Here is a 57,671-nt window from a genome sequence, read left to right on the forward strand (position 1 = left end):
AAGTAGGCGAGACAATATGGGTATTGCCTTTAAATTGAGTAACTTGGTACTCACCATCAATTAATTGATAAATGGATATAGTAGGCAGCTTAGGATTGCCAATAAACTTCCTAGCACCTATAGCCGCATAATCTATAATCCAATATTCGGGAATACCTATAGCTTCATAATCAGCTAATTTTTTGTAGTAATCATCTCGCCAATTAGTACTAACAACTTCAATTACTAAGGGAATAGATGCAGCTTGAGATACAGTTGATTCTTTTTTCCATAAAAGCTCATTCACTAAATTTGGTCGATTGATTATTAAGATGTCTGGTGAATAAGCTGATTCCCCTTCAGATGGCTTGACTAATACAGTTTTTGGAATGAAGTAAGGAAGTTTTTGTCGACCAATTTCGATAGATATATTTAGCGCCAAAAAACCAACAACATCCTCATGATCTCCCACTGGTTGTGCCATTTCAACAATCACGCCATCATGTAATTCGTATCTCCCACCCTCAGGCCGCCAAGCTGCAAAATCTTCAAAAGTTACTAATTTGTGTATGGCTTGAATCATAGAACCTCACTTGTTTTAAGATAACCCAACTTTGTCAAGCGTTCTTTAAGTAGTTTCGTTGACTCCCGTCTTCTATTATTCTGAATTTTCCTTTTTAAATTTCATACTTGCCCAAGTTACCTCTTCATCACTTTCAATTTTACCTTCATCTATTTCATTGATTGCTGCAACATCGCCCAAAGTCATCTGCTTGACTTTTGCAACATCACCTTGACTAACTGCTTCGCTTAATTCGCGTTTCAAACGAGCATTTTTAATCGCATCTTCTGGAGAACGGGAACTCGTATTAAAACATTTTTCTAGGGTGTCGTATATCCCTACGCGGCGAGTTTTTTTGCGATACTGGCGTTCTGTGTCTAACAATTTCGCCATGAGTTCCAAGTGCATCGCGTCACCTTCACAGATTTCTTCTAATACTATCCATTCATCACGACCTAGTAGGCTATAGTCTGCACCAGGACGGGGGTCTTGAAATTCTTCGCCAGTCACTTCTTGATAAATCCGGGGTAAGCTATCATCAAATTCGTGTTTGTCTTCTAGCCAAATGCGGCGAATTTCGCTCATTTCTTCTAGAGTAATTAGGGTGATTTTACCCATATTTTTTGGTGCTGTACAACGAGTTTTTGTTTGCGCTTCTAGCACTTGTCTTAGCCAATGTTCTCGCCAATATTTTGTATATGGGCCATGAATTGGTTCAATAGATATTTCACCATCTAAATTACGTTCAAAAAGTTGGACTTCTCCCCAGATACGACGGAAATCTCTTTTATCACGGTCATCTCTAATATCTAATTCATTACGGATATCTAATAGAGGCTGCATCCATTCTTTTTCTTCATCATTTTGAATCATTGCCTCCATTGATTTATCTTTATTAACAATTGTGCAAACCCAGCATCCAAATCGAGAATCACCACAGCTAGGAGTAGAAGTATCAACAACTAGAGGACATTCATTATCTGCTGTAGCACCTCTATACATGGTGAATAAGTCTTTGTTGCTATATCCCCAAGGATTTTGCCATTGATTTAGGTAAATCCAAACTTCATCAGTACGCCAGTCTTCAATGGGAAGGTAAATTAATGAGTTAGGTCGGTTAGGATTAGTATTTATGTGATCGCGTATCCGCGATTCTCGATGTTTAGCCATCGTAATAGCACGTTTAACACTTTCAGCTTTGCGAGTACCTAAAACAAGAATTACTTCACCATTGGCTTGAATTACTTCACGAATGAAGCTATCAGTCGGTTTAATCTTCAAACGTTCAGTACACCACCGCATACGATTACGTGGTGCTGGGTAGCCTTTGCCAATTAAATTTACCCAAAAGGTGTCTTTGACTGCCGGATAAAGCAAATGGGCTTGAATTGGCATTCCTTGTTCTTTAGCAGCAACTCTCATCTGTTCTAAAGAGTTGCGTACCCAAACAGAGACTACAGGATTTTCTACTAGCGTATCAGTTGTAATAACATGAACTGGCTTAATACGTTTTTCTGGTGGTAGGGCTGCGATCGCATTCCAGATAAGCTGTAAGGTAGCAGTACTATCTTTGCCGCCCGAATAGCCCACCACCCAAGGTATCTCATCTAAACAATACAATTCTTGAATTTCAATAGTGAGAGCTTGGATATAGTCCACTAACTCTGCTACAGTACGTGCTTGTTGAACTATCTTTTCTGGTTGTTGTGCTGTAGTCATTTCTCCTTCTCTCTGGAAACACTGGCGTAATATCCGGGCGAATAGAATTCGCGGCTACACAGACGAAACCCAGCAAGGTGGGTTGAAAAAAAGTTTTTAAAAACTTTACTACTAATATCCAAATTTTTGGATAATTAAACGACATAATCCTATTCTGTTTTTAAAATTTAACATGAAAGATACTGCATCTGACCCAACGGCTGACATCGCTAAAGAGTACCTGGAACGAGAAAACAAGGAAAAACAGGTACTAGCTTTACTTCTGGAGAAGTTTTTAGGAAGAAAAGATCAGATTCTCGTTCAAAAAACCGAGATGGGTGGTACTGAGGCTTATGTTAGCTCTGTTACATTAGAATGGTTTGCCGGTCGGGTTCACTTCGCCTCTGGCTTACCTCTGTTTCAAAAAAAGTATAATCCTGAAACTGATAATGTCGAGATTGACGCGGATAGTATTGATGAAATTCAACAGCGTCCCCTTGATTGGTCACGTCAAGCGCCACTAGTGCAGTATTTGGCGGCTAGGCACAACCATAAGTTTCCGCCAGTGCTGGTAGTAATTAATCAACCGTGGGTGGATAATCCCAAAGCTGCTGAGTGGGATAGTGAAGGACGCGCCACCAAGTCTACTACTGATTTCGTCCCCTTAGATAAAGACGCTAAAGTAGGTCTGCTAAATATTTCTGAGGATGATGTAACCATTTATGCACTAGATGGTCAACACCGATTAATGGGTGTACAGGGGTTGATGGAGTTAATTAAAACTCGCAAACTCCAGCGCTATAAAAAAGATAAAGGTGCTGATGACAGTTTTATTACAGTCAATGATTTGATAGAAAAGTACCAAGTAGACCTTGCTTACTTGCAAAATTTACCCAAAGAGAAAATTGGTATTGAGTTCATCTGTGCGGTAGCGGCTGGGGAAACTCGCACCGAGGCGAGGCGGAGGGTGAGATCGATTTTTGTTCATGTCAACCTGATGGCTGCACCCTTGACTAAAGGTCAGCTAACACAGTTGAATGAAGATGATGGTTTTGCGATCGTTGCTAGAAAAATTGCAGTTACACATCCACTATTAGAACAACGACAAGAGCGAAATCCTCGTGTTAATTGGAATAGTGCAACAGTGGCTTCCAATTCTACAGTTTTGACCACTTTGCAAGCTCTCCAAGATATGTCTGAGCGATATTTAGTTCATAAGTTCCCGCACTGGAAACCCTTGGAGAAAGGTTTAATTCCTATGCGTCCAGAAGATGAAGAAATTGAACAGGGAATTGAGGAATTTAAAAAGCTATTTGATTCTTTGGCTAGTCTTTCTAGTTATAAAATTTTAGAACACGAGGATACACCAGCTTTACGGCGCTTCAGTTTTGAGAAGGATGGAGGTGAAGGAAATATGCTTTTCCGTCCAGTTGCTCAAGTTGCATTAGCCCAAGCTTTGGGAATTTTGGTATTTAAAAAAGGTTTTTCCCTAGCAGATATTTTTAAGAAGCTGCGGAAGTTTGACCAGCAAGGTGGTTTTAGTGGTATGGAATATCCCCAATCTCTCTGGTATGGGGTTTTATATGACCCAAATAAAAAGCGAGTGCAGGTTGCTGGACGAGATTTGGCGGCGAAGTTATTGGTTTATATTTTGGGTGGAATTCAGGAACAGATGGAACGTGCTGAACTTCGTAAGGCTTTGGCGGATGCTAGGACTGTTGAAAATAAAACAATAGGTTTTGATGGGGAGTTTGTTGAACCGAAAGCGGTAGGACTTCCACCTGTTTTGTAATTATGCTTGAAATATATTTTGGCGATGCCATTGCAGCGCTTCCAGTTCTGGAAAGTGTTGCTCTGTATTTGGTAGAAGTATTGTTTCACCATGAAAATTTTTCATAGGTTTAGCATGGGGAGATGCTTCTTCCAAATGATTACTAACTATAATTTTGTATTGCTCATCTACAGCAAACCAACCGCGATCAAATGCCCAATGATGGTTTTTACACAGTGCTATTCCATTATGAATTCTACTATCATAGAATTGTGAGAATGGCTTTATATGTGCGCCATCAACGATGTTTTGAGTTACAGATTTAGTTACTTTAAGTCCACAAAAAGCACATTTATAATCATAAATACTTATGATAGCTTTCCTGAAAAAAGCATTTCTAATTAATGCTTTTTTTAATCTCCATCTAGGATTAGGATCTAAATTACTAGACTCAATAGTTTTGTCTATTTGTAAAGGTACATCTTCAAAATTTTGGTTAATGTTTAAAAAACTTTCTATCGTATTATCTTCAGATGGTAGCCAAGCTGAAATAAGTGCATCAATTAATATTTGCTTAGAAATTTCATCTTGAATGAAATTAAATAGTTCATCATCCAAATATGCATAGTCAACATCTTCCTTGAGTTTGGGAATTGTTTGCGGGCGACCCCCATCATATTCCGAACTATACTTAAGATGCCAAAATTTCCCTTGATCATTTTTTAGATGAAAAAAAGGAAGGGCAAAATCACTTCCCTTAAAAGTACTAGAAGCAAGTATTTCCCAATACTTCTTGAATGTATCAATTAATTCATCTGATATTGTAATACGATTATCTGTTATTAAATCTTGTGTAATTAGGTCAATTATAGATAAAAGTAATATTGGTTTATTAAGAGCATCACCCTTATTTTTACTTTTATACACCTTAATATTAGAAAAACATTCACAGTAATAAATTAAACTTAGCTGATGTACTGGCTGTTGTGCTTTACTCATTATTTTATTTTTATATAAATCGTAAGTATTTGCTCAATCTGTTGGTAATTGTTAAGCAATAAATTGATGTTGTCTTATGAAAGAAATTTGCTTAAATCAAACTCTTCTTCTTGGGAGTTATCTTGAAACCTTTCATGACTGAGAATCAATAAAATTCTTTCAGAATAATCTACTGCGCCCCGGATTTCTGATTGTAATATTTCAAGTCCACCATTGGCATATTCTTCAAAAATATAATTACGTTTTTCGTTATTGTTTCCTTCTTCGAGAGATAAAAGTTTAATCTCTTGAGTTTCAGCAATTGCTATTAAATTTATTACTGTATTATATCCCCTGACTATAAACTGTTCTTGGGGTATTGGCGACGGTTCCCTTTTAGAAATCTCTCCCAAAGGCACACGTTTTTTATGCTTTGCACCCAAAGCTGCTGCAAACACAATCACATCAGCAAAAGTATTAAAAGGGCCTGTTCCACCATTTGAAGATGTTAAATCTTTCACTAACTCAGCCTTATCTTTAGCAACCCTGATTCTGCCAGTTTCCGCCATTGTTTTAATATCTACATTGTTGCTATTTTAACCGAAAGTTGGAAGCGACAGTAATTATTAGCGCATTATTTTATACTAGTATATTGGCGATCGCTAAACAAACAAATTATCCACCAACATAGTCCATCCTGCCACTGCACCTCCGTGTGAAATTTAAATTGATAGTTGAACATCCTCATAAAGCAAAGAAATAGGAAAGCGGAAATCAACGCTAGTTAAATGAACTTCATCCTCTTGTTCATAAGGATGTAACTCCCAGAGTCCTCTATCATTTAACCGGAAGCAATCTAAACCAATTTTTTCAGCATCGATAAGGACGTATTCTTGCAAAGTCTGAATGTGACGATACCGCGTAAATTTTGTACCTCTATCGTAAGCTTCCGTACTTGGGGACAGAACTTCAACAATTAAACAAGGATATTGGAGAAATTGAATAGCTTGTTTATCCCGTTCATCGCAACTCACCACAACATTGGGATAATCAAAAGGCCCGTTTTCAGATACACCTACTTTCCCATCCGCCATATTCACCCGACACCCACTCCCTCGCAGGTGACTTTTTAAGGCTGAAGCTAGGTTTAAAGCAATATCATTATGGGGAAGAGTACCCCCAGTCATGGCAAATACTTCACCATCAATATATTCATATTTAATTTCTTGGCGTTCTTCCCATTCCAAATATTCACGAGGCGACATATAGTTTTTGTTTGGACTGGCAACCATAACCTCATTCCTTCCTTTTTCTCAACTTTAACTAAAAACTTCTGCGCCTCTGCATGAAAAAATTACCCCTCCGTTCTCACCGTCAAAACCTGCGGCGGCGTAGAATCTGGAGGATACAAAAAGTCCACCTGTACTTCTCGCTTCCCACCCGCTAACATTTTCAGCGTCACCAACGGTTCACCCCTTTGTCCTCGACGCTGTACCAAATGGACATAGCGCGTTTTTTCCACACCATTATCATCGATGTAACGCACCCGCACCGTTCCCCGAAAGAATATTTGTTCTACACCTGGCTTTAAAAACAAAAGTCTATCTGTTCCCCCTTCATCCTTCACAGGAGTCTGGATTGATACAGTTACCGTCTGAGTTTGGTTAGTAATATTTTTAAGGGGTAAAGTCAAATTGTATTCAACACCATAGTTACTGTGAGCAAAGTACGCTGTATCAGGATAGCGTTTTAACATTGGTGCGCTTTGAATTTGTCCAGTGCTGAGAGTAATTAAATGTACAGTTCCCAAAGGATAAGAAAACGCCTTTCCTGGTTGGGGTATCGTTAATTCAGACACATTGGAATTATCCGTAAGCTGTGTTTGCCATTGCGTTCCTTGGGAGACACCAGCGACGCGACTAAATACTGTTGGTTCTCTAGGAGGGTCGAGAGGTGTGGGGATGGGGTCACGCTTTCCTGCTAAACTGGCTGTATCCAGAAGCTTTTGCCACTCGGCTAAGGTGGGTGGAATATTACTATTTTTGACTAAATTTGCGAGATAAACTGGGCTACTACTTGCCAAGCGCATCATCGTAGTGCGACCGTTAGAAGCAGGAGCCTGTACAGGAATGGCTAAATTCGCTAGGATTTGCGTTTCTTTTGGTTCTATCACCAGCTTTTCGGGAAAAATCCCTTGGCGAACTCCCCGCAATACATCATTCATTGTGCGATCGCCTGGCCCAGAGTAAACTGTACCTTGGGGATTTTCCACCAAATCAGGTAAAGCGATAAATGGCGCTTCTCTGGTGAGGTAACTAGCTGCTTGTAAAACTTGCAGTGTGACAGGTTCATTCCCTGGATTATGTACAATTATCCCTTGGTAAACAGTGCGGCTTTGGGCTGATGTTTCCGCCCTGACGATATGATGAGCAAATATATCAAATCTGCCTTCAAAGGGATAATTTAAATGTGCTGACTGTACTTGTTTCCCATCAGGGGGGAAAGTTGATAGCAAAATTCCTTCAGTTGTTACCAATTCGGGACTATTGCTGTTAAAGGTGGGAATAATATCGAGTTTTCCTGGTAAGGGGCGTACTTCTTGCGGATGTACTTCAACTCCGGCAATATATTGTGGCGGAACCGTGTAAATATTTAACGCCCGACATATCAAAGCTGCAACTTCGCCTCTAGTAGCGCTTTGCAGTGGTTTTAGCTGTTTGACATTGGGATAATTGACAACAATACTATTAATAGTCGCAGATGCGATCGCATTTTGGGCATAGTTAGGAATTTGTCCCGCATCGTTAAAATATTGTTGTAATATCTGCGTTGGGTTGGATATAGGGCTGTAATTTTTTCCACCAGCTACGACACCAATGATTTGGGCGCGAGGAATTGGCTGGTTGGGTTGGAAAATTCCACCGGGATAACCAGAAAAAAATCCTTTTTGGTAAGCGGTAGAGATTGCTTTATTAGCCCAATAATTACTGGGTACATCTTTAAATAACGTAGCAGTGCGTTTCACTGGTGAATCAGGAAAAGCATTTAGCATCAACACTGCTGCTTCAGCGCGTGTCACTGTTGCTTCTGGGCGAAAACTACCATCAGGATAGCCTGTAATCAGTTTACGCTCCCCTAGTTGCTGGACACAATTTTTTGCCCAATAGCTTTGGGTGTCAGAAAAGGCTAGGGCGTTGGGGGTTGATAGAGTTAAGAGTGAGACAACAACTGCTGTAGTTTTTCGGAGAAGCATTAGTAAACTTTAGTATAAACTAAAGCCATTAAAGCATTTCACGGGGACTTGAGAAGTTAAAAGGACGGTTTGTAATCACCCTGGTTCTAAGTTGACAAGCTGTAATTACCTATCTCGTTCAACTTCCATAATTTCCGTATACTCAAACTCATTCGGACTTTGTTTCACCAAAGGATATCTTTCTCCACCCAACTCAATATAATCTTGTTCGCAATCTGGCTTGGATGAATAATATGTAAGCGCATATTCTCTACCAATTCTATTTGTCATTTCCGCTTCAACTTCACCCCGCCACTGAGTCTTAGTAACTAAAACTATCAACTGATTCGCTAATTGGGGAATTGTCTTCGCAATGTGTCGCCGCGAATTCTCATCCAAACTGCCGAAGGGTGAATCCATCACAATTGGGAAAGTGCTACTATCGGGAATCATCATCATTTTTCGTTTCTCACTCCATTCCCTTACTTTGTCAATGATGCTGGCAATAAAAGATAAACTGAGAATTTGATTCTCCCCCGTTGATGCTGCAACTGGTGCTTCTATACCTGTGGTATTTTCTACTAATGTCAGTTCATATTTTTCACTAATTTTAGGAATGTATGGAGTTACAGAAATCTCCATAAATATCTCTTGTACTCGCTTTTCTAGTTGCAGGCGAAATTGTTGTTCTTGACGATTTCTAACTTCCGTTAACCGTTCGATTGCATCTTGAGTGGCGTTAATTCGTCGTTGTGCTAGAGTTTGCTTATCTTCATTCAGTTTTTGCTTTGCAATTTGTTTATTTAAACCTTCAATCTCAGTTGTGAGTTGAGCAATTTGCTGCTGATTTGCACCCTGTTCTCGATTCAATTCATCAATTTTACTTTCAATTTCATCTAACCTTTTTTGTAAACTGCTAATTTCTTCATTAGCATCTTTTCGCAACCGTTCTTGAATATTGTCTAAATCGCCTTCAATTTGAGATATACTTTGCCTTAACTGATTAATTCTACTTTGTTCTCTATCAACTTCTTCCCAAAATCCTATTGCTTGCTTATCAATTTCATCTACTTGAGCTATCATCCGAATTGCAGTTTCTTCCACCGCCGAGGAACCTGCTTTATTTAACCAAGTACTCACATGAGTGTGAGAATGATTACCCTCGTGTAATTCTGCGCCACAAATACAGCGCTGAGAATTGAGTAAATCATTCACAAATTCCCGCGATATTCCTGATGTTAACTCACCTCGCGCCTTCAAATCATTAATAATTCCTCGAAACTGGGATGTAGTTTCCGACAGTAAAACTGTATAACCCCGCGCAGAGATAACTTTTTTCAGCGCTTCCTTTGTTTTTTTATATTCTTCTTGATTCGCCGTCTTCTGCGATTCTAAATCTTGCCATCTTTCTTGCAATTCTTTAGCTGCACTAAGTTCTCGTAAACGGTTACTTGTCTCTTTTTTAAAAGTTTGTTGATATTCTAACTCTTCTTTAATTTCCGTTTGCCGTTTGGTAATGCGTTCGCGTTCGCGTTCTATCTTTTCTTGCTGTCGTAATAGTTGTTTGGTTTCAGAATCACCAATAGCTTTTAATTCATTTTCTAAAGCTTTTTTTGCATCTCCCAAATGTCTGATGGAACGGTTGATTACTTCTACACCCAAGAAAATTTTTGTAGCTTCGGCAATTTCAGCCTTTTTATCAGAACGGACTATTTCTTCAATTCGTTCGCCGTCAAAGAAAAAATATTGATGTAAAGTAGCGGGTAAAATTTGATTAATTATATCGTCTGGTTGCTGAGTTGGTATATTCCATTTGCCATCATCCGCACCAACCCACATGGTTAATTGAGTTTTGCCAGCGTCAAAATCACCTTCATTTTTATAACCCCGACAGGCGCGTTTAACTCGATAGCGTTTACCTTCATGTTCCCAGCCAATCTCTGCCCAACATTCTACAGCTTGACCTTTTTGAGCTTCTGCGATCGCACGCTTATTAACTAACTGTTCTATCGATGCAAACGCTGCACTAAATTTATCATACAATACCCACGTAAAGGCATTTAGTAAACTGGTTTTACCAGAGCCATTATTGCCATGAATAATCGTCGTATTCTGAACATCTCCACCAGCCAGAAGCATCTCTGGTGTCGTACCATAAAAGGAGCGAAAGTTGCATAGCTTGATTGAAGTCAGCTTCATCGCACCTCTTCCTTAATAATGTCCAAAATATTATCATTTATATGGCTGTTAATCTTCTTATCTAGCCTGCCTTTTTCCAGCTTCCATACCCGCTCAATAATTCGCCGTACCTCCGGCGGAGCGCTGTTTATTGGCTCTTGCACATCATCAATATTCGCATCTTGTGACATCTTCGGTTTGGAAATATAGATTTTCTATATTTTAACTTTGTCTAGTGCTGTACTCACCACCGTAAAGCCACTGTTAGCGTTATCTTTAATTTTGTAAAAACTATTTTTTTAAATTTATACTTTTCTTTAAAAAAGACTTTATTATTGAATTTTCTTCTGTTATTATTAATATTAACAATCTAGATCATAATGGGATATAAGTAAAATTTTTAAAGTCACTTACATCCCATTATAATCTAATTCATAATTTTATTATTTCATACTTAATGCTTGTTTTTTCAAAACTTGAAAATTTTTACAAAAAAATACAACTATATAGTTCATTATCAAATATCTAATAAACCATAGCGCTTTTGTAAATCAAGTAACTTCATTCTTGCTTCCCCTGCGTTATCAGCTAAATCGGCAAATTCTACAAAGCGACGCAATTCCTTTTTTAACAGATTGCGCTCAACTTCTATAGTTTCTCTATCTAAATCTGGCGGCAAAACAATCATGTCAAATATTGTTGCGCGTTCCTTAGCAGGATGAGGACGTAAAACTCGCCCTCGTCGTTGAATGAATTGGCGAGGATTACCAGAACTTGATAAAATCACCGCAGTTTGAATTGCTGGAATATCAACACCTTCATCTAAACAACGAATTGCCACCAAACCTTGCAATTCCCCGCTTTCAAATTGATGGCGCAATATTTCCCTTTCTTGTAAAGTTGTTTGGGCTGTATAGGTGCTTACCTTGTACCCTAAATCCACTCCGAGAATTTTAGCAACAGCTTTAAGTTGGCGTAGAGAAGAACGTTGTCCCGTATCTTGGGAACCATCACTACAATAAAAAAGAGTGTGACTAGTTTCGCGGCGAGTTGCCATTAAATCCCGTAAAGCATTTAATTTATTTTCCGCCGCACCAATTAACCTTGCCCTTTGCATCAATAACGGCTTTAAATCTTCATTGTCTTCAAAACTTCTTGCTTGTCCATTTTCTTTATCTCGGTAAAGTAGCGATCGCCCAATTCTTTTAGTTAGCTTTAAATAGGCAATACTTTCTGCTTCAGTTAACTCTACCAACACTGGATAATACAGATAATGTACCAAAGCACCTTGAGCGATCGCATCCCTCAAAGTGAACTCTGGTTGGAGAACTGGGCCAAAATAATCAAATAAAGATTGCGTACCAAAATCATCAAAATATCTTTCCGGTGTGGCAGATAAAGCTAGTCTCAATCCAACACTGCGCGGCAAACTTTCTTCTAACTTGGGTGCGCCTAAATTATGCGCCTCATCCCCAATAATTAAAGTTTTGGCAGGAAAATATTTGAGTTGAGACTGAAACCCATCTCCAATTAAAGTAGAGTTCGTAGTAATCACCGTAACAAACCTTTGAGAACCAGAACGCAAATTATAAATTTGCGTCGAAAGTTGACTTTGCCAAGTGCGTAAATTCTCAAAAGCTAAAATGGGTTGCAAATTAAATTTTTCACACTCTCGCGCCCATTGGGTGACGAGATGGCGATAGGGACACACCACCACCAGCACTTGTAAATTAATCTGCTGATATAATTCACAAGCGATCGCTAGTGCGGTAATAGTTTTACCACTACCAGTAGCCATTTTCAGCGTCCCTCTACCATTGTTGGTAAACCAGCTAGCGATCGCTTGTCGCTGATATTGCCGTAATTGCAGAGACACAGGCATTCTTGGGCATCCTGGTAATGGTTGCAAAGTGTAATAACTGCCCTTACTTTCCCTTGCAAACGGTAATTTCAACCGGAAAGTGGGCAGTTGCTGCACTGGATTTTTTGTCAGGTACATAAAATGTTAAGTACAAAGGTAGTCATGAACCCTAATTAATGGGCATTGGGTATTGATTATCTCTCCCCCACTCCCCATTACTCAGTTGTAACCACGCCAAACACCAATGAGTGAACCTTGTACCTGCACTTGCATAGCGCTGACTTCTATGGGATTGTACTTGGGATTTGCTGGTTTAAGGGTGACGCGATCGCCTTGGCGATAAAAACGTTTTAATGTTGTACCAAATCCATCGACTCTGGCGGCGACGATAGTACCATTTTTTAAATGATTTGGTTCTGCTACTGGACGCAGAAATACCACATCACCATCAGTAATTAAATCTTCAATCATGCTATCGCCAGCTACCCGCAAAGCATAGGTTTGGGGAGGTAAATCGAAATTAGAAAAGTCTAAATGATCTACAGCATCAGTAAACGGTTCTATTAAACCACCAGCAGCGATCGTCCCCAAAATTGGTACACCTTGCTTCACAGGACGCAAAATCCGAATCGTTCGGGCTTGTCCTTCAGTCCATTCTATATATCCTTTTGTGCGTAAATGTTCTAAGCGGCTTTGAATTGGGGCTGGTGACTTCAAGTTCATCGCTTGCATCATTTGCCTAATAGAAGGCGAATGCTGGTGCGATCTGATGTATTCTGCCAACCATTCGTAAAGTTCTTGTTGAGCTTCCGTTAGACGTTCCATAAATTTGCGGGAAGTAATTATTAATGTCTCTAGAACATTAGTACTACAAAAAACTTCCCATAACAAGAGAAAAGTAAAAATTATGAAAGGCAAAAGTAAGAATATTCTCTTTTCTTTGACCCATTTATTTCGGATTTTTTACCAGCAAGTAGTTAGGAGCCAATTGCACACTAGCTATTCCGACTCCTAACTCTTGTACAGACGCGATTAATCGCGTCTGTACTCCTAATTCCTAACTCCTTTCATTCCGCCCCTAAGATACTCGCAAGCAAAGCTTTTTGAGCGTGTAAGCGATTTTCTGCCTGTTCCCAAACTTTTGATTGAGAACCTTCAATAACTGCCTCAGTAATTTCTTCACCACGATGGGCTGGTAAGCAGTGTAAAACAATCGCCTCTGGATCAGCAAGACTCAATAGCTGTTCCGAGATTTGGTAAGGCTGGAAAATTGGCATCCGATTATCGGCTTCAGATTCTTGCCCCATACTTGCCCAAACATCAGTATAAAGTACAGTAGAACCCTTGGCGGCTAATTCTGGATCGTGAGTGACAAGGACTTCTGTTTTGTTATTAGCGATCGCTCTTGCTTGTTCTACAATCTTAGAATCTGGCTCATATCCGCTAGGGGTGGCAATTCTAACATTCATCCCCACCAAAGCACAGCCCAACATCAGAGAATTAGCCATATTATTCCCATCACCCACGTAGGTCAAAGTTAACCCAGCAAGGCTGTTAAAGCTTTCTTGAATCGTCAATAAATCAGCCAATACCTGACAAGGATGTTCTGCATCAGTAAGCGCATTAATTACCGGAATCTTGGCATAGTGAGCAAAAGTTTCTAAATCTTGCTGGGCAAAAGTGCGAATTGCCAAAATATCCAGATATCGATCTAACACCCGCGCCGTATCCTGCAAAGGTTCCCCGCGACTAACTTGAGTGACATTAGGGTTGAGATCGATTACCTGTCCACCCAGTTGGTACATCGCCACAGTAAAACTTACCCGTGTACGAGTTGAAGCTTTGGAGAACAACAACCCCAAGACTTTATTACATTGTAACTTCAGCTGTTGTGATTTAAGTTCAGTTGCCAATTGCAGGAGTTCTTGAACTTCCGTAGGACTGATGTCCGCTAGACTTAGTAAATCTCGTCCGAGCAATGCTGCCATGCTTATAATCTGTAAAAAATAATTATATATTTCTGTCCCTTTATTCAGCTGTGCTAAGAAAATGCAGTTTTGGAACTGACGAGATATTTTTGCGTTCAGCCCAGGATTTAAGTTAGCTTTTGGTATGGATATTAATTTATCAACTTTATCCGTGATTGCGATCGCAGATTTGTTTCTATTTCATCACAATTGCACAACCATCTAGGTATAAAAAAGCCGCGAGATCGCTAAAAACTCTGATCTCTTAGCCTTGTTTCTGGAGAAGTAGAAATTTTTTAGCAATTACAGCTAGACAAATAAATTGATTATGGTACAATGATAAATTGTGGTTGCTACTTAAGAGTAATCAAAAAATTGCCAGCATAGCACAGTGGTAGTGCATCCGACTTGTAATCGGAAGGTCGCGAGTTCAAATCCCGCTGCTGGCTTTAAGTATACATAAAGACTTGAGTTGTTAATTGTGTACAGTAATTCAGCAAATTGGCGATCTACTGGAGTACATCACATCCTAAAACTTTTGGAAGGAAACGAAAGGACAAATTGAAGGAGCATCCTTCAGAATATCTTCAAGTTATGCAAAATTAACCTAATCTTTATCCATATACACTGAAACAAATTAAAATAGTGAATCTTTTGTGTAGATGGAGCCTATACTAAATATCACGCATTTTTTGCCTTTTTATATCATTAGGTATTGCGACCTTCTGAAAATATCAAGGGGAAAAATTTCTTCGGTTAAAAGAAGCATTATGATGCGGAAGGAGAACCTAGTACCAGTATTTATGAATCTTCTAGCCGTCACAAGTTTTAATAGGCTGTCTCTTCATGTTCTGGTTGAACAGGCTCAGTCGGGACTTTTATCGCATCAGTCCCAGAGTTACCTAATTGTACAGCTGAAGCTGAAACCCGTTCAGATGCGATCGCAGCCGTACAGGAGCAAATTAAAGCTAGACTGGCAAATATTTAGGTGCTGACCCTAGAAGTGGCAAATAATCCCTGGACAGATTTTATTGGGATGTTTGCGGGAGATGAAGAGTTTGCGGATCTGGCTCAGGAACTGCGTACTGAGCACGAGTTAGATATAGTATGAGCCTTTGGGTGTTAGATACAGATCATATATTAATGAAGTCTCTGTGCGTGCTATTTAAATGATAAAGAATTGGCGCGATCGCACCAACTCCTTACACTTTTTATCCTTGTTGTTGGTTTAACCAAGCTTCTAAATCAGCAATATTAGAAAAGTCTAGTAATGCTTCTCCTAGATTTTCTAATTGTTCAATCGATAAACCTTTAATTCGCTCGATTAATGATTCATTAATTTCTCCAACACGGCGATTGAGCAGACGTATAATTAAATGTTGTTCTCCTTCCTGTTTTCCTTCCTGTCTTCCCTCTTGTTTGGCTTGTTCCCTATCTCTTTGATAAAGTGGTTCTAGTCGCATAACTAACTCCCTATCATCTGATTCTAATTCTTGATTTACTCTCAAGTTTTCGCGCAAGTTGTAAACTAATTCCAGGGTTGCTTTTTGGTATGGATGGTTTAATGGTAACGCTTGCAACTCGATAATCGCTTGCGACTGTACGCTTCCCCTACCTAAAAGCCTCAACCATAATGTTTCTGGTATCTGTGGTAATTGATGTATCGCTACAATTGCTGTCCGCAAGGCATCTGGAAGAAAATGTACTCCTGATAACCAACCTTCTTTTTGCATAGTTCCAAAGCTAGACAATCTAGTTTCAGATACCGTTGGAGTAAGAACCCACAATTTGGGAATTTCTGAGTCCTGAAGTTTAGTTTTATTTGCTTTAGCTTCTCGTCGTAAGAGAGCCTTTACTTCTAATAATTTGAGAAGACAGTCGCATATTTCATCAGTAGAAGCTGGATTGCGGAATGGTTCTATGAGTGCAGGATTTTCAGCAAATCTTCCTAGTAAACCCAGTATTTGTAAATTAGAGCTTTGCTGTTTGTCAGGAGTGAAGAAAACATCTATTTCTTTAATCTCTCCTGAGACTTTTTCTGATGACTTGACTTCTCCGTAATCTTTTAGCAATTCCTCAAGATAGTCTTTAGCAAATTTGTCATGTATGAAACGTGTCATTCAATTAGTTCTCTAGTTATTTAAATTATCAAGAGTTAGTGCAATGCGCGATGCCTTTGGCGGGCGTAGCCATCGCACCAATTCCCTACACCTTTTATTTGCTAGACTTGCTATCTAATTAATACGCTCACTACATCGCCTGATTCACCTAAAGTACCTGCTCTTACAGGTTTAGACCAAGAGCCTATTTCTGCATAACCTGTAGTATGCAAGCGATAGATAGTACTCTTGACTACATTAGGACTATCGACTAGCAGGTGTTTTATCTTTTCTCTACTTACGTAGACTTGATTGCTGCTGTTATCTTCTAATGTCACGAATTCTTCTGCCATAACTTATATATTCAATGTTTTCTCTAGTTTTGTTATCAAATATGATAACAAAACTAAAATACAAATTAACATAAAAGTTAACAAAATTATACTCCCTGCCCTGTGATAATGGAAATCATGGGAAAAGCAGGACAAGCACTAAGACAGGTTTTAGAGTCTTACAACATTAGCCAAAGCCAACTGGCAATAGGTTTAGGTGTTGAACGTCCGATTGTCTTTCGTTGGTATCACGAAAAAATTGACCCTACTGCTGAAACTGTTGCAGACATTGTTAAGGCATTAAATAAGATTAATAAATTAGCCGCAAATGATTTTATTCAAGCATATTTAGGAGAGTTGGCATTATTTAAAAATCAACTTACGAATCAAGACTTACCACTATCAGACAAAGTTAATGTTACGGTTTTAGCTCAAATATTTAACAATATAACTAACTCTTATAAACATCTTTATTTTTTATCAATATTAGACATTATAAAAAGAAGAAATTTTGATACTTTATCGCCTATTAGCTTTCGGGAAATAATTGTTGAAATGTTAGCTAATGCTTGGTATCCTCACAATTATTTTAAACTATCTTTTGGTAAGCAAGACCAAATTGCTAATAAATTAGATGCTCTTGATCTGGAAATTACAGAACCAATTTTAAAGTTTAGAGATACAGATAAAAAACTTTTGCGTACCTCTATTAATAATCAAAATCTTGATAATATTGTTATTTCTATTAATCGCTATGTATCTTATCGTTTAATTCGTCCTTTCTTTTCTCAAGAGATGAGAGGATTAAAAGATTACGATGTTGACCCTATTATTATTAGTTTGGCTAACAATCAATTTGATACTAAAAAGCCTTTATATTATTTTAACGCTGAAGAACCAAAAAATTGTAACGCCATTATTTTACATCCAGATTGGATTGAATATTTAGAGGAAAACTACACAATAGTTAGGGGGTGGGCTTCTTGGGAATGGTTGAATTATATGCAACAGAGAAACCCTAGCACTCCTAATGTAGTTAACAAATTATTTATGCCACAAGAAAGAGATTCTTTGGCAAATCAAAATAAATATTGGAAAACTATTTTAGAATATCGAGATATTGAATGTATTTATTCAAAAGTTAAATTAAATAAGAATGAAACTTCCTTAGATCATTATTTACCTTGGTCTTTTGTAGCTCATAATCAATTATGGAATTTGATTCCAACAACAAAATCTGTTAATTCTTCTAAATCTAATAGTTTACCATCGGAAGAATATTTTCTTGACTTTGTAACATTACAACATTTAGGCTTAACGACTTATAAGCAAAGTGTTTCTCAAATAAAATGGTCAAATGATATTGAGACTTTTGTTGCAGAATTGAAAGTTGATCAACCAGACGAATTATTAAATTTAGAAATCCTCTTTAATGCTTATACAAAAACTATAAAACCTTTAATTTCTTTAGCAACTTTGCAAGGTTTTAGCCCTAATTGGGTTTATGCCTAAGAAACAATGAACCCACTTTAGTAATTTGGTTGGCATATAGTGAAGAACTTTGTGAACAAGCAGTTACAGAATTTCAAAAAGCCTGGGACTGTTTAGGCAAACAGCTACGCTGGGCGGTTACGCCATCGCACCACCACCACTTACCGCTTCTGGGGCAACCATGAGTTAGACTTAGCACAAGCGCAAGATGGCTTAGTAGTAGCAGGATTAGCGAAAGTCTATCACACCGCAAAAAAAGTATTCGCTTTATTAATCAACTGGGTGTGCGTTGTTCATTGGTAATTATCGATGAAGCTCATCAAGCAGTCGCCGAAACCTATAAACTCGTCTTAGATGCTTTAGTCATCCCCTACGAAAAAACCGCCTTATTAGGTTTAACCGCTACACCCGGACGGACTTGGGCTGATATTAACACCGATGCACAACTAGCAAAATTCTTCGCCCAACAGAAAGTTACTTTAGAAATCCCAGGTTATGACAACCCCATTGATTATCTCGTCGATCAACAATACCTAGCTAAAGTTAACTATCGTTCCTTATTTTATGAAACGGGTATTGAACTAACTCCCCAAGACCTGAATCGGATTAATACAGAATTAGACATACCCCAATATATCCTCAATCGGTTAGCAGCAGAAGAACAACGCAACCTCCGCATCATCCTCGAACTAGAAGCACTAGCCCAACACCATCAACGGATTATCGTTTTTAATACCTCCGTTGAACACGCGCGACTCATCGCCGGAATTTTGCGTTTCAGAGGATTTAATACTGATGCTGTTACAGGTGATACCCCCAAATCAGAGAGAGAAAGGCTGATTCAAAGTTTTAAAGACGAACAGCCCCAAACCAAGATTTTATGTAACTACGGCGTTTTAACCACTGGATTCGATGCACCCAAAACCAGCGCCGCCGTTATCGCCCGTCCTACCAAATCCCTTGTCCTCTACAGCCAAATGGTAGGATGCGCCATTCGCGGACTCAAAGCTGGAGGTAATGCTACCGCCGAAATTGTCACCGTTGTCGATAGCCAACTCCCCAGTTTTGGTTCAGTTGCATCAGCTTTTCACAATTGGCAAGACGTTTGGAGGAAAAACCCATGAATACTAACGCCCATGATATCGTGCCGACTCACCTCGCTGTTCAAGCAATGCGCGATAACGGTTATAAAAATGCCGCTTATGCGATGCCTTCGGCGAGCTTCGCTAACGCCGAATTAATGGATAATGCCATTCAAGCCGGTGCATCCCAAGTAGAGTTACTGTGTGGTGAACGAAAACAACAGGTCGAAGGGAGGAAGCGATCGCGTATTGAACAAATAGCTAATAGTGTAGATCATGTTTATGGTAATCAAGCCACACAAGCAGTTAAACAAGCTCGTCAACAAATAGCTGAATTAATCAATGCTTCTGCCAAGGAAATTATCTTTACATCTGGTGCAACAGAAAGTATTAATTTAGCAATTCAAGGACATATTTCTCAACAAAATACTCCCGCCACAATAATTGTTTCCCCAGTTGAACACAAAGCAGTTTTAGATACCTGCAAAGCATTAGCTAAAAAAGGGCTTGCTGAAATTATTTGGTTAAATGTCAATCAACAAGCCCAAATTGATTTAGAACATCTAGAAAAAGTCTGCTCTGGCGGTGCTTCCTTAATCTGTGTGATGGCTGCTAATAATGAAGTAGGGACAATTTACCCAGTAGAAAAAATTGGAGCGATCGCTCAAAAATACCATATCCCTTTTTTATGTGATGCTTCCCAAGCAGTCGGTAAAATTCCCCTTAACTTTCAAGACTGGGGTATTACCTATCTAGCTATTTCTGGACATAAACTTTATGCACCTAAAGGCGTTGGTGCATTAGTCGTGAAAAAAGGTTATCATCTTCAACCACTGATTTACGGTGGTGGACATGAGCAAGGACTCAGATCCGGTACACTCAATGTCCCCGGAATCGCTAGTTTGGGGGAAGCTTGCAGATTGAGACGATTAGAAATGGAAGCAGATGAAAATGCGATCGCTATTTTACGAGATCAGCTACAAAACTTACTTCAGGCTGAAATTCCTAATTTACTGGTGAATGGGGACTTAAACAACCGTTTATCAGGTAACTTACATATTTCTATCCCTGACATCCCTAATAGTGCCATTATTGCTAGAGTTCGCCATCAATTAGCTATTTCTACAGGTGCGGCTTGTTCATCAGGTATTGTCGCGCCATCTCACGTTCTGCAAGCTATGAATCTTGGAGAAAATATAATTGAGGGAGCGTTAAGAATTGGTATTGGGAAATTTACAACCAAAGAAGAAATCGAAAAAGCATCTTCTGCGATCGTCAGTGCAGTAAAGGCTATTTTGAGCCTAAAATAATAAAACCCTTATTAGGGCTTTAAGAGTAATATTTTCAATTACATAAATCTGTCAAATTGTCAAATAATTTGGCAAGCGACACTTATGATTTCGCCAGTTGTCGATAGCGTTCCTGAACTTCTTGAATCGAAAACAAAGTTTCAAACTTTAACCCGGCTGACTGATACAACTCACCTCCACCTTGTTGTCGGTCTACCAGAGAAATTATTTGATTAACGGTATAACCCGCATCTTTAAGACGCTCAACCGCTTTCAGAGCAGATTGCCCAGTTGTCACCACATCTTCCAAAACTACTACTTTTGCACCCTCTGGTAAAGTGGGGCCTTCTATATAAGCTTTCGTCCCATAACCCTTGGCTTCCTTGCGAATAATCAGCGCTGGTATGGGTCGGTTTTCATAAACAGAAACTATACTCACTGCTGTCACCATTGGGTCAGCCCCCATCGTTAAACCTGCTACAGCCTGAGTATCTACGGGTAGTAAAGGAAACAACAATCGTCCAACAGCTAAAGCTCCTTGGGGGTGGAGTGTTACCTGCATCTTATTGACATAATAAGAACTACGTAGCCCAGAAGCTAGAACAAAATCACCCTCTTGATAAGCCCGTTGAGAAAATAAATCTAGTAGCTTGTGGCGCAAGGTTGTCAAATCAGGAGTGGTTGCCCAAATATCTGAGTGGGTAAGAGTTTCAGTAGGATACGTCATTACAAAACATTAAAAGTTGTGCTACACCAAAGGTTGAACTCATCAGAGTTCTGAACTTAAGCATAAATTAAGATTCGCCCAAAACGAAAATTGAGGAGTCAGAAACGTGCGTATAAAATTTAAAACCCTTGGTGGTTTATTGGTGCTGCTTGCTGCTGGTATTGCTTTTCCCTCAGTTGCATTTGCCCAAACCGAAACCCCCAGAACTGAAACTACGAGTGATGTATTTGAACGAGCTTTTTTTAGTCACGATCGCAATTTCTACGAAAATGGCAGCCTCAAGCGTCAGGTAGACTCACTTTTAGGATCTGGTTCTAGTTTCGGTGGTTCCTTCCCAGAAAATGAAATTGCCCGCGATGCTGAGTTGGTTAACACTTTATATCATGATGTCTTGACTCAGCAAGTTGGTAACGATCCTTATCTTCGCACTCCTGATTTACCAAATCCTTATGACACATCGCTGATCATGTCCCCTCGTTTGAATAGCAACAAACTCAAAGTGGGAACTGAATTCAGGTTCGAAACTTTACCACCTCGGTAAGATTAGCGAGTGGGGACTGGGGAGTGGGGAGCAAAGGACAATAATTACTCACCAACACTTCAGCAATGCTCAGTACAACTGCTCATACCCAATGCCCCATACCCTCTATTACTACTTTTTGATGATTCAGTGCGCCCTGCTGGAATCGAACCAGCCTGAAGACGAATTATGAGTTCGTTGCCTCCCCAATCGGCCAAAGGCGCTTGTTTTGGTCGCATTCTTACGAGCCAATTATTTTGACTCTTTAAGTCAACCTTCTTATTTGCTAATTTTAGAGTGAGAAAAATAATTCATTCACTGACTTTAGCCAATTCCGTAATTATAGCATAAATTTACCACGTGTGAATACTGGACACTAGTTTACCGAATTTTTATACTACATAATTTAATCATGAAATAGTAGAGACTAATATTGATTAAGTTCCTTTAAGGATTGAGGTCAAAAGCTTCAATATTCTTAAATAGCCCAGCATTCTTATGTGATAGCTTATCAGCAATGAAAATAAATTCTACTGTACTTCTTACTTTGATTTTGTTAATCCTGATGATGGGGGCAGGTTCTGTGAGCGCGTTTTTGGGGTTTGAACTGGGGAGTTCAGCACTTAAAGGCGTTACTGCACCCGATGGTCGTCCCACAACCAAATTTGCCAGCAATAAGGCAAATGCCTCTCAACAGGGGGGGCTAGTCTTATTAAAAGAGGAAGAGATTCTGAAAGTTGTCAAGGCACGAATTGATGGTAAGACCAAGGCTGCTAAATCGGAAAAGCTAGAGGAAGATGACGAAGAAACCAATAGCAGCAAGCAGAAGCCAGAGGAAAAACCCCCAGAAGTGGTTGAAGAAAAACCCCTACCAGGCTTTCCAGTTACTGCCCAAAGTCAGGGTGTAACTATGACTGTGCAATCTGCTCGCTACTCTGGTGGTGACTTGCTACTGAAAGTGAAAATGCAGAACAAAGGTAAGGATTCTGTGCGCTTCCTGTATAGTTTTTTAGATGTTACTGATGATAAAGGACGAACCCTAAGCGCTAGTACAGAGGGTTTACCAACAGAATTGCCTGTCAATGGCCCAGCATTTTCAGGTACAGTGAGCATTCCCACAGCTTTACTTGATGATGTCAAGAAAATATCACTTGCTCTTACTGATTATCCTGCTCAACAATTGAAGCTAGAGGCATCGAATATTCCTGTGGAAAGGTAGATTGGCATTGGGAATTGGGATGAGGGAAGAGGTGACAGGTGACAGGTGATAGGGAATAATCTGTACCCTGTAACCTGTACCCTATTCCCTTCCTAACTCCCCAATCCCCATAAATGGAGGGCGTGAGTTTTACACGAGCTTTGGCAGTGAGTGGTTTTCCTAATTTGATTTGGACGGATGTGGCGCTGCGGTTGTTGTCAGTGCTACTACTGATTGCCATAAATGCCTTTTTTGTGACGGCGGAATTTTCGATGGTGAGCGTGCGGCGATCGCGTATTCACCAGTTAGTTAAGGCTGGGGATATTCCAGCGATCGCTGTCGAAATGCTACAACGTAGTATAGACCGACTACTATCTACCACTCAGTTAGGCATTACCCTTTCTAGTTTGGCGCTGGGATGGATTGGCGAAAGCACAATTGTCGTGCTGGTAAATGCCTGGTTAAGATCCTGGCCCTTACCTAGTGGAATGACTAACTTCCTCGCCCATTCCCTATCAATTCCCATTGCCTTTTTCTTGATTGCCTATCTGCAAATTGTGATCGGAGAACTATGTCCCAAATCCTTAGCCATGCTGTACTCAGAACAGCTAGCGAGGTTTTTGGGACCTTCGGTAAAAGCGATCGTGCGTTTTTTTGGCCCCTTCATCTGGATTCTCAACCAATCAACTCGTTTTTTATTGCGGATTTTTGGTATCCAATACACAGGTCAAGGCTGGAGACCGCCTGTAACTCCTGAAGAATTGCAACTGATTATCTCTACAGAATGGGGATCTACTGGTTTACAGCGTGCGGAACGAGAACTGCTCAATAATGTCTTTGAGTTTGGGGATGTCATGGCCCAAGATGTGATGATCCCGCGCACCAGTATTATCACGCTGCCAAAAGATGCTACCTTCCAGATATTACTTAGAGAAATGGCTGCTACTGGTTACTCACGCTACCCCGTGATTGGTGAATCTTTAGACGATGTTCGCGGCATTGTTTATTTTAAAGATTTGGCACAACCTTTAGCTATGGGAAAGCTCAGTTTAGAGACACAGATCCAACCTTGGATGCGTCCCGCTCGGTTTGTTCCCGAACACACACCCTTGAGTGAACTTTTGCCCATGATGCAGCAAGAGAAACCCGCTATGGTCATGGTAGTAAATGAATTTGGCGGTACTGTGGGACTCGTGACAATCAAAGATGTCATTGCCGAAATCATCGGCGATGCAAGCGAACCTGAAAGCAGTGACGACTTACTAATCCAGATGTTAGATGAGCAGAAATTTTTGGTGCAGGCACAAATCAACCTCGAAGACCTCAACGAGGTTTTGCGTCTCAATTTGCCCCTGACAAGAGAATATCAAACACTAGGAGGCTTTCTGTTGTATCAGTTACAGAAAATTCCGTCCATTGGCGAAACCTTCTGTTATGAAAATCTCGAATTCACTGTGGTATCAATTGTTGGCCCACGCCTGCATCAAATTCAACTGCGACGCTTGGAGGAAGCGGGGGGAGCAGGGGAGTAGGGGGCAGGGGAGGCAGGAGGAGGAGAATTCGTAACTCCTAACTCTTCACGGGCTAAACCCTAGCTATCCGCTAACGGAACTCTTTTGCCCAATGCCCGACTAAGCATACACCAGTGGATCAACAAGTCCCAACTCGGCAAAAGCTGCCAACCGCAAGCGACAAGAATCACATACACCGCAGGCGACATCATCACCGGCATAGCAAGACCAAGTTAGTTCCCAAGGAACTCCCAATTGGTTCCCTAGTTGGATGATTTCGGTTTTTTTCAAGTTGATTAGGGGTGCAACAATATTAATTGGCTGTCCCTCACGCCCTTGTTTGGTTCCCAGACGAAAAACTTCCTGCATTGCCTGGATATAGTCGGGGCGACAGTCAGGATATCCTGAGTAATCTAAGGCGTTGACACCGATATAAACACGTTCAGCCGCGATCGTTTCGGCGTAGCCAAGAGCAAAGCTTAAAAAAATGGTATTACGAGCCGGAACATAAGTCACAGGAATATTTTGAGACATTTCATCCAGCGATCGCTCCTGGGGTAGATCAATCGCGTCATCGGTAAGTGCGGAACCACCCCATTGACGTAAATCAAAATTCACTACCTGATGTTTTGCGATCGCAGCCTTTTTAGCAACAGTCAGGGCTGACTGTAACTCTCGTCGGTGTCGCTGCTGGTAATCAAAGGAAATAGCATGACATTCACAGCCATCAGCCTTAGCTTGATACAGAATTGTGGAAGAGTCCAATCCCCCAGATAACAGAATTACAGCTTTCATCTCGATTGCAAATTTTGAATTTTAAATCGCCAAATTACACCTTAACAAGATGCCAGGAAGCAATGCCAAAAAGATTCCTAAACGTCTCTTAGTGATGCTCAAGCCACACCACCTTCTCTCAAAAAGCGCTGTGATATCTTCTCTACGAGACGCTGCTAGTAGCTTGTTTCTTTGCAAGAATATGTTTCTACGGTAGCTACTGCAAATAATCATACAAAAATCTTTTCCGTTAATCAGTGACAATAATTCCTGAGAATATTTTTTTGAAACAAGCTTAAGTATTATTTTTGACTGTTTTGTAATTTTAGTGTTGTCAATTAGGTATTGCTCTCAGTAACTAATTACTTAACGGTATCCCAGAGAGAAGTCCGAACCGAGGAAGCTGACCCTGAAAACTTTGAAGAATTTACACTTAAGTCTTACTGAATGTTTTAAAGTTAATAAAAAGACATATATTTTTTGTAGAAAGTGCAAAATCAAAAACAAACCCGAACTATCTATACAAAAGATGTTTGGATTACGGGAACCGATCGCAAACTTTGAAATTCTTCATAAACATAGGCTCTATGTTACCATCTGGATGGTTTTAGACGGATCGTAACTGGCTTTCGAGTATAAACGCCAACGGCCGTAGCGTCTCTAAATTTGGTGGTTGAGGAGAGAATAATAGTGCAAGATAGCATGTCAGTGGCAGAACCGAATCTATATACACAGCGCAACCAGCCACGACCGATCCGCATAGGCGTGATTGGAGTGGGTAACATGGGACAACACCACGCTCGCGTGCTGAGTTCAATGAAAGATGTTGAACTGGTTGGAGTCGCAGATATTAACGTCGAACGAGGATTAGAAACTGCCAGCAAGTACAAGGTGCGTTTTTTTGAAGATTACTGTGACCTGCTACCCCTTGTGGAAGCAGTTTGTGTAGCTGTTCCCACTCGTCTGCACTATGCCGTAGGCATTAGCTGTCTGCTAGCGGGAATTCATGTTTTGATTGAAAAACCGATCGCAGCCAGTATTTCTGAGGCAGAGTCTTTAGTAAATGCGGCGGCAGAGTCTCAGTGTATCCTGCAAGTAGGTCATATTGAGCGTTTCAACCCAGCTTTTAAAGAACTGAGCCAAGTTCTAAAAACCGAGGAATTGCTGGCGCTAGAAGCCCATAGAATGAGTCCTTACTCAGATCGGGCAAACGATGTTTCGGTTGTGCTGGATTTAATGATCCATGACATCGACCTACTTTTAGAATTAGCTGCTTCCCCAGTCACAAAATTGACTGCTAGCGGTACTCGCTCCTTGGACTCTGGTTATTTAGATTACGTAACTGCCACTTTGGGATTTGCCAATGGTATTGTTGCTACTCTGACTGCCAGTAAAGTCACTCACCGAAAAATTCGCCGGATTGTCGCCCATTGCAAAAATTCATTTACTGAGGCAGATTTTCTCAAGAATGAAATCTTGATTCACCGACAAACGCCTGCCAATTCTCTCACCGACCACCGACAAGTACTTTACAGGCAAGATGGTGTGATTGAAAAAGTCTACACCAGCAATATTCAACCTCTAAGTGCAGAATTAGAACATTTTGTCAACTGTGTACATGGTGGCAATCAACCCTCAGTAGGTGGTGAACAAGCTCTCAAAGCGCTGAGACTGGCAAGTTTGATTGAACAGATGGCGCTGGAAGATCGAGTTTGGAATCCATTAGACTGGCAATCGGAACCAAGGGTACAATCACTGACCCCGACAGCCTAAAAGAAGAGGGGATGAGGGGGATGAGGGGGATGAGGGGGACAAGGTAAAATTTTCTCCCTACTCTCCCACAGCCACCAACTCAGAAGAAAACCCTAGAGTATGTTTTTAAATTTGCCATCAAGTCTTTAGATCCTCCCTAGTCTTTTTATAAAACTGACTAAGGGGGATCTAAAAAATTAGAAAACAAAACCTAGTGGTTCGTTTCAGTAATTTTGTGAGGTTCGTGGGTGATTTATCGCTCAATTTCAAGAATTAGAGCTACTTACGAACTTTTCTAACCCTCGAAATTAATGAAACAGACCCCTAGCTTCCACTTGTCTTCCTCTATTTTTAAGTTGTGATGCAACTTTTAGTGCAGCCAAGTTACCTTGACTCTAACAAGCAGGGATAATTACTTTTTAAAAAAACTAAGGCTCAATCTTAGTAACAAGACTAGTGCAGCAATTTCAGGAATTGACTCAATGCTTGAATGGATAACTAACACTATCAACTATTTTGGCTATTGGGGAATCGCCCTACTAATGTTCCTAGAGAACCTTTTTCCCCCAATTCCTTCAGAATTGATTATGCCACTGGCTGGATTTACAGCAAGTCCATATCAACCAGGAGGAGCAAAGCTAAATATCATTGGTGTGTTTTTCGCAGGACTTTTGGGTTCTGTATTGGGCGCACTTATTTGGTACTATCCAGGTAAGTTTTTGGGTGAAACTCGTTTGAAAGCTTGGGCTGACAAGTATGGCAAATGGCTGGCTATATCCAGTAAAGATATTACCAAGGCCAAAAAGTGGTTTGACCGACAAGGTAAAAAAGCAGTATTAATAGGTCGTCTTGTACCAGGAATCCGCACCTTGATTTCTGTTCCCGCAGGGATCAGCAATATGCCCTTACTACCATTTTTGTTTTACACAACAGTAGGTAGCGCGGCTTGGGTGGGTTTGCTAACATACTCAGGATACATATTGGGTAGTCAGTACGAACTTGTGGACAAGTACCTTGCTCCTGTATCCAAAATCGTACTTGGCGGTTTGGTTCTAGCATTTGTTTTCTGGATATTCAAGCGCCAGTTAAGACGCACTAGAAGATGAAACACGGACGCTTTTGGTTTGAAAGCAGTGAAATCAGGGGTTACATCTGGCCAAAATTCGCCTACACTATGCCAAATAATACTAGATGTACGAAGGCATGAGCCCATCGGAGATATGGCCAAAATTAATTTATGGCGTATTTCTAGCTACACTTGACGCAACCTAGAATTTCTGGTTGCTCGCATTTTTGTAAGATGAGCATGACAACTTTTTACAGTTAAGTTTGAACTAGGAGCTTTCATGACAGACCAACCTTCCGCCGCTAACCCTATGAATAGTGCTGCTATACCCATGAATAGGCAGCCGTTAGCATCGACGACTCCCATAAATGCTGTTAATAATAATCCTCCCACTACTACCAAGTCAGGCGGTGGTTCAGGGAAAACCATTCTCAGTGTTGATTTAGGTAGAACTTCCACAAAAACTTGTGTAAGTCGTGAACCCGGCAGTGTGGTATTCGTACCTGCCAATGTCAAGCAGATGTCAATAGAACAAGTACGCGGTGGTGTTTTTGAAGCTAGAGCTACTGACCCCTTAATGGATTTGTGGCTGGAGTATCAAGGAAATGGATATGCTGTTGGTCAACTAGCAGCAGATTTTGGGGCCAATTTAGGAGTCGGCCAATCTAAGGTAGAGGCTGCATTGGTAAAAGTGTTAGCAAGTGCTGGCTACTTCAAACTCAGAGACGATATCTCAGTTGTACTTGGTCTGCCTTTTCTTTCTTTAGAGCAATTTGAAAAGGAAAAAGCACAGTTGATTAGCCAAGTAGGTGGCCCTCATGTCTTGAACTTCCGAGGCGAATCTATATCGTTGAATGTGAGTAAGGTATGGGTAATGCCAGAGGGCTACGGTAGCCTGCTGTGGTCTGAAGCTCAACCGAAGAAAAGTCCTAGCAGTCCCGATTTTACAAAAATATCGGTAGCGATCGTTGATATTGGACATCAAACTGTCGATCTTTTGATGGTAGATAACTTCCGTTTTGCTAGAGGTGCTTCTAAGAGCGAAGACTTCGGTATGAATAAGTTTTATGAATTGGTGTCTGCCGAAATCGAGGGAGCAGATAGTCAATCTCTGGCGCTGATTTCTGCTGTTAACAAACCCAGAGGTGAACGCTATTACCGTCCTAAAGGCGCTAGCAAGCCCACCAACCTAGACGATTTTCTTCCCAACCTTACAGAGATGTTTTCGCGCGAAATCTGTAGCCGTGTGCTAGCCTGGTTGCCAGAACGCGTCACCGATGTGATTCTCACTGGTGGCGGTGGTGAGTTCTTCTGGGACGACGTTCAACGTCTACTCAAGGAAGCAAAGATTAATGCTCATTTAGCAGCACCTTCCCGTCAGGCGAATGCTTTGGGGCAGTATATTTATGGAGAGGCACAATTATCCTCCAATCGCGCTGCTAGGGCATAAAGCTGATGTTCCAATGGTCAAAAAAGGTAGTTAAATCCGTCACGTTCAACCCAGAGCTTGCTGATGAAAGCTTGTTAGCGCAAGTAGAAAGTTATTTGGAAAAACAACCAGACAAGACTTTCAGCGACCTCTGTAAAGAAGCCTTGTGGCAATCTTTATGTGTACCGGAATCTGTACAACCTGCTCCACAAACAGCAGCAACAACACCGATTGAACAACAAATCGGTGAACTGCAACGTCAAGTGGCTGGACTTGAGGAACGTTTCTTTGCCAAGGGATCTAATCGTTTGGAGGCGATGGAACATCATCTACTGCAACTTTCCCAACAAGTCGCACAACTGGCGCTCATAGTCAACGATCGCTCATTCGTTCCGTCTCCAACTCAATTAGAAGTAGTAAATAATACTTCTTATACTGTTGCTACCCCTCCTCAAGAGGTTGACCCCGTAATCAGTCGCCTTAGTCAGTTTCTTGATGATTTTTAAGAAACAATCAGCTTTGTGAGCAGTTTTTGCTCATATTAACAATCCTTAATAGTATTAACTATTAAGGATTATTAATGTTTATACAGAGATGCGATGTCTGACCAAAAGCTACTTTGTACGGTAGTCGCTACAATTGACGGAACCTCCCTTTTAGTTCGTCAGTCGCTTAGGTTGAAAAACCCGTCTTCAGCACTGGACTTATGGCAATTCGTTGCCTTATCTAGGCACATTAATTTCTAGTATGCACTCAAAGTGGGATTCAGTATTATTTAGGGCTATAGTATAAAGTTTTTCACTTATAGCAATCTACAGCAGGAAATTACCCAGTTATACAGTGCTAGACGAGTGTAAGCCAAAACACCGTTTGATATCAGTTGAGATTTGTCACCATGAGTAATACCAGTTTTTGGAAGCCTGCTTATCAGCTTTTTAAGCCAGAGGAACCACTTACTACACCTGAAGAACTGAGAAATTTTTATGTCCAGCGAGCTAACAGTCCTGTAGAGAATTTAATCACTTTCTTGGATATGGAAGACGACCCAGCTAAATTTTTATTAGCAGGTCACAGGGGTGGTGGCAAAACTACAGAATTGCGGCGATTAGAACAACATTTGAACAGCAAGTATACAGTAGTTTGGATTGATACTGTAACTGCTCTCGACCAGTACAATATTGGCTATGCTGAGGTTGTAGTCTTAATTGGAATTAAAATTTTTGAAAAAGTTATTCAACGAGACTGGGGTTTAAAAGACGATTTATTAAATGATTTACTCGAAAGTCTCAAAACTGTAGTTTATCAAGATGAAGACGTTGAAAATACTGGTCTTGAACTTCCAGAAATTATCAAAAAACTGGGTCTAATTCTTAAACAAGGACTAACTCGAAAAGTTACTACAACTCTCAATATTCGTCCGCAGCTTAGTAAAATCATTGAGCGAGTTAACGCCATCATAGAAGCTGCTGAGAAAAGAAACAACCAAAAGTTACTGGTAATTGTAGATGGTCTTGATCGACACGATCAAGTTACAGCCTTGGAAATGTTCGCTAGTCCACTGCTGACTCAGCTAAGTTGCCATATTATATATGCGATTCCAATTTCACTTAGGTATTCTCCAAGCTTTCGTCAACCAATGGAAAGCTTTCAAAAATGCTTAGATTTAACTAATCCACCAGTATTTGAGTGCGATGAAAATTTATGTCCTACTACCATCCCTAATCAACTTGGTAGAGACATTCTTAATAGTGTAATTCATAAGCGTTTAGCAAGTTTAGGTGATGCTTATAAGGGTTTATTTAATCCAGATGCGCTAAAACTAATTTCGGAAAAAAGTGGCGGTGTTATGCGTGACTTGGTGCGACTGGCTCGTACAGCTTGTGAAGTTTCTTTAAGGCTAGATTTGATATATGTAGACTTAGATGTTGCTAAAGAGGCTGTGCAAGAAGTTCGCAGAGAATATAATTTAAGTGATTACCATTTCCCCGAACTAGATAAAGTTCACCGCACAGGTTGCTTAACTACTAACACCCATAGTTTGCCTAATAAAGGTCAGTTTGTGATTTGTGATGAGCTTTTGCAAAACAAATTTGTATTAGGTTATTACGATCGCAGTAAAAAATCCTGGTTTGATGTGAACCCTATTCTATTAGAAGATTTACAACGTTGGCAAGCTGCTAACGCTCCAAAAATTTAATAGTTGTTTTCTCTCGCAATCAGCAATTATTCATTAATAAAAATGACTTCTAACGAATCTACCACTTATTCTATAAGTGCAAATGACGCAACAGAGCTAAATAAATTAGTTAGTTTCTTAGAATTATCTAGTGGGACAACGACAATTTTTGCTATTGCACCGGAGAGTGGGCCACAACATCCAGTAGTCGAGGAAATCAAGTTACTTTTAGCAGATGGGTATCATTCTTTTAAAGAACCTCAAAACTTTTTTTACAGTGATAATTCACTCTATAACTTTCTCTACAGTTTAGATGAAACTGGGCTGCATAATTCTCAAACTAAACGCGAATTGATAATGGCATTTGGAATTGACCAATTGCCGACATCACGCCTGAAACAAGAGATGAAGCAGTTGAATTTAGGTAGAGACTCGCTATTTGGTCGGGAATTAGTCATAATTTTTTGGCTGAATAAAGAGGAATTTTTAGAAGAGTTTCGTAACCGTGCGCCTGATTTCTGGGATTGGCGGGGTAAGTTGGTGAAATTTGAGGCACGTCCACCTGTAAATCCCTTGTTTTATCCTTATTTGGAGTGGCTGATAGCTGAGAATTCCTATCTCAAAATCAGTGGCGTGATGCAAGTCCAGCGCCAAGTAGATATTTTTCTGGATCAAATTTATGTTTCACTGCAAGCAGTAAGGCGACAGCAGATTACAGAAACGTCGAAACTAGACCAAGAGATGACTACATTTCGCCAAGCTGAACATAGGTTTAGCATGAGCATATCTAGCCCCTACGATTTAGACGAACCTTCTTATTACGAACCAGTTTTACTAAGTTCAACACCCACTACTAGCACCAAAACGGTAACAAAAAGAATTGATTTATCTCATGCAGTGCGCGAGAATCAATACTGCGTAATTCTTGGCGCTCCAGGTGCGGGTAAGACAACGCTACTGCGTTATCTAGCGCTACATTTTGCTACAGCAAAACGTGATAGTAATGAAACAGTAATAGGTGGCGAACCCCAAGAAGAATTGGGTAAAGCTCTATTGCCAATTTTCTTTCGTATTGCCGATTATGCAGAACGACTGCAACAAGAACCTGATTTGAGTCTGCTGGACTATCTGCGCCAATTCTACCGCCAGTGGGAAGCTTACTTTCAAGATGAAGTGGAAGCGGGAACTGAGATGGCGGCGCTACTATTAGAAAAAATGCACCAAGGGCAGTGCTTGGTACTGCTAGATGGGCTAGATGAGGTATTTGAACAAGAAAGCCGTAGGCTGATTGTGGAAAGAATTGATCAGTTTGTCAATACTTTCTCTACTAATAAGTTTGTCATTACCAGTCGGATAGCTGGCTACCGCGATGTGAAACTGAGCAGCCGCTTTGCTGAGTTCACTATTGAAGATATGGGTAGTGAACAGGTAGAAAAATTCCTGGAACGCTGGTGTTTGGCCATAGAACGAGCGCAGCAGCCAGAAGCTAGTGAGGCACAATGGCAAAGAGCAGGAGATGACCAAGCAAGGAAGATTTTAGAGGCAATAAAAGATAATGAGGGTGTAAAGCGCTTGACAGCGAACCCTCTACTGTTGACAATTTTGGCACTGATTCACCGCAATGGTGAGCGCCTACCTAACCGTCGGGTGAAACTTTATGAATTAGCAGTGCAAACCTTAACCGAAGATTGGCAGCTAGGTAAGAAGTTGCCAGATGCTCCGAAAGTGCTGCTCAACCAAAATGAAGTAGTTGCATTTTTAGCACCACTGGCTTACTGGATGCATGAGGAAAAGCCCTCTGGTTTAGTCACTGAGGCAGAAGTTGAACAACAATTAGCAGCAAAGCTAGCAGAACTAAATGATACTGATCTAGAATCAGACTCAGTACGCCAAGCCGTGCAGGAATTTTTACGAAAAGTGCGGGAAACCACAGGTTTATTTGTGGAACGTGCGCCTGGAGTCTACGGCTTTATGCACCTGACGTTTGAGGAGTATTTTGCTGCACGTTATATTGCTGACAATGAAGTAAGCGATATTTTAGCAATTATCCGTAAACATTTGCATGAGCCGCGTTGGAATGAGCCAATTCTACTAGCTTTAGGCTATTACGGAATTTATTCTCCTAAACAGGTTAATAAGCTGGTTGAGCAGCTTTTCAGTAATCTTGAGGCTTATGAACCTGTAATTCCTGGTGTGAAATTAAAAATGAAAAATGCATCTTCACAGGATGCAATTATCATCTGGTCAGATTTGCCAAAAGAATCAAGTACTAACTTTATCCAGTCGGAATTACGGTTAAAAGATTTGCTGTTTGCGGGTGAGATTTTAACTCAAGTTGAGGTCAATAGCAGTCGTCGCAAAAAGCTAATTCAAAAATTAGTTATGACCTATCTTGGTTTGGATACAGACTTTGACGATGATACAACTAAACAACTGTTAAGGCTACTGCGCCAAATTGAACTATTTAACCAAAAATGTGAAGTTCTGGTACTACTGAAAGAATTTGCTAATGACTCAACATTTACTGAAGAGATCCGGGTAAAAGCACAGACAGCTATTCTTTATGTTGCTTGTGGTGAATCAGGGATAGGATTAGTTAATTGTGCCATTGATATTGTTAATCAGCTAGAGCCTAATATATTTTGTAGTCTTAGAGAGTTGGTTAAAGAACTAGGTGAAGAAATGACATCGACTCTAGAAAATAGTCTAGAAAATTATGGTGGGGATCAAGACTCTCAAAGGGCATTAAACTTACTCACTGCAATATCTTATATTCGTACAGATAAATATACAAAAGCTGTGGAGCTTCTAGAAGAAATCAATGTTCAGCCAAATGTCAGGTACAGTGCTTATATAGCTTGGTCAATTGCAACTTGTTATCAGGAACAAGATAAATTTGATCAAGCAATTGACTACTATCAGGAATGCTTTGAAAAACTAGCCTTATATATTCATCCATCAGCTTTTCTACTGTTTTGGAGAAATCGCGGTATTTGTCATCGCTTACACACCAAATACGAGCAGTCACTAGAATGCTTCCAGCAGGCGTTAGCTATAGACAGAGAGTTTTGCAAGCCTGAAGATGAAGCAAGTGATTTGTGGAATATAGCTAAAACTTATCAAGAATGGGGAAAATATGAACAAGCGATCGCCTACCACCAACAAAGCCGCAATCTCTATGAGCAATTGGGTTTAGAGGAAAATGTAGCAAACCAATGGTCTTGGTTAGGTGATTGCTACCGAGAATGGGGAAAATATGAACAGGCATTAGAGTGCGAGCAAAAAGAATTGGCAATTGGCCAAAAGTTGGACGAGCAACCTAGAATAGCTCTTGTCTACTGGCGGTTAGGTCACATCTATCAAGTATGGGGTAAATATGAACAAGCGATCGCCTACCATCAACAAAGCCGTGACCTCTATGAGCAATTGGGTAAAGAAAAGAATGTAGCCAACCAGTGGAGTTGGTTAGGTAATTGCTATCGGGAATGGGGCAAATATGAGCAGGCTGTCGAGTGTCAACAAAAGTGTTTGGAAATCCGCCAAATCTCAGAAGACCAAACGAGAATAGCTCTCTCCTACTTTTGGTTGGGAAGAATTTATCAACAGTGGGGTAGATACGAACAAGCGATCGCCCACTACCAACAAAGCCGTGATCTCTATGAGCAATTAGGTAAAGAGAAGGATGTAGCTGACTTGTGGTACTTGCTAGCTGATTGCTATCGTGATTGGGGTAAATATCACCAAGCCGTAGAGCGTGGGCAAAAGAATTTGGCAATTTGCCAGCAGTTAGATGACCAAACCAGAATAGCTCTTGCTCATTATCAGCTAGGACATATATATCAAGCATGGGGTAAGTATGAAGAAGCGATCGCCCATTATCAACAAAGCCGAGAACTCTATGAGCAATCGGGTCAAGACAAAAATGTAGCTAGTCAGTGGTTCAACTTAGCAGGTTGCTACCAAGAATGGGGTAAATATCACCAAGCCGTAGAGTGTGAGCAAAAAGAATTGGCAATCCGCCAGCAGTTAGATGACCAAACCGGGATAGGTCTGGCCTACTCGCGTTTGGGACGCATGTATCAAGCATGGGGTAAATATGAACAAGCGATCGCCCATTACCAACAAAGCCGTGACCTCTATGAGCAATTAGGTAAAGAGAAAGATATAGCTAACCAGTGGGACTGGCTGGCTAGTTGCTATCGGGAATGGGGTAAATATGAACAAGCACTTGATTGTCAGCAAAAGTGCTTGGCACAATTTCAAAAGTTAGAAGACCAACCAAATATAGCTCGTGCCTACTTTCAACTAGGCTGGATTCATCAAAGTTGGGGCAAATATGAACAAGCGATCGCCTATCATCAACAAAGCCGTGAACTCTATGAACAATTGGGTCAAGACAAGAATGTAGCAAACCAGTGGTACAACTTAGCTGGATGCTACCGAGAATGGGGTAAATATGAACAAGCATTTGAGTGTCAGCAAAAGTGCTTGGCACAATTTCAAGATTTAGAAGACCAACCAAATATAGCTCGTGCCTACTTTCAACTAGGCTGGATTCATCAAAGTTGGGGCAAATATGAACAAGCGATCGCCTATTTCCAACAAAGCCGTGAACTCTATGGGCAATTGGGTAAAGAGAAGAATGTAGCTAGTCAGTGGTACAACTTAGCTGGATGCTATCGAGAATGGGGTAAATATCAACAAGCACTTGAGTGTCAGCAAAAGTGCTTGGCACAATATCAAAAGTTAGAAGACGAACTAGATATAGCTAGTGCCTACTTTCAACTAGGCTGGATTCATCAAAGTTGGGGCAAATACGAACAAGCGATCGCCCACTACGAACAAAGCCGCGAACTCTATGAGCAATTAGGTCAAGAGAAAAATGTAGCCAGCCAGTGGTATAACCTATCTGAATGCTACCGAGAATGGGGTAAATATGAGCAAGCACTTGAGTTTCAGCAAAAGTGTCTGGCAATCCGCCAGGAGTTAGACGAGCAACCTGGAATAGGTCTTGCCTACTCGCATTTGGGACGCATCTATCAAGCATGGGGCAAGTACGAACAAGCGATCGCCCATTACCAACAAAGCCATGAACTCTATGAGCAATTGGGTAAAGAGAAAGATATAGCTAACCAATGGTATCGGCTAGCTGATTGCTATCGTAATTGGGGTAAATATCAGGAAGCCGTAGAGTGTGAGCAAAAGGATTTGGCAATTCGCCAACAGTTAGATGACCAAACCAGAATAGCTCTTGCTCATTATCAGTTAGGACGTATATATCAAGCATGGGGTAAATATGAGCAAGCGATCGCCTACTTGCAACAAAGCCGCGATCTCTATGAGCAATTAGGCAAAGAGAAGGATGTGGCTAACTTGTGGTACTGGTTAGCTAGTTGCTATCGGGGATGGGGCAAATATCAGCAGGCAGTCGAATATGAACTCAAGGATTTAGCAATCCGTCAACAACTGGACGACCAAACAAATTTAGCGGATGGCTACAATCAACTAGGTCGAATTTATAAAGCTTGGGGCAAATATGAACAAGCAATCACCTACTTCCAACAAAGCCATGACCTTTATGAGCAATTGGGTAAAGAAAAAGATGTGGCTAGTCAGTGGTACAACTTAGCTGGATGCTACCGAGAATGGGGTAAATATGAACAAGCATTTGAGTGTCAGCAAAAGTGCTTGGCACAGTGTCAAAATTTAGAAGACCAACCAAATATAGCTCGTGCCTACTTTCAACTAGGCTGGATTCATCAAAGTTGGGGCAAATATGAACAAGCGATCGCCTACTTCCAACAAAGCCATGACCTTTATGAGCAATTGGGTCTAGAGGAGAATATAGCTAATCAACTGTCTTGGATCGCTAGTTGCTACCGCAATTTAAATGATTATGCGAAGGCGATTGAATATTACCAGCAAAGTAAAAATCTTTATCATCACTTAGGTCATGATGAGAGTGAAGCTAGACGCTATATGCAACTTGGTAAAAGTCAACGTTTACTAGCAAAAAACACTTCAGATCGAGCAGTGGTTTTTGAATTACTGGCGCAAGCTGAACAAAATAGCCGTCAAGCCATCCAAATAAATACCACAGGAGACTATAAAGAAAATCTTGGTTACAACTACATTGTTTTTAGCTTAATCTGCTCAGAACGCTTACGTCTGTCGTCTTTTGATGACTCGTCATTGAAAGAACAAATTGCCCAATTTGAAGAATATTATAATACTGGCTTGGCATATCTTGCCGAACTGGGACAGACAGTAAATCGAGCAGATGAAGCTCTTGATATCGCCCGTGCTTATATGGAAGTCAGCGTCTTAAAAAATCTTGACCGAGCCGAAGAACTAGCCCAAGAATCCCTCCAAGTTTTTCAGGAATACAATCGCGGAGAACTAGAAGCTTCATCCCGTAAACTCTTGGGCGAAATATACTTGAACCGGGCCCAGCATCATCAATCAGGTACTAAGGTAACTGCTACCCAGTTTTTAACAGAAAGTCTGCAAATCTACAGAGAGCTTGATTTAAGTGAAAAAGCTGCCGAGGTAGAACAGCTAATGCATTCAAATCTGGATAATACTGGAATACTTAGCGATTAGAATTCGCCTTTACATAAACCAAGCCTGCGTAGTAGATACCATGTGAAAAGTCTACGAAGGTGGATTTCACTTGTGAGCCAAAAGGTTTTGTCTGACGACAAGTAGCTGCGTGTCTACGCACTCCATTGCACAAATTTGCTCGTTTTTGTGTTGAAACAGCCGAATATTATTAGTACATATTTTTACTAGATTCTTTTTTTACTCTGCACACTGTATAAATGCTAGAATCCTCAAGTAGACAGTTAGGATACTTAGATGCCAGTTGTAACTAACTCAATCAAGTTTGGTACAGACGGCTGGCGGGGCATTATTGGTGACGAGTTCACCTTTGAACGCCTAGCCCTGGTCGCGCCAGTTGCCGCAAAAGTATTATATGATACATATTTTTCTACGGTGGGTAGCCGGACAATTATTGTCGGTTACGATCGCCGATTCATGGCTGAAGACTTTGCTCGTGCTGTCGCCGATACTGTCAGTGCTGTCGGATTTGATGTGCTACTGAGCGAGAGCTATGCCCCAACCCCAGCTTATAGTTGGGCAGCAAAAGAACTCAATGCTTTAGGGGCACTGGTAATTACAGCCAGCCATAATCCTGGTAAATATTTGGGTTTAAAAGTCAAGGGTTATTTTGGTGGGTCAGTACCGTCAGAAGTCACAAAAAAGATAGAAGAGCAGTTGTCAGTGGGAGTACCTCTAGCAGCGACCCCAGGTAAGCAAGAAAAATTTGATCCTTGGCCCAGTTATACCCAAGCGCTAGAACGTAAAGTTGATATTGCTAAACTTCGGCAAGCGATCGCATCTGGCAAATTAACGTTATTTGCAGATGTCATGCATGGCGCTGCGGCTGGCGGATTGGCGAGACTACTAGGCAATCAAGTCAAAGAAATCAACTCAGAACGCGACCCCCTCTTTGGTGGTGGTGCGCCGGAACCCTTACCTAAATACCTTTCAAAGCTTTTTGGAGTCATCAAAGCTCACCGAGAAACCGATAAATCAGGTTTAACAGTGGGGTTGGTATTTGATGGAGACTGCGATCGCATTGCAGCAGTGGATGGAGAAGCCAACTTCCTAAGTTCCCAAGTCTTAATCCCGATATTAATCGACCATTTAACCCTGCGGCGCGGTTTTACTGGAGAAATAGTCAAAACCGTCAGTGGTTCCGACTTAATGCCCCTTGTAGCAGCACTACATAACCTCTCAGTCTTTGAGACAGCAGTTGGTTATAAATACATCGCTGACAGAATGTTAGTAGCAAAAGTGTTGCTAGGTGGCGAAGAATCGGGAGGAATTGGCTATGGCAGCCATATTCCCGAACGCGATGCCCTGTTGTCAGCATTGTACGTCCTAGAGGCGATCGTAGAATCTGGTTTGGATTTAGGCGAGTATAATAGCTACTTGCAAAAACAAACAGGATTTACCTCAGCTTACGATCGCATTGATTTACCCTTAGCAAGTATGGAAGTGCGATCGCGTCTTTTGCAACAGCTGCAAACCAAACCCTTAACAGAAATTGCAGGGTTAGCAGTAATTGATTGCCAAACAATTGACGGCTACAAATATCGCCTCGCTGATAAAAGCTGGTTAATGATCCGGTTTAGCGGGACTGAGCCAGTTTTACGCCTCTACTGCGAAGCCTCAACAATTGAGCAAGTGCATCAAACTCTTGCTTGGGCGAAACAGTGGGCGGGGTAAAATTTATTATTAGTCATTAGTCATTTACCAAGGACAAATGACTAATGACCAATGACCAATGACAAATGACAAATGACCAAATTACTTGTAGTAGCTACAGGAAATCCAGGTAAGTTGAAGGAAATGCAGGCTTACCTGGAAAATTCTGGTTGGGAATTAACCCTCAAACCTGAAGAATTAGATATTGAAGAGACGGGCGAAACCTTTGCCGCTAACGCTTGTCTAAAAGCATCACAAATTGCTAAAGCTACGGGGAACTGGGCGATTGCTGATGATTCGGGTTTGCAAGTAGATGCTCTAAATGGCGCACCAGGGGTTTATTCTGCACGTTACGCCAAAACGGACTCAGAAAGGATTGCTAGGTTATTGAAAGAATTAGGCAACGAGGTAAATCGACAAGCACAATTTGTTTGTGCAGTAGCGATCGCTCGTCCTGATGGTGCGATCGTATTAGAATCTGAAGGTATTTGTCGTGGTAAAATTCTTCACGCACCTCGTGGTGATGGTGGTTTCGGGTACGATCCAATTTTTTATGTGCAAGAGTTGCAATTGACCTTTGCTGAGATGACACGAGAGTTGAAGGGTTCAATAAGTCATCGAGGCAAGGCTTTTACAGCTTTACTCCCACAATTGGAGAGAGTTAAGAGACGCGATTAATCGCGTCTGTACAAAAGTTAAGAGCAGAAACGCGATTAATCGCGTCTCTACAAGAGTTAGGATTTATGAATTCTGTTAAATCTTCATTCATTTAGTCCTGACTCACAATCGATAACTCTTAACTCATAACTTTTTTAAACTGCTTCTGTGTTCTTTTCGCCAGTCCGAATCCGAATCACTTGCTCAACAGGCGAGATGAAAATTTTACCATCGCCGATTTCACCAGTGCGGGCAGCAGCAATAATTTTGTCTACCACCATATCAACCTGATTGTCGTCAACAACGATTTCCACTTTGAGTTTTTGCAAAAACTCAACGGTGTACTCAGAACCGCGATACCGTTCAGTTTGGCCTTTTTGCCGTCCAAACCCCCGAACTTCAGAAACAGTCATACCAACAATACCTGCGTTAACCAAGGCAATTTTTACCTCATCTAGCTTAAATGGGCGGATAATAGCTTCTACTTTTTTCATCTTCTTGACTCCTGACTTCTACTAGCTTCGTTTATATATCTAACCAGATCCTTTGTCTGAAGCTGTAACTACCAGTGCTTTTCCTAAAAGATATGTAATAATTACCACTTTTTTACAGTGTAGATTCTTTGCTTGATGTTTGAAACATGAGAACCAGCAAGGATTTATTAATTAGATAATCTTTGAGGTTCTAATATAAAGAATTTGTTGTCAAGCTAGCATATTATGTAGCTTTTATAACCTAAAAATAGATAAATTCCGCTATTTAGCAGATATCTTCAGATATTTAGAGAGTGATTGCAGAGAAATTGCTCGTTAGCCTGCTGCTGACTGTGGGAATGTCAACTAACGTTTCTGATGTTCAAACAAGGGACGTACAACAAAATATCCAGCGCTAAAGGCAGTAAACATAATTAGCAAGATAGTGATAATTAACCACCAGCCATTGAGTCCCTTGGGATCTGACTCAGTAGTGGAATAATAACTTACTTGTTGCTCTTCTATAAAAACTGGTTCTTGTATAGGGAAATTAATTTCCATTACAGGTGTCGCAAAGTTTTGGCGGCGGCTTTTTTCGGGTGGAGCTTTGGAGACAACAGGTGGACGCGGATGAGCAACCTGCTGGCGTGGAGGCGCTTGATTTACTGGCACTTTCACGGCGCTTTTCACATCGCTAGAAGCTTGGGTGGCTTGCTGATAGCTGGGCTTAACATGGGAATCGACAAAATTTTGCAAATGAGAAAAAGAATCAACAACTTTGACAATTTCTTGGCGTAATAGTTGATTTTCTTGTGTTAGTTGCTGATTTTGGGTAGTGAGTGCATTTAGCCTCGCCTGTGCTGCTTGCAACTCTGCTGACAATTCTCTGTATACAGATAGTGGTACAGAGGGAGGGTAGGCTTGAGTAGTCGGTGTTGGCGAATTTCTGTGAACAGAACCTATGGTTGTTCGCATCGGTGGCTTGGTATTAAAAATCAAGGTAAGTAGATCGTACAGAGATGCTAACAGAGATAGTCAGCCCTGAAACTATGCCCAAGAATAATAGAAAAATTCCGAAAGGGCAAAGATTTATTATGAGGGATTGGGAATTGGGGATTGGGAATTGGGAATTGGTTAATCTTCCCAGTCCCCAGCCCCCAGCCCCCAGTCCCTAGTCCTTAGTCCCCACAAGTGGGAAGAAGTGTCCTACAGGGCCTTGCCCTTTGCCAATATCTAGGGCGTAAGTAAGTGCAGTAGTCACATACTCCTTAGCCTGTTGCACTGACGACCACAAGTCATTTCCCTTAGCCAGATTAGCAGCGATCGCAGCTGATAGTGTACAACCAGTACCGTGAGTATTTTTTGTCTCTACTTGCTGACAAGTCAAAACTTCCAACTTATCCCCGTCAAACCAGATATCAACGCCACACAAATCTCCCTGCATACCGCCGCCCTTGACTAAAACAGCCTTCGTCCGTAAAGTCTTGTGAATAATTTCGGCAGCAGCTTGCATATCCTCCAAGGAATTGATTTGTAACCCACTCAAAATCTGTGCCTCGTAGCGATTCGGCGTGATGATAACTGCCTTGGGAATCAGGGTATGGGATAGAGTCTTCACAGCATCATCATCAATCAATTGTGCCCCTGTACGTGACACCATTACTGGATCAACTACTAGATTCTCGATTTGTAAAGCTTCCACCTGCTGGGCAACAGCAAAAATAATTTCCTGATTGAGCAACATCCCGGTTTTGGCAGATTGTACGCCAATATCCTCAACTACTGCCTGAATTTGCGCCACAACAGCCTCTGTTGCCATAGCATCGACCCTTTTCACTCCTAGAGTGTTTTGTGCCGTGACGCAGGTTATAGCGCTAGTACCGTGGACGCAGTGAAAAGCAAAGGTGCGTAAATCAGCTTGAATTCCTGCACCACCACCGCTATCTGAACCAGCAATGGTTAACGCAACAGGTATTCTAGAGTTTATTTCAGTGTTCATTATTAAAGAGAAAGTTCTGAAACAGCAGAATTAAGGAGTCAGAATCGGCTACGCTAACAGAACTAAAACCTGCTTTATTGACTTAGCTTGTAAACACCAACTTGAAGTCTGCTGTATGTGTTTCTGTAAATTGCTAATTTTGAATTGGTAATTGGATAACCTTGCTTTTACCAGGATTCATCAACCGATATGGGTCAACTATTTCTTTAAATTTTAACTGTTCAGGAGCAATAACTTTTCTGCCTCCGTCTTCCATAATATACGTATGGGGATTGCCAATACTTACACCTTGTTCTTCGTGATAGCGAATAATTTCATTGAGGCGTTCTTCTGTGGTGTAGCGAACAAGTTGCAAACCAGCAATAACTACAGCACCGTTCAGGCGAAAAAATTCTAAATGCATCATCACTTCATCGCCAAAGTGATGATAGAACTGCTCTACCACTTGCAAACTGTTAGCGCTAGGGAACATACTTTGTAAGTAGGTAATTCTAGTATCTACACTCCGGGCGTGTAAGGTAGTGTGGTTCCAGCTAAATTCTATTAAATGTGTTCCTTTAGCTGCTTCTTCGGCTGGTTTTTCATAAGTAATCTGGCCGCCGTATTGCTGCACCAAACCCGGTAAGAATTCTAAACTCGATTCAGCAATTATCAAAGATACTGCGTGAGTCCCTTCAGGAATGTACTGTTGTAGGGCGTGAAAGTATTGGGGTATTGGGGATGCAAAGACAGAAATCAACTTTTTAATCATGCCATCAGCATTACCAAGAGCCTGACCAAATTTTGCTGCTGTCATAAAGTCATCAAATGTGACAATAACTTCTGCCCAAGGATAAGCTGGCCCCAATGGGATTTCTACTTCGGTAATGATGCCGTTAATTCCCCAAGCATGATTCACCTTGTATATATCATCACCGCGTAATTCGATCGCACGGGGTTCATCTTCTACAGTTACTACTCGCAGTGCTAAGATATTACCGCGATCGCTTAGTAACCCATATTGGATCGAGCCAACACCCCCACTTCCCCCAGTAATAAATCCGCCAATTGTCGCTGTGCGGTAAGTCGAGGGTGCCATCCGAATTTCCCAACCAATCTCTCTGGCTTTTTTATCCAAAGCCGCCAACTTCACCCCAGCTTCTACGCGCGCCACCCCCGGTTTTATCCAAGGAATCCCTTGCATCCGGGTCATATCTAAGATTACACCGCCATGTAAGGGTACGCATTGCCCATAATTTCCTGTTCCCGCACCCCTCACTGTCACGGGTATACGGTGTTTCGCACAGGCGGCTGCAACTTTTAAAACTTCTGCTTCATTGGCGGGACGCACTACAATATCCCCGACTTTTCCCTCTAGTTTCGGTAGCAGTACCGGGCTAAAGTTGTGATAATCCTGGGATAATTTTGCTACTTGGGCAGAATCAGTAATGGTTTCTATACCTTCTAAAGAATTAATCAGGGCATCCAATTTTATCGTCATAGTTGATATCCTTTTTTTTGACGCATAGGGACGCACGAGTTTGCAGAGAATTAACTCCTCTGTGTTTTTAAATTTTAATTCTCATTTTTTACAGCACTTTCATGCCACTTATTTAATATAAATTGGTTTGCCTTTGAAGTAGGCAAGGATTTTAATTGCTGGGTTGGGATGTGTAATAAGACACCAGGGTTTTTTCTGGAAAATTGCTGCGACTGTAATTTTGGGAATACTTTGTGCTATTGCGTTCACGGCATCAATGCCATAAAGAAATCTACCGTACCCCCCATCAATAATTGAGTAGCGCTGGAAAGCTGAAAGTTACTCATTTTGATATTGACATCTAAACCATAGTCTTTGTAAATACCAGTGGCTATCACCTGGTAAAATTCGCCGTTTTCTGCTTGTGGTATCCAGTTTTTACCTAACGTAACTTTATCCAACTGAGAATTGCTAGTTGATGGTTGGTTGCTGTTAGTACAAGCAGCAATAACGCTGCTACCAATCCAGATAGAAGCGTATTGAATAAAATTGTGGCGACTAAGGCGATGAATTGCTGTTGATGAGGGTGATGACAGATTCATAAAACAGTATGATGCTTTCTCCTATCTGCCGTTGTAGCTGAATCTAAATGTACATTCTAGAATCAACTTTTGATTCACTAGTGAATAGGGCTGAATTTCTAAAGCACGTTTAAAAGCTCGGATCGCTTCACCATATTCTCCTAGTGCTGCATAACACAACCCCATACCGTGAAGTGCCCCAAAATGTATCGGATTTATTTGTACAACCATCTGACAATCTGCCAAAGATTTTTGATAATCACCAATACTGTAATAGAGGAAAGCACGACGATTCCAGGCTTCGGCAAAATCTGGCTGGTCTTTAATTAGTGCCGTCAGCGCTGTTTCAGCTTCAGCAATTTCACCCGCATCCAGCAACTTTTGACTACGGTCAATTATTTCCAGCCCATAGATTCCCTTTTGCTGAAACCAGATCCGCCAGATTTTTCTGGTTGCTTTGTCCCGGACTGTAGCATCGGGGTTTTTCAACTCTTCAAGTAAGGAATTGATAGATAAAGAATCCATGAATTTGAAATCAGTGAATATACCTTTGTATTAACTTTCTCACAAAATATATCTACTGAGCCATTTTTAAAGTCATCTTTAAATTCACGCTGATTAATTGCTATTTATGAATTTCCTGTGTGATTTATTGTATTCAGCAATATGACTAATATTACACTCGACATTCAGGGTCATAAAAATAAAAACTCGCTAGAGGTAGTTGACGCATTCCTAGTGACTAATAGCGGAGAAAACATCCCTAAAGAAATAATGACTATGCCTAATTTGGGATTTACCAGAAATTAGCAAGCGCTTTGGGATTGCAGAAGCACAGTTGCGTCGTACTTTATTTGAATAAACTGGGAGCATATTTATAGAGTTGTTGACGCGATCGCCTTTGAAGGTGTTTTGACCAGTGATCTGGCTGCGATCGGTTATCCTAACAAGCCGTTGATTAAGTCTTTGTGTTTGGTGCAGATATATGCAACTGTCTGCTTATTCGCTGCACCATAAGGTATCGAGCGATTTTGTAGGCAATATTACAATGTGATATTCTATACATATTTAATAGACGATAATTTGGATGAATATAGCTATATTATTCCTGGTTTGGGAAATGCAGGCGATGCCTACACTTATTGAACACAAAATAAGCTGATTACCCATCAAAAAATTACCATCAATGCAGTAGTTAATGGGAGACTTCATTAATCATTGATTAACAACTTTTGCATTGCCAAAATTAGATAATTAGCTTAAATAAATTCGTAATAAATATATTGCAAAACTACAGAAAACTCTCTCAGTCTATTTCTTGAACATCTACTAAGTAAGTTGGTATAATAAATAAAATCAAACTATGTAAATAAAAATCAACTAGACTAAGACCCTATTGCCTTATCCAAAGGACAATTATTTACGCTTACTTACTTATAATATTAAATACTTAAGTTTTGAAACTGAATATGCCGACTGATTACTACTTCTAATTGATTAAAATCATAGGGTTTAGTAATACAATCATCAAATCCTGCAAGCTTAGTGGATTCATCATCTTGTACCTCTGTTAAAGGTGTTACTGCAATAATTGGGATAGTAGCAGTTTTTAAATTGTGTTTGAGGTCATCAATGACTCGGTTAGCACTCAAATTAGATAGCATCGTATCTAGTAGGATTAAATCTGGTTGATGAGTTTGTGCTAACATCACAGCCCTCACCCCTTGCTTGGTACAAATGCATGAAAAATTTAATATTCTTAGATGAGAATTAAGCAGCTCTAAATCATGTAGATTATGTTCTACAACCAAAATTAAAGGCATTCCATTCATTAGCAGTTAGTCCTATCCAAAAAAGGCTACGCATAAAGACTCCGCTTATTAGGAAAACTGAGAGGTATTTTTTTCTCGTAGCTATTTAAGTAAATATACGAAAACACATTCTGGAGACTAACTAGTCCATGAAATAAATAGACTGGTGTATAATTCATTAAGTTGTCCATCTATGCTAAATTTCAGGAAAAAACACAACATGATAATATCAAGCAAATAGTAGCATAGATGATACGTACACTGACAATATTGATTAAACGATCACAATTTTCTGGCTAGTACTACAGCTAACTCCCTCAATTTAGCAGGGAGAAGGAACGCACCCTTCAAAACGCTAGATACACTTCTTTTTATTTCCCTTCTGCCTTTTCTTGTAATTGACGTGCATAAGCGATCGCTTCTGTTGGTGTTGAGACTTTACCCTCAGCTTGTGCTACGGCAATTTCTGTCAAAAGTTGTCCAATGATTGGTGAAGCTGGAATATCTAATGCTATGATCAACTCCTTCCCGCTCACTAGTAGAGAGGGATGAGCAACCAGATCGTCAGGGTTAAGGTAGCGGTTGATTAAAAGTGTCAAGACAGGGCAGTCCCTTGCTTTGGTTTCCAAACTTGTAGCGACTTGTGGCTTGTCACCAGATATCGCCTCTACCAAATTATCAAGTGCCACAGCCAATACTGCCGCAGTGGGAAACACAATATCTGCGTCACGGAATAATAAATATTGTTCTCGCAAAGACATATCAACTACTTTAAACTGCGGTAACAATTTCAGAGCAGTGGTTACACCCCGGATTTCGGCACGACTATAAGTTAGTTGTTGTAGCTCTATTTCTGCTAATTCTGGATTGGGATTGACAAGACAAGCAAGTTTGGCAATACCTAACCAAGTCGTTTTGATACTATCGCGGACATATTCTTGGAGTTTTGCGCCTAATTGTTGCCAATTTTCTGTGATTAAGGCGGCTGCATCGTCAATAGCGGCTAGTTTGTTCAAGCTTTCACGAGTAGCATTTTTGAAAAAAGGGGCAAGTAAACCATCTTCCCAAGCACTAGCGATCCAAGGAGTACCTTGAGAATTTGCCAGTAGATAGCCAATTTCTACCCGAACTCGTTCGGCTGCAACTTTGCTCAGATGTGATGCTAAAGAACAAATTGCGCTTCGGGTAGCTGGCTCAATAGTAAAACCTAATTGGGCGGCTTGCCGATAACCTCGCATTAAACGCAAAGGATCATCTTCTAAGTTTGCGGGTGATATCATTCGCAAAATGCCCTGTTGTAAGTCTACATAGCCTTGTAGAGGATCGATAATTTCTTGTGTATGGGGATTATAGGCGATCGCATTTACTGTAAAGTCTCGTCTGTGCAAATCAACCTCTAAACTATCTCCTTCCTGTTGAGCAAAGTCGGCTGTGGCGTGGGGAAAAACCACACGAGCAATTTGTCGTTCTGCATCAAGTAACACAAAACCAGCTTTGTAATGATGAGCGATCGCTCTTGCTACCTTTACCGCCTTCGATGGTATGACAAAATCTAGATCCAGATATTCACGAGTTCTGCCAAGTAGTGCATCTCGTACAGCGCCACCTACCATGTAAGCGGGTTGTGGCAATAATTCTAAACTAAAAGGCCAATTTTCGGGAGCTAGGGTAGAAGGAATTGATTCATCCATTGTAATAAAAATCAACCCAGCAACTCATGAATAACGGTTGGGCTTAAGTTAGATTAACAATAAAGGCCCCTGGAGTTGGTTCTATTATGTGTATTTGTGTGAACTGCCACTATGTAGACAGCTGTGTTACCTATCATGCCGTAGAAGGGCAGCACCAACAGCCTCACTTGACTGAAACACCCAGTTTTGATCCGAATGAACCTTCTATCAATGTCAATATTCGGACAAACGATGATGTAATTGAGATGGAATGGGATGTTGTTGGTTGTCTGAGCTTTAAACGGGAAACGGGTAAGTGGTCGAAATTGCGTCCTGGTGAATTAGTGCCGACTTGAAAAGTCAAAAGTAGCATATTCTGCCTCAGTCCATTAATAACAAAATCTTGACAATTCCATCCCAAGTTTCCTAGTGAGAGTAAAAGTATTTAGTTTGACTTTACACACGTAGGTTATTCGTGGGGTATAGCGATCGCTAAAACCCTTTTTCTTTCGTTCGACCCCGCGAAACGCCTGCGTTGTAAGCAATTTGAGAACGGTAGACCCTTATCTTATTGTCAATAATTTAAGCTGAATGACAGGTAAATCAAATACCTGCTAAAATGAACCCTTCAAAAACTGTCATAGTAAGGCTTATAAAAGGGTAGAGTTTTTCAATCACTTCCCCTCATGGGGATAAAAACAAAGTGAAAATTCATAACTATGATGTGCTTGAATAGATATATTAAGTTAACTATAGAAAAATCAATATTTTAATTAACTTTGACTACAGAACTAAAACACCTCACAGCAACAAAATACGCTTTATCACTACACACCACCACTCCCGAATTAGGATTGGCAATTAGTAATTTTTCTGGTGAGCATCGCTCACAAGTTTGGAATTTAGGGCGAGATTTATCTAGCTTAATCCATCAATATTTAATTGACTTTATCAAACCGCAAACTTGGGCAGATTTGTCTTTCATTGCAGTTGCAAAAGGGCCTGGTGGCTTTACAGGAACTCGCATTGGCGTTGTCACTGCTCGAACTTTAGGGCAACAATTAGATATCCCTATATTTGCAATTTCAACTTTAGCTGCGGTAGCTTGGGCAGAAGCAGGCAAAAGTCCAAATCCAAAAACTATTGCTGTGGAAATGCCAGCCCAACGAGGTCAAATTTTTGCTGCTATTTATCAATTTGAGCCAGATGTTTCTAAACTAAAAGTGTGTTTGCCAGATAGAGTATTCACACCGGAAGCATGGCAGGAAACTTTAGGGAATTGGAACACTAATTATCAGCTAATTCAAGCAAAATCTGGGTTAGCAGCAACGGTGACAAGTATTTTAGAATTAGCTAATCTCGATTGGCAAGAGGGCAAGTATCCTAATTGGTCAGAGGCTTTGCCATATTATGGGCAACATCCAGTAGAAGTTTAACTGATATGTGTCACAGTGCATAAATCTAAAATCAAAATAGCCACAGCCAAACGGGGAGAGTAACCAACAATACTATAGCCCCAGCAGCTAGGGCTGTAACTGCCAGATCGCGATCGAGATTGAATGCCTCAGCAATTACCAGTGTGGCGAAAGCTGGAGGCATGGCCATTTGTAAGACAATTACCTTTGCGATCGCCCCAGTTATTCCAAATACTGGTAAAGTACTGCCCAATATCAAGGGAACTAACAGCATTTTGATTCCCAAGCTCATCCCTACTTGTGGTAGGCTACGCCAAGATTTGAGCAGCGCCAGTCGCATTCCAATTAATACCAGGGATAAAGCTACACTACTCCAAGCAAATTTTTCTAACCAGAATTCTGCAACTGTAGGAATTGTCACCTGCCGAAACAGCAAGCCAAATCCGAAACCCCACAGTGCAGGATTAATTAAGATAGACTTGGCAATCTGCCAATGATTCTGGACACCACCGCCAAAACGCGCTGCTAGTAATACACCCAAACCGTAAGTTCCTGGGAATGAACCTAACAAATCGTAAAATAATGCCCAAGCGAAGTATTCCTTGCCTACCATTGCTAAGGTAATGGGAAAACCAAGATAACCTGTATTACCCAACATTGCGGCTAATATCAAGCTAGCCTGAGTTGGTGGTTGGAGGACAGTATTTCTAAAATAGGCTTGTCCTTTAATGGCTAACCAAGCTAAAAATGCTCCGAGTAAAATGGCTAGGTAAGCGAGCGCAGGTGCAATCCAAATTTGCCCCGACAAGCTGGATTGACGCAAAAAAGATACTATGCTTATGGGTACTCCCACCCAAAAAAGAAACTGTCCCAAACGTGTAGGAACTGTTATGGGTAGTTTGCGTCCCAGAACAAAACCTACTAGGACTAATCCTCCTAGCTTGACGTATAGTTCTAAAAGGTTTGTCAAGATTGCGCCTAAGAACCACAGATGTAAAATGCTACCTGTTACGTCTACTTTTGTCCAGTGCAAAATCTGTTATGGCTATTCCACAAAAACAGGAGTTTACGCTTGAATAAGGCAGGGTTTTCTGGAAAACCGCAAAACTCATCGAATGACCTTGGTGATGATATTCCAGTGGCTGTACGTGATACCCCTGTTGCAGCACGCAAAATGTGGTTGCAACCCCAAATTATGCTGATTGGCGGAGTGGTGGGATTTATCCTGCTGGCTTTAATTAGCGGTTTTTTATTTTTCGTCACTGCACCCAAAAAAACTGCCGATTCTCAACCTTTACCAGCTACTTCTACTCCTCCAACTCCAGCACCATCTAATAATTCTAGCGAAACTATATTAGGGCATTTTCCTTACCCAGAAGCGCCTCAGTCAGAACTAATAACCATCTCCGCAAATAGGGGCATTAGAATGCGAAAAGCTGCTGCCCAAAAGTTTGAGGAGATGGTAGCAGCAGCCCGAAGTGCAGGTGTAACTTTAGTGCCAATTTCTGGCTTTCGCTCACTTAAAGACCAGGAACAATTGTTTTTTGGTGTCGGTGCCCAACGAAATCAAACGCCAGCAGAACGAGCTGCCCTCAGCGCTCCTCCTGGTCATAGCGAACATCACACAGGTTATGCTGTGGATGTTGGGGATGGATCAGTACCAGCAACTAATCTCCAAACCAATTTTGACAAGACTAAGGCTTATCAATGGCTGCAAGCAAATGCAGCCCGTTTTAGCTTTGAAATGTCTTTTCCTAAAGATAATGTTCAAGGTGTGAGTTATGAGCCTTGGCACTGGCGTTTCGTCGGCGATCGCAACAGCTTGGAAATGTTCTACAAAGCCAGAAATTTGAAACCCGCTAAGATATCGCCATAGGAGTTGTTCGATTTTAGAAGACTTGTAGAGATGGCGATTTATCGCGTCTCAAAAACCCAAAATTTTTGCCAGTAGCCCTTAACCCAAGCGTATTGGACGCTAGTGGACTCGCTCTAAGCGATCGCGTAGCGTCTCTAAAAGAGAAGAGAAGGCTTTACGACGCTGCGCTATCAGTGAGGGCTTGAACCCACCACTGATTAGTTTTATCGGTCTTCTTCTCCTAACGAAGGCTGAAGAATCACTTCCTTAAGGGCTGGACAGTAGTATTCAGCAATTTTTTTGGCGATCGCATCTGGTCGGGAAATTTTATCTCGATGACAAAGTAAAATTACGGTAATCCCAAGTACCAATTTTATGCTTTCTTCGGCGTTGGTTTTTGATACTTACCTGGATGCTTGCGCTGAAAATATTCCTCCATAATTTGTAAGATCATTGGCGCAGCAATGCTACCACCGCCACCACCGGAATGTTCCGCAAATGCCACAATCACAAATTCTGGCTGTTCAGCAGGTGCATAAGCACCAAACCAGGCGTGATTTTGCTTAACACGTCCCTTCCAGGCTTCGGCAGTACCACTCTTACCCGCGACTGGGGGAACTGTTGGCTGATTCAAAGCCTTACCAGTACCTTCAGCTACTACTTTCCGTAGTCCTTTCCGGAGAACACTAATGGTTGTCGGCTTCATATTTAAAGATTCTCGCCAGCTTTTTGCTTCTTCATTGTCTTTAAGCAAATGCGGCTGGACTCTATAGCCACCATTCGCGGGCACGGCAAACATGATGGCGACTTGCAGGGGTGTAGTTTGTAAAGCACCTTGACCAATTGACATATTAATGCTGTCTCCGACAGTCCAAGGTATCTTCCAAGCTTTCTGCTTCCATGCCTCATCTGGCACTAAACCTTTTGCCTCTTCGTTGGCAAACTCAAAGCCGGTTTTTTTACCAAATCCATACTTGCGAGTCCATTCTATTAAAGTTGGGCCACCGACTCCGCGACCAATTTGATAGAAAAAGGTATCACTACTCCACTGTAATGCACCGACAAAACCCAATGGACCGAATCCGGCGTGATTCCATTCACCAAATCGGGTACCGCCAAAACTTAGGGAACCATAGGTTTGCAAGACTGTATTAGGAGGAAATTTACCTGATTCTAGACCGGCTGTTGTAGTGACAATTTTGAAGGTGCTAGCAGGTGGAAAGGCGCTGAGGGCGCGATTGACTAAGGGATGATCTGCACCTTGTACAGTTTCCCAATCTTTTTGGCTGAGTTTCTGCTTCGAGAAAATATTGGGGTCAAAGGTGGGGTGAGATACCATTGCTAAAACGGCACCGTTCTTTGGGTCAAGTGCCACGATCGCACCGTCGCGATCGCCTAAAGCTTTTTCTGCTGTCTTTTGCATATTTAAATCTAAGGTCAAGTGCAAATCTTTACCAGGCTTCGCCTGTTTCTCACCCAAAACTCGGAGCGGCCGACCTGCACCATCGACTTCTACCTGCTGACCCCCCCATTCGCCCCGCAGACTTATCTCATAAGCTTTTTCAACTCCCATTTGACCAATCACATCACCTAATCGGTAGCCTTCCTGCTGCTTTTCTTTTAACTGGTCGGCGGTCAGTTCTCGCGTATAACCTAATACATGAGCTAATTCCTTGCCGTGGGGGTAGTAGCGAACGGCTTCTGTATGAATTTCTACGTCTTTAAGTTCGGTTTGATACTCCTTCAATGCCGTAATTTGTGCTTCGTTCAAGTTACGAGCAATCCGTATAAGTGAAGAAGAGTTAGCGCCTGCCTCTTCTAATTTCTTCTCCATCTCTTCTTGGGGAATCTCAAGAATTTGAGATAAACGTGCCCCCACAACTGACCATGCAGGCTTGGTATGTGCCATCGGCCACAAATATACAGAGCGAGGATAGCGAGTACTGGCTAAAAGTTTGCCATTACGGTCAAAAATGTTACCCCGTTCTGGTTGTTTGGCAATCATCCGAATTCGATTTGACTCAGCTCGTTTTCGGTGGCTTGCTCCTTCAGTAATTTGCAAATATGCCAAACGAACACTGATTCCCGTCAACATCAATAGAGTAAATATAATTAAAAATATCGGCTGGAAACTCTGTCCAACTGTACGTGTATTTTGTTTTCCGCCAAGTGGAGATGGTTTAAATATAGTCATAAGACAAAAAAGATTTCAAAATTAAGATTATCTGTAAACAATTCTGCTAAATTCTTAGCAGGTATTTAACGGCAAACTAATAGGCAGCCATTAATTGTTTTCAATTGATATCATAAGCTCATCTCTTCCATTGGGTCGCCCAAAGGCTTTTTGAATTTTGAACTTTGTACAATAGTACAGTTCAGCGTAAATAAACTACCCATTCCAAATGAATAAAACACTTACGCTGTATTCATTTTTAATTTTTAATTTTTAATTCCGCCTTGCGGTACTAATCCCCAGTGCCATGCCCTGAATTCTGAGTTTTTGCTTCTGATGGATCTGGCTGAGATTTTTTATACTTACCTGGATACTTGTGCTGAAAATAAGCCTCTAGCACTTGTAAAACCATAGGCCCACAAACAGTACCGCCATGTTCGCCAGAGTTTTCACCAAAGGCCACAACCACAATTTCCGGCTTATTACTAGGGGCATAAGCACCAAACCAAGTATGATTTGGGCGACCAACACCAGCTTCAGCAGTGCCACTCTTTCCAGAAGCTGGGGCAATTGTCGGCACGTCCAAGCGCTTACCAGTTCCCTCACTCACTACCTTCCGCAGTCCATCGCGGAGAACTTTAATCGTTGTCGGCTTCATATTTAACGATTCTCGCCAACTTTTTGCTTCTTCATTGTCTTTGAGCAAATGCGGCTGAACTCGATACCCACCATTAGCAGGGACAGAAAACATAATCGCCGATTGTAGTGGTGTTACTTGTAAAGCACCTTGACCAATTGACATATTAATGGTGTCGCCTACTGTCCAAGGTGTCTTCAAAACTTTCTGCTTCCATATTTCATCTGGAACCAAGCCTTTTGATTCTTCGTTGGGAAATTCAATGCCAGTTTTTTGACCAAATCCATATTTGCGGCTCCATTGAATTAAAGTTGGGCCACCAACTTTTCTACCAACTTGATAGAAGAAAGTATCACTACTCATAGCGATCGCTCTGGGAAATCCTAATGGCCCGAATCCGGCGTGGTTCCACTCACCAAAAGTCACACCACCAACGGTAAGAGAACCAAAGGTCTGTAATATTGAGTCAGGAGAGAATTCGCCTGATTCCAGTCCGGCTGTCGTGGTGACAACTTTAAAAGTACTGGCGGGTGGAAAGGCACTCAGGGCACGATTAACCAAGGGATGATCTTTACCTTGCACGCTTTCCCAATCTTTCTGGGAGAGTTTTTGTTTTGAGAAGATATTCGGGTCAAAGGTGGGGTAAGAGACCAATGCTAAAACAGCACCGTTATTCGGATCGAGTGCTGCGATCGCACCTCGTTGATTTCCTAAAGCTTTTTCTGCTGCCTGTTGCACATCCAAATCTATGGTCAGATGCAAATCGTTACCAGCCTTTGCCTGTTTCTCGCCCACAACTCGGATTGGTCTACCCGCACCATCCACTTCCACCTGCTGACCACCCCATTCGCCTCGTAGCACTTTCTCATAAGCTTTTTCCACCCCCATCTGACCGATTACATCCCCCAGTCGGTAGCCTTCCTGTTTCTTGTCATTTAACTGGTCGGCGGTCAACTCTCGCGTATAGCCTAATACATGAGCCAATTGCTTCCCATGAGGATAATAACGTACAGAATCTGTATTAATTTCCACTTCGGGGAGTTCATTTTTATACTCCTTAAGCGCCGTAATTTCTGCTTCATTGAGATCGCGAGCAATTCGGATGAGTGAAGAAGAATTAGCACCTGCTTGTTCTAATTTCTTTTCCATCTCATCTTGTGGAATGTTGAGAATTTGCGCTAGACGCGGGCCGACTACAGACCAAGAAGGCTTAGTATGTGCCATTGGCCACAAATATACAGAGCTAGGATAGCGAGTACTGGCTAAAAGTTTACCATTGCGGTCAAAAATATTACCTCGTTCTGGTTGTTTAGAAATCATCCGAATCCGGTTCGCTTCGGCTCGTTCTCGGAGTTTTGGGCCTTCAACAATTTGCAAATAGGCCAAGCGAGCCTCAATCCCAGTGGTTATTAAGAGGGTAAATACGATTAAAAATATTGATTGGAAACCACGTCCAACTGTACGTGTATCTTTTTTGCTGCCAATTGATGGGAATAAAGACATAAGACAAAGAATGATTCTAAGAGCGGTATTATCTGTATACAATTACCCTAAACTCATGCCCAAAACTGGGTATGAAAAAATCGGGCAAGTATATTCTTGAACAATTGTTTTTGGCGGATACAATAAACCAAAGTGTCAAATATAGTCTGCCCAATAGACTACTGACAAAGTTACGTAAGATCACGGCATTCTACTAAGGATTATGGCTCAAATTGTCATGCAGAATCAGAGGGGGATAACAACTTTTCAGCCACTTGATGTTGAACTGCGTAACGTGTTCAAGTTTTTTAACCAAGAACCAGCAGTACACGGAATAGACTTGGATGTCAGACAAGGAGAATTTTTTAGTATTTTAGGCCCCTCCGGTTGTGGCAAAACAACAACACTACGTTTAATAGCTGGCTTTGAAATCGCTGATGCTGGCAAAGTGTTGATTCAGGGTCAGTCTATGACTAATGTGCCGCCTTACCGCCGACCCGTCAATACTGTATTTCAAAGTTACGCTCTATTCAATCACTTGAATGTCTGGGATAACATCGCCTTTGGACTACGGTTAAAAAAAATCCACAAATCGGAAATTGAAATTAGAGTTCAAGAAGCTTTAAAGTTAGTGAAAATGGAAAGTTTGCGATCGCGCTTTCCCAGTCAACTTTCTGGTGGTCAACAGCAGCGAGTCGCCTTAGCAAGGGCTTTAGTCAACCGTCCCACCGTCGTATTACTAGATGAACCTTTAGGGGCGTTGGATTTAAAACTACGTAAAGAAATGCAGGTTGAGTTATCAAATTTACACAAAGACTTGGGAGTAACCTTTGTGATGGTGACACACGACCAAGAAGAAGCATTATCTTTGAGCGATCGCATTGCCGTCATGAACCAAGGCAAAATTGAACAAGTTGGCACTCCCAGCCAAATTTACGAACGTCCCCAGACATCTTTTGTTGCTGATTTTATTGGCGATACTAATTTATTTAGTGGTGAGATCGTAGCGGTAGATTCCTCTAGTATTAAAATTTCCACAAAAACAGGACTCTCAATTATCATTAACCGCGCTGAAGATACACCATCTCAATTATCACAAGCAGTAGTAGTGAGTGTGCGCCCAGAAAAAATACAGCTTTCGCTTTATCCACCCAATTTGCCAGCTAACTGCTTTGAAGGGCGACTTATTAATGTTATGTATTTGGGCACACACGTTAATTATGTTGTGGAATTAACAAATGGTATTAGCATAAATGTATTGCAACCTAATACTTTTGGTGCTTTACCAGACCGTGACACGCCAATCTACGCTTGGTGGGCAGAAAATGATTGTTTAGCTATTAGTCAATAGTTATAATAGTCTGCCTTCCATAAAGCTTATTTTTGATTTTTGCGAAGCTAGGTGCAACTCAAAGAGCCTTTTTTCTCGTTGCCTCTTAAGCCAAATAATTATGGCTACGCCACGCTAGGCGAACAAAAATCAAAGCGCATTCCTATATAAAATTTAATAATG

General features: G+C 41.1%; 49 protein-coding genes and 2 tRNA genes (1 of these 51 only partly in view). 23 read left to right on the plus strand and 28 right to left on the minus strand.

Features of this window, described 5'->3' with window-relative positions:
- Both IQ274_RS19635 and dndC read right to left on the minus strand, forming a co-directional pair.
- A protein-coding gene (locus IQ274_RS19635) for a Uma2 family endonuclease (RefSeq protein WP_194143181.1) crosses the window boundary here: on the minus strand, positions 1 to 562 show its 5' portion. 59 nt of this gene lie to the left of the window's left edge; the window shows 562 of its 621 coding nt (coding positions 1-562); the start codon lies at positions 560 to 562; its stop codon lies beyond the left edge, outside the window.
- A gap of 75 nt (positions 563 to 637) precedes the next feature.
- Positions 638 to 2,260 carry a DNA phosphorothioation system sulfurtransferase DndC gene (dndC, locus tag IQ274_RS19640; protein ID WP_194143182.1) on the minus strand — a complete coding sequence of 541 codons (1,623 nt, stop codon included), beginning with the start codon at positions 2,258 to 2,260 and terminating at the stop codon, positions 638 to 640.
- Positions 2,261 to 2,432: 172 nt separating this feature from the next.
- Between dndC and IQ274_RS19645 the strand changes: the two genes are divergently transcribed.
- Positions 2,433 to 4,031 (plus strand): DGQHR domain-containing protein, encoded by a 1,599-nt coding sequence (locus IQ274_RS19645; RefSeq protein ID WP_194143183.1) that lies wholly within the window; start codon positions 2,433 to 2,435, stop codon positions 4,029 to 4,031.
- Here IQ274_RS19645 and IQ274_RS19650 read toward each other — a convergent pair whose 3' ends face one another.
- The 9 genes from IQ274_RS19650 to argF form a co-directional block, all read right to left on the minus strand.
- Positions 4,032 to 5,009, minus strand: a complete 978-nt coding sequence (locus IQ274_RS19650; protein WP_194143184.1) for an HNH endonuclease — start codon at positions 5,007 to 5,009, stop codon at positions 4,032 to 4,034.
- A 74-nt stretch (positions 5,010 to 5,083) separates the two neighbouring features.
- Positions 5,084 to 5,557, minus strand: coding sequence for a DNA phosphorothioation-associated protein 4 (locus IQ274_RS19655; protein WP_179066733.1), 474 nt, complete (start codon positions 5,555 to 5,557; stop codon positions 5,084 to 5,086).
- A 153-nt stretch (positions 5,558 to 5,710) separates the two neighbouring features.
- Positions 5,711 to 6,280, minus strand: coding sequence for a Uma2 family endonuclease (locus tag IQ274_RS19660; protein ID WP_194143185.1), 570 nt, complete (start codon positions 6,278 to 6,280; stop codon positions 5,711 to 5,713).
- Positions 6,281 to 6,342: 62 nt separating this feature from the next.
- Entirely contained in the window at positions 6,343 to 8,241 is a 1,899-nt protein-coding gene (locus IQ274_RS19665) for a DUF3370 family protein (protein WP_194143186.1), read from the minus strand.
- Between the two features lie 105 nt (positions 8,242 to 8,346).
- Entirely contained in the window at positions 8,347 to 10,419 is a 2,073-nt protein-coding gene (locus IQ274_RS19670; protein ID WP_194143187.1) for an AAA family ATPase, read from the minus strand.
- Positions 10,416 to 10,589 carry a hypothetical protein gene (locus IQ274_RS19675; protein ID WP_167306198.1) on the minus strand — a complete coding sequence of 58 codons (174 nt, stop codon included), beginning with the start codon at positions 10,587 to 10,589 and terminating at the stop codon, positions 10,416 to 10,418. The genes IQ274_RS19670 and IQ274_RS19675 overlap by 4 nt, the downstream gene beginning before the upstream one ends.
- 326 nt (positions 10,590 to 10,915) lie before the next feature.
- Entirely contained in the window at positions 10,916 to 12,397 is a 1,482-nt protein-coding gene (locus IQ274_RS19680; protein WP_194143188.1) for a DNA phosphorothioation system restriction enzyme, read from the minus strand.
- An 81-nt stretch (positions 12,398 to 12,478) separates the two neighbouring features.
- On the minus strand, positions 12,479 to 13,084 hold the full coding sequence (lexA, locus tag IQ274_RS19685) for a transcriptional repressor LexA (protein ID WP_163929533.1): 606 nt from the start codon (positions 13,082 to 13,084) through the stop codon (positions 12,479 to 12,481).
- Positions 13,085 to 13,326: 242 nt separating this feature from the next.
- The gene (gene argF / locus IQ274_RS19690) at positions 13,327 to 14,247 is read right to left on the minus strand and encodes an ornithine carbamoyltransferase (protein WP_163929534.1); all 921 of its coding nucleotides are present in this window, start codon (positions 14,245 to 14,247) and stop codon (positions 13,327 to 13,329) included.
- A gap of 356 nt (positions 14,248 to 14,603) precedes the next feature.
- Here argF and IQ274_RS19695 point away from each other — a divergent pair.
- Positions 14,604 to 14,675 (plus strand) — tRNA-Thr (locus IQ274_RS19695).
- A 762-nt stretch (positions 14,676 to 15,437) separates the two neighbouring features.
- Here IQ274_RS19695 and IQ274_RS19700 read toward each other — a convergent pair.
- Positions 15,438 to 16,346: a DUF4351 domain-containing protein gene (locus tag IQ274_RS19700; protein ID WP_163929535.1), complete on the minus strand. Its 909-nt coding sequence runs from the start codon at positions 16,344 to 16,346 to the stop codon at positions 15,438 to 15,440.
- 110 nt (positions 16,347 to 16,456) lie between these two features.
- Positions 16,457 to 16,678, minus strand: coding sequence for a hypothetical protein (locus IQ274_RS19705; RefSeq protein WP_163929536.1), 222 nt, complete (start codon positions 16,676 to 16,678; stop codon positions 16,457 to 16,459).
- A gap of 117 nt (positions 16,679 to 16,795) precedes the next feature.
- Here IQ274_RS19705 and IQ274_RS19710 point away from each other — a divergent pair, with 117 nt between their 5' ends.
- The 4 genes from IQ274_RS19710 (at position 16,796) to IQ274_RS19720 (ending at position 20,540) form a co-directional block, all read left to right on the plus strand.
- Positions 16,796 to 18,169, plus strand: a complete 1,374-nt coding sequence (locus tag IQ274_RS19710; protein ID WP_194143189.1) for an HNH endonuclease domain-containing protein — start codon at positions 16,796 to 16,798, stop codon at positions 18,167 to 18,169.
- A 29-nt stretch (positions 18,170 to 18,198) separates the two neighbouring features.
- Positions 18,199 to 18,333, plus strand: a complete 135-nt coding sequence (locus IQ274_RS37435; RefSeq protein ID WP_265578558.1) for a hypothetical protein — start codon at positions 18,199 to 18,201, stop codon at positions 18,331 to 18,333.
- Positions 18,334 to 18,432: 99 nt separating this feature from the next.
- The gene (locus tag IQ274_RS19715; protein ID WP_416209843.1) at positions 18,433 to 19,272 is read left to right on the plus strand and encodes a DEAD/DEAH box helicase; all 840 of its coding nucleotides are present in this window, start codon (positions 18,433 to 18,435) and stop codon (positions 19,270 to 19,272) included.
- Positions 19,269 to 20,540 carry a cysteine desulfurase family protein gene (locus IQ274_RS19720; RefSeq protein ID WP_228058257.1) on the plus strand — a complete coding sequence of 424 codons (1,272 nt, stop codon included), beginning with the start codon at positions 19,269 to 19,271 and terminating at the stop codon, positions 20,538 to 20,540. Before IQ274_RS19715 ends, IQ274_RS19720 begins: the two co-directional genes overlap by 4 nt.
- A gap of 82 nt (positions 20,541 to 20,622) precedes the next feature.
- Here IQ274_RS19720 and pyrE read toward each other — a convergent pair whose 3' ends face one another.
- Complete coding sequence (gene pyrE / locus IQ274_RS19725) at positions 20,623 to 21,246, minus strand: orotate phosphoribosyltransferase (RefSeq protein WP_114084965.1); 624 nt, start codon at positions 21,244 to 21,246, stop codon at positions 20,623 to 20,625.
- 106 nt (positions 21,247 to 21,352) lie between these two features.
- Here pyrE and IQ274_RS19730 point away from each other — a divergent pair, with 106 nt between their 5' ends.
- Complete coding sequence (locus IQ274_RS19730) at positions 21,353 to 21,787, plus strand: hypothetical protein (RefSeq protein ID WP_163929539.1); 435 nt, start codon at positions 21,353 to 21,355, stop codon at positions 21,785 to 21,787.
- A gap of 130 nt (positions 21,788 to 21,917) precedes the next feature.
- Here the strand turns inward: IQ274_RS19730 and IQ274_RS19735 are convergent.
- A tRNA-Ile gene (locus IQ274_RS19735) sits at positions 21,918 to 21,990 on the minus strand.
- A 293-nt stretch (positions 21,991 to 22,283) separates the two neighbouring features.
- Between IQ274_RS19735 and IQ274_RS19740 the strand changes: the two genes are divergently transcribed.
- The gene (locus tag IQ274_RS19740; RefSeq protein ID WP_163929540.1) at positions 22,284 to 22,985 is read left to right on the plus strand and encodes a hypothetical protein; all 702 of its coding nucleotides are present in this window, start codon (positions 22,284 to 22,286) and stop codon (positions 22,983 to 22,985) included.
- 113 nt (positions 22,986 to 23,098) lie between these two features.
- Complete coding sequence (locus IQ274_RS19745) at positions 23,099 to 24,496, plus strand: hemolysin family protein (RefSeq protein ID WP_194143190.1); 1,398 nt, start codon at positions 23,099 to 23,101, stop codon at positions 24,494 to 24,496.
- A gap of 99 nt (positions 24,497 to 24,595) precedes the next feature.
- On the opposite strand, the gene queC is transcribed toward IQ274_RS19745, so the two are convergent.
- Positions 24,596 to 25,270 (minus strand): 7-cyano-7-deazaguanine synthase QueC, encoded by a 675-nt coding sequence (queC, locus tag IQ274_RS19750; protein WP_163935848.1) that lies wholly within the window; start codon positions 25,268 to 25,270, stop codon positions 24,596 to 24,598.
- A 669-nt stretch (positions 25,271 to 25,939) separates the two neighbouring features.
- On the opposite strand from queC, the gene IQ274_RS19755 reads away from it, so the two are divergent.
- The 8 genes from IQ274_RS19755 (at position 25,940) to rdgB (ending at position 40,624) form a co-directional block, all read left to right on the plus strand.
- Positions 25,940 to 27,022, plus strand: coding sequence for a Gfo/Idh/MocA family protein (locus tag IQ274_RS19755; protein ID WP_114084961.1), 1,083 nt, complete (start codon positions 25,940 to 25,942; stop codon positions 27,020 to 27,022).
- Positions 27,023 to 27,483: 461 nt separating this feature from the next.
- Positions 27,484 to 28,107, plus strand: coding sequence for a DedA family protein (locus IQ274_RS19760; RefSeq protein WP_163935875.1), 624 nt, complete (start codon positions 27,484 to 27,486; stop codon positions 28,105 to 28,107).
- Positions 28,108 to 28,347: 240 nt separating this feature from the next.
- Complete coding sequence (locus IQ274_RS19765) at positions 28,348 to 29,517, plus strand: ParM/StbA family protein (protein ID WP_012410800.1); 1,170 nt, start codon at positions 28,348 to 28,350, stop codon at positions 29,515 to 29,517.
- A gap of 5 nt (positions 29,518 to 29,522) precedes the next feature.
- Entirely contained in the window at positions 29,523 to 30,002 is a 480-nt protein-coding gene (locus IQ274_RS19770; RefSeq protein WP_194143191.1) for a plasmid segregation centromere-binding protein ParR, read from the plus strand.
- Positions 30,003 to 30,391: 389 nt separating this feature from the next.
- Positions 30,392 to 31,693: a P-loop NTPase fold protein gene (locus IQ274_RS19775; RefSeq protein ID WP_194143192.1), complete on the plus strand. Its 1,302-nt coding sequence runs from the start codon at positions 30,392 to 30,394 to the stop codon at positions 31,691 to 31,693.
- Between the two features lie 42 nt (positions 31,694 to 31,735).
- Entirely contained in the window at positions 31,736 to 38,275 is a 6,540-nt protein-coding gene (locus IQ274_RS19780) for a tetratricopeptide repeat protein (RefSeq protein WP_194143193.1), read from the plus strand.
- 255 nt (positions 38,276 to 38,530) lie between these two features.
- The gene (locus IQ274_RS19785; RefSeq protein WP_194143194.1) at positions 38,531 to 39,967 is read left to right on the plus strand and encodes a phosphoglucomutase/phosphomannomutase family protein; all 1,437 of its coding nucleotides are present in this window, start codon (positions 38,531 to 38,533) and stop codon (positions 39,965 to 39,967) included.
- Positions 39,968 to 40,039: 72 nt separating this feature from the next.
- Entirely contained in the window at positions 40,040 to 40,624 is a 585-nt protein-coding gene (gene rdgB, locus IQ274_RS19790) for an RdgB/HAM1 family non-canonical purine NTP pyrophosphatase (RefSeq protein WP_194143195.1), read from the plus strand.
- A gap of 134 nt (positions 40,625 to 40,758) precedes the next feature.
- Here rdgB and IQ274_RS19795 read toward each other — a convergent pair whose 3' ends face one another.
- The 6 genes from IQ274_RS19795 to IQ274_RS19820 form a co-directional block, all read right to left on the minus strand.
- The gene (locus tag IQ274_RS19795) at positions 40,759 to 41,097 is read right to left on the minus strand and encodes a P-II family nitrogen regulator (protein ID WP_012410794.1); all 339 of its coding nucleotides are present in this window, start codon (positions 41,095 to 41,097) and stop codon (positions 40,759 to 40,761) included.
- A 345-nt stretch (positions 41,098 to 41,442) separates the two neighbouring features.
- Positions 41,443 to 42,051 carry a hypothetical protein gene (locus IQ274_RS19800; protein WP_194143196.1) on the minus strand — a complete coding sequence of 203 codons (609 nt, stop codon included), beginning with the start codon at positions 42,049 to 42,051 and terminating at the stop codon, positions 41,443 to 41,445.
- Positions 42,052 to 42,247: 196 nt separating this feature from the next.
- Positions 42,248 to 43,075 (minus strand): bifunctional hydroxymethylpyrimidine kinase/phosphomethylpyrimidine kinase, encoded by an 828-nt coding sequence (gene thiD / locus IQ274_RS19805; protein ID WP_194143197.1) that lies wholly within the window; start codon positions 43,073 to 43,075, stop codon positions 42,248 to 42,250.
- A gap of 133 nt (positions 43,076 to 43,208) precedes the next feature.
- Entirely contained in the window at positions 43,209 to 44,555 is a 1,347-nt protein-coding gene (locus tag IQ274_RS19810; RefSeq protein WP_194143198.1) for an FAD-binding oxidoreductase, read from the minus strand.
- A gap of 245 nt (positions 44,556 to 44,800) precedes the next feature.
- The gene (locus IQ274_RS19815; RefSeq protein ID WP_194143199.1) at positions 44,801 to 45,136 is read right to left on the minus strand and encodes a hypothetical protein; all 336 of its coding nucleotides are present in this window, start codon (positions 45,134 to 45,136) and stop codon (positions 44,801 to 44,803) included.
- A gap of 21 nt (positions 45,137 to 45,157) precedes the next feature.
- Positions 45,158 to 45,640 carry a tetratricopeptide repeat protein gene (locus IQ274_RS19820; RefSeq protein ID WP_114084950.1) on the minus strand — a complete coding sequence of 161 codons (483 nt, stop codon included), beginning with the start codon at positions 45,638 to 45,640 and terminating at the stop codon, positions 45,158 to 45,160.
- A 262-nt stretch (positions 45,641 to 45,902) separates the two neighbouring features.
- Between IQ274_RS19820 and IQ274_RS37750 the strand changes: the two genes are divergently transcribed.
- Positions 45,903 to 45,977 carry a hypothetical protein gene (locus IQ274_RS37750; protein ID WP_194143214.1) on the plus strand — a complete coding sequence of 25 codons (75 nt, stop codon included), beginning with the start codon at positions 45,903 to 45,905 and terminating at the stop codon, positions 45,975 to 45,977.
- Positions 45,978 to 46,135: 158 nt separating this feature from the next.
- A complete protein-coding gene (locus tag IQ274_RS36625; RefSeq protein WP_322745255.1) occupies positions 46,136 to 46,261 on the plus strand; it encodes a uracil phosphoribosyltransferase in 126 nt (41 codons plus the stop codon).
- Between the two features lie 296 nt (positions 46,262 to 46,557).
- Here the strand turns inward: IQ274_RS36625 and IQ274_RS19835 are convergent, their stop codons facing one another.
- Entirely contained in the window at positions 46,558 to 46,947 is a 390-nt protein-coding gene (locus IQ274_RS19835; RefSeq protein WP_163933649.1) for a response regulator, read from the minus strand.
- Positions 46,948 to 47,297: 350 nt separating this feature from the next.
- Positions 47,298 to 48,617: a CCA tRNA nucleotidyltransferase gene (locus IQ274_RS19840; RefSeq protein WP_163933653.1), complete on the minus strand. Its 1,320-nt coding sequence runs from the start codon at positions 48,615 to 48,617 to the stop codon at positions 47,298 to 47,300.
- A gap of 86 nt (positions 48,618 to 48,703) precedes the next feature.
- On the opposite strand from IQ274_RS19840, the gene IQ274_RS19845 reads away from it, so the two are divergent.
- Together IQ274_RS19845 and tsaB are read left to right on the plus strand one after the other, a co-directional pair.
- Positions 48,704 to 48,952 (plus strand): Ycf34 family protein, encoded by a 249-nt coding sequence (locus tag IQ274_RS19845; protein WP_114084947.1) that lies wholly within the window; start codon positions 48,704 to 48,706, stop codon positions 48,950 to 48,952.
- 423 nt (positions 48,953 to 49,375) lie between these two features.
- Positions 49,376 to 50,032, plus strand: coding sequence for a tRNA (adenosine(37)-N6)-threonylcarbamoyltransferase complex dimerization subunit type 1 TsaB (gene tsaB / locus IQ274_RS19850; protein ID WP_163933656.1), 657 nt, complete (start codon positions 49,376 to 49,378; stop codon positions 50,030 to 50,032).
- A 31-nt stretch (positions 50,033 to 50,063) separates the two neighbouring features.
- On the opposite strand, the gene IQ274_RS19855 is transcribed toward tsaB, so the two are convergent.
- Positions 50,064 to 50,981: an AEC family transporter gene (locus IQ274_RS19855; protein WP_163933708.1), complete on the minus strand. Its 918-nt coding sequence runs from the start codon at positions 50,979 to 50,981 to the stop codon at positions 50,064 to 50,066.
- A gap of 102 nt (positions 50,982 to 51,083) precedes the next feature.
- On the opposite strand from IQ274_RS19855, the gene IQ274_RS19860 reads away from it, so the two are divergent.
- Positions 51,084 to 51,887, plus strand: a complete 804-nt coding sequence (locus IQ274_RS19860; protein ID WP_163933659.1) for a M15 family metallopeptidase — start codon at positions 51,084 to 51,086, stop codon at positions 51,885 to 51,887.
- Between the two features lie 203 nt (positions 51,888 to 52,090).
- Here the strand turns inward: IQ274_RS19860 and IQ274_RS19865 are convergent, their stop codons facing one another.
- The 3 genes from IQ274_RS19865 to mrdA (IQ274_RS19875) all read right to left on the minus strand — a co-directional run bounded on the left by IQ274_RS19865 (position 52,091) and on the right by mrdA (IQ274_RS19875) (position 56,179).
- A complete protein-coding gene (locus IQ274_RS19865; protein WP_228058258.1) occupies positions 52,091 to 52,237 on the minus strand; it encodes a hypothetical protein in 147 nt (48 codons plus the stop codon).
- Positions 52,238 to 52,239: 2 nt separating this feature from the next.
- Positions 52,240 to 54,060: a penicillin-binding protein 2 gene (mrdA, locus tag IQ274_RS19870; RefSeq protein ID WP_194143200.1), complete on the minus strand. Its 1,821-nt coding sequence runs from the start codon at positions 54,058 to 54,060 to the stop codon at positions 52,240 to 52,242.
- Between the two features lie 271 nt (positions 54,061 to 54,331).
- Positions 54,332 to 56,179, minus strand: a complete 1,848-nt coding sequence (mrdA, locus tag IQ274_RS19875) for a penicillin-binding protein 2 (RefSeq protein ID WP_194143201.1) — start codon at positions 56,177 to 56,179, stop codon at positions 54,332 to 54,334.
- A gap of 202 nt (positions 56,180 to 56,381) precedes the next feature.
- On the opposite strand from mrdA (IQ274_RS19875), the gene IQ274_RS19880 reads away from it, so the two are divergent.
- Positions 56,382 to 57,509: an ABC transporter ATP-binding protein gene (locus tag IQ274_RS19880; protein ID WP_163933668.1), complete on the plus strand. Its 1,128-nt coding sequence runs from the start codon at positions 56,382 to 56,384 to the stop codon at positions 57,507 to 57,509.
- The last annotated feature ends 162 nt before the right edge of the window (positions 57,510 to 57,671 follow it).

It is taken from the genome of Nostoc sp. LEGE 12447 (assembly GCF_015206985.1).
Lineage (GTDB): Bacteria > Cyanobacteriota > Cyanobacteriia > Cyanobacteriales > Nostocaceae > Nostoc.

Bases quoted from the DNA above. Each gene is read 5' to 3' on its own strand.
- IQ274_RS19650 (WP_194143184.1), bottom strand. From the start codon at position 5,009: ATGAGTAAAGCACAACAGCCAGTACATCAGCTAAGTTTAATTTATTAC.
- queC (WP_163935848.1), bottom strand. From the start codon at position 25,270: ATGAAAGCTGTAATTCTGTTATCTGGGGGATTGGACTCTTCCACAATT.
- pyrE (WP_114084965.1), bottom strand. From the start codon at position 21,246: ATGACGTATCCTACTGAAACTCTTACCCACTCAGATATTTGGGCAACC.
- argF (WP_163929534.1), bottom strand. From the start codon at position 14,247: ATGGCAGCATTGCTCGGACGAGATTTACTAAGTCTAGCGGACATCAGT.
- IQ274_RS19810 (WP_194143198.1), bottom strand. From the start codon at position 44,555: ATGACGATAAAATTGGATGCCCTGATTAATTCTTTAGAAGGTATAGAA.
- lexA (WP_163929533.1), bottom strand. From the start codon at position 13,084: ATGGAACGTCTAACGGAAGCTCAACAAGAACTTTACGAATGGTTGGCA.
- dndC (WP_194143182.1), bottom strand. From the start codon at position 2,260: ATGACTACAGCACAACAACCAGAAAAGATAGTTCAACAAGCACGTACT.
- thiD (WP_194143197.1), bottom strand. From the start codon at position 43,075: ATGAACACTGAAATAAACTCTAGAATACCTGTTGCGTTAACCATTGCT.
- IQ274_RS19770 (WP_194143191.1), top strand. From the start codon at position 29,523: ATGTTCCAATGGTCAAAAAAGGTAGTTAAATCCGTCACGTTCAACCCA.
- IQ274_RS19845 (WP_114084947.1), top strand. From the start codon at position 48,704: ATGTGTATTTGTGTGAACTGCCACTATGTAGACAGCTGTGTTACCTAT.
- IQ274_RS19745 (WP_194143190.1), top strand. From the start codon at position 23,099: ATGGAGGGCGTGAGTTTTACACGAGCTTTGGCAGTGAGTGGTTTTCCT.
- IQ274_RS19785 (WP_194143194.1), top strand. From the start codon at position 38,531: ATGCCAGTTGTAACTAACTCAATCAAGTTTGGTACAGACGGCTGGCGG.
- IQ274_RS19710 (WP_194143189.1), top strand. From the start codon at position 16,796: ATGGGAAAAGCAGGACAAGCACTAAGACAGGTTTTAGAGTCTTACAAC.
- IQ274_RS19835 (WP_163933649.1), bottom strand. From the start codon at position 46,947: ATGAATGGAATGCCTTTAATTTTGGTTGTAGAACATAATCTACATGAT.
- IQ274_RS19880 (WP_163933668.1), top strand. From the start codon at position 56,382: ATGGCTCAAATTGTCATGCAGAATCAGAGGGGGATAACAACTTTTCAG.
- IQ274_RS19665 (WP_194143186.1), bottom strand. From the start codon at position 8,241: ATGCTTCTCCGAAAAACTACAGCAGTTGTTGTCTCACTCTTAACTCTA.
- IQ274_RS19815 (WP_194143199.1), bottom strand. From the start codon at position 45,136: ATGAATCTGTCATCACCCTCATCAACAGCAATTCATCGCCTTAGTCGC.
- IQ274_RS19795 (WP_012410794.1), bottom strand. From the start codon at position 41,097: ATGAAAAAAGTAGAAGCTATTATCCGCCCATTTAAGCTAGATGAGGTA.
- mrdA (WP_194143201.1), bottom strand. From the start codon at position 56,179: ATGTCTTTATTCCCATCAATTGGCAGCAAAAAAGATACACGTACAGTT.
- IQ274_RS19705 (WP_163929536.1), bottom strand. From the start codon at position 16,678: ATGGCAGAAGAATTCGTGACATTAGAAGATAACAGCAGCAATCAAGTC.
- IQ274_RS19700 (WP_163929535.1), bottom strand. From the start codon at position 16,346: ATGACACGTTTCATACATGACAAATTTGCTAAAGACTATCTTGAGGAA.
- mrdA (WP_194143200.1), bottom strand. From the start codon at position 54,060: ATGACTATATTTAAACCATCTCCACTTGGCGGAAAACAAAATACACGT.
- IQ274_RS19800 (WP_194143196.1), bottom strand. From the start codon at position 42,051: ATGCGAACAACCATAGGTTCTGTTCACAGAAATTCGCCAACACCGACT.
- IQ274_RS19840 (WP_163933653.1), bottom strand. From the start codon at position 48,617: ATGGATGAATCAATTCCTTCTACCCTAGCTCCCGAAAATTGGCCTTTT.
- IQ274_RS19760 (WP_163935875.1), top strand. From the start codon at position 27,484: ATGCTTGAATGGATAACTAACACTATCAACTATTTTGGCTATTGGGGA.
- IQ274_RS19775 (WP_194143192.1), top strand. From the start codon at position 30,392: ATGAGTAATACCAGTTTTTGGAAGCCTGCTTATCAGCTTTTTAAGCCA.
- IQ274_RS19820 (WP_114084950.1), bottom strand. From the start codon at position 45,640: ATGGATTCTTTATCTATCAATTCCTTACTTGAAGAGTTGAAAAACCCC.
- IQ274_RS19670 (WP_194143187.1), bottom strand. From the start codon at position 10,419: ATGAAGCTGACTTCAATCAAGCTATGCAACTTTCGCTCCTTTTATGGT.
- IQ274_RS19660 (WP_194143185.1), bottom strand. From the start codon at position 6,280: ATGGTTGCCAGTCCAAACAAAAACTATATGTCGCCTCGTGAATATTTG.
- rdgB (WP_194143195.1), top strand. From the start codon at position 40,040: ATGACCAAATTACTTGTAGTAGCTACAGGAAATCCAGGTAAGTTGAAG.
- IQ274_RS19780 (WP_194143193.1), top strand. From the start codon at position 31,736: ATGACTTCTAACGAATCTACCACTTATTCTATAAGTGCAAATGACGCA.
- IQ274_RS19765 (WP_012410800.1), top strand. From the start codon at position 28,348: ATGACAGACCAACCTTCCGCCGCTAACCCTATGAATAGTGCTGCTATA.
- IQ274_RS19740 (WP_163929540.1), top strand. From the start codon at position 22,284: ATGAAAATAAATTCTACTGTACTTCTTACTTTGATTTTGTTAATCCTG.
- IQ274_RS19655 (WP_179066733.1), bottom strand. From the start codon at position 5,557: ATGGCGGAAACTGGCAGAATCAGGGTTGCTAAAGATAAGGCTGAGTTA.
- IQ274_RS19720 (WP_228058257.1), top strand. From the start codon at position 19,269: ATGAATACTAACGCCCATGATATCGTGCCGACTCACCTCGCTGTTCAA.
- IQ274_RS19645 (WP_194143183.1), top strand. From the start codon at position 2,433: ATGAAAGATACTGCATCTGACCCAACGGCTGACATCGCTAAAGAGTAC.
- IQ274_RS19680 (WP_194143188.1), bottom strand. From the start codon at position 12,397: ATGTACCTGACAAAAAATCCAGTGCAGCAACTGCCCACTTTCCGGTTG.
- IQ274_RS19675 (WP_167306198.1), bottom strand. From the start codon at position 10,589: ATGTCACAAGATGCGAATATTGATGATGTGCAAGAGCCAATAAACAGC.